General features: G+C 41.5%; 57 protein-coding genes and 1 riboswitch (1 of these 58 running past the window's edge). Of the genes, 31 read left to right on the top strand and 26 right to left on the bottom strand.

What is annotated here, in order from left to right; all coding sequences use genetic code 11:
- Positions 1–157: 157 nt before the first annotated feature.
- Entirely contained in the window at positions 158–1,492 is a 1,335-nt protein-coding gene (locus tag AC1HJP_RS14570) for a peptidoglycan DD-metalloendopeptidase family protein (RefSeq protein WP_480362461.1), read from the bottom strand.
- Between the two features lie 149 nt (positions 1,493–1,641).
- Between AC1HJP_RS14570 and tyrS the strand changes: the two genes are divergently transcribed.
- Complete coding sequence (gene tyrS / locus AC1HJP_RS14575) at positions 1,642–2,841, top strand: tyrosine--tRNA ligase (protein WP_480362538.1); 1,200 nt, start codon at positions 1,642–1,644, stop codon at positions 2,839–2,841.
- A gap of 76 nt (positions 2,842–2,917) precedes the next feature.
- Here the strand turns inward: tyrS and AC1HJP_RS14580 are convergent, their stop codons facing one another.
- The 4 genes from AC1HJP_RS14580 to folE2 form a co-directional block, all read right to left on the bottom strand.
- On the bottom strand, positions 2,918–3,883 hold the full coding sequence (locus AC1HJP_RS14580; protein WP_480362462.1) for a cobalamin biosynthesis protein CobD/CbiB: 966 nt from the start codon (positions 3,881–3,883) through the stop codon (positions 2,918–2,920).
- Positions 3,883–4,590: a 5'-methylthioadenosine/S-adenosylhomocysteine nucleosidase gene (gene mtnN / locus AC1HJP_RS14585; RefSeq protein WP_349285478.1), complete on the bottom strand. Its 708-nt coding sequence runs from the start codon at positions 4,588–4,590 to the stop codon at positions 3,883–3,885. Before mtnN ends, AC1HJP_RS14580 begins: the two co-directional genes overlap by 1 nt.
- A 176-nt stretch (positions 4,591–4,766) precedes the next feature.
- Positions 4,767–5,363, bottom strand: a complete 597-nt coding sequence (locus AC1HJP_RS14590; protein WP_390442092.1) for a DUF2726 domain-containing protein — start codon at positions 5,361–5,363, stop codon at positions 4,767–4,769.
- Between the two features lie 75 nt (positions 5,364–5,438).
- Complete coding sequence (folE2, locus tag AC1HJP_RS14595; RefSeq protein ID WP_480362463.1) at positions 5,439–6,359, bottom strand: GTP cyclohydrolase FolE2; 921 nt, start codon at positions 6,357–6,359, stop codon at positions 5,439–5,441.
- Between the two features lie 209 nt (positions 6,360–6,568).
- On the opposite strand from folE2, the gene arcB reads away from it, so the two are divergent.
- Positions 6,569–8,893 carry an aerobic respiration two-component sensor histidine kinase ArcB gene (arcB, locus tag AC1HJP_RS14600; protein WP_480362464.1) on the top strand — a complete coding sequence of 775 codons (2,325 nt, stop codon included), beginning with the start codon at positions 6,569–6,571 and terminating at the stop codon, positions 8,891–8,893.
- A 165-nt stretch (positions 8,894–9,058) separates the two neighbouring features.
- On the opposite strand, the gene arcA is transcribed toward arcB, so the two are convergent.
- The 5 genes from arcA to trmB form a co-directional block, all read right to left on the bottom strand.
- Positions 9,059–9,775 (bottom strand): two-component system response regulator ArcA, encoded by a 717-nt coding sequence (gene arcA, locus AC1HJP_RS14605; protein WP_138480158.1) that lies wholly within the window; start codon positions 9,773–9,775, stop codon positions 9,059–9,061.
- Between the two features lie 107 nt (positions 9,776–9,882).
- A complete protein-coding gene (locus tag AC1HJP_RS14610) occupies positions 9,883–10,398 on the bottom strand; it encodes a YfiR family protein (protein WP_480362465.1) in 516 nt (171 codons plus the stop codon).
- Positions 10,395–12,017: an ATP-binding protein gene (locus AC1HJP_RS14615; RefSeq protein ID WP_480362466.1), complete on the bottom strand. Its 1,623-nt coding sequence runs from the start codon at positions 12,015–12,017 to the stop codon at positions 10,395–10,397. The genes AC1HJP_RS14610 and AC1HJP_RS14615 overlap by 4 nt, the downstream gene beginning before the upstream one ends.
- A 320-nt stretch (positions 12,018–12,337) precedes the next feature.
- A complete protein-coding gene (locus AC1HJP_RS14620; RefSeq protein ID WP_480362467.1) occupies positions 12,338–13,375 on the bottom strand; it encodes a methyltransferase in 1,038 nt (345 codons plus the stop codon).
- 170 nt (positions 13,376–13,545) lie between these two features.
- Positions 13,546–14,271 (bottom strand): tRNA (guanosine(46)-N7)-methyltransferase TrmB, encoded by a 726-nt coding sequence (gene trmB / locus AC1HJP_RS14625; protein ID WP_480362468.1) that lies wholly within the window; start codon positions 14,269–14,271, stop codon positions 13,546–13,548.
- A 125-nt stretch (positions 14,272–14,396) separates the two neighbouring features.
- Here trmB and mutY point away from each other — a divergent pair, with 125 nt between their 5' ends.
- Complete coding sequence (gene mutY, locus AC1HJP_RS14630) at positions 14,397–15,455, top strand: A/G-specific adenine glycosylase (protein ID WP_480362469.1); 1,059 nt, start codon at positions 14,397–14,399, stop codon at positions 15,453–15,455.
- 40 nt (positions 15,456–15,495) lie between these two features.
- On the top strand, positions 15,496–15,768 hold the full coding sequence (locus AC1HJP_RS14635) for an oxidative damage protection protein (RefSeq protein ID WP_058030911.1): 273 nt from the start codon (positions 15,496–15,498) through the stop codon (positions 15,766–15,768).
- Between the two features lie 91 nt (positions 15,769–15,859).
- Here AC1HJP_RS14635 and serA read toward each other — a convergent pair whose 3' ends face one another.
- From serA to AC1HJP_RS14660, 5 genes are all read right to left on the bottom strand, one after another.
- A complete protein-coding gene (gene serA, locus AC1HJP_RS14640; RefSeq protein ID WP_058030910.1) occupies positions 15,860–17,089 on the bottom strand; it encodes a phosphoglycerate dehydrogenase in 1,230 nt (409 codons plus the stop codon).
- A 9-nt stretch (positions 17,090–17,098) separates the two neighbouring features.
- Entirely contained in the window at positions 17,099–17,755 is a 657-nt protein-coding gene (gene rpiA / locus AC1HJP_RS14645) for a ribose-5-phosphate isomerase RpiA (RefSeq protein ID WP_480362470.1), read from the bottom strand.
- Between the two features lie 92 nt (positions 17,756–17,847).
- Positions 17,848–18,453 (bottom strand): 5-formyltetrahydrofolate cyclo-ligase, encoded by a 606-nt coding sequence (locus tag AC1HJP_RS14650; RefSeq protein ID WP_480362471.1) that lies wholly within the window; start codon positions 18,451–18,453, stop codon positions 17,848–17,850.
- Position 18,454: 1 nt separating this feature from the next.
- A complete protein-coding gene (locus AC1HJP_RS14655; protein WP_480362472.1) occupies positions 18,455–18,994 on the bottom strand; it encodes a hypothetical protein in 540 nt (179 codons plus the stop codon).
- Positions 18,995–19,100: 106 nt separating this feature from the next.
- Complete coding sequence (locus AC1HJP_RS14660) at positions 19,101–20,606, bottom strand: S10 family peptidase (RefSeq protein WP_480362473.1); 1,506 nt, start codon at positions 20,604–20,606, stop codon at positions 19,101–19,103.
- A gap of 278 nt (positions 20,607–20,884) precedes the next feature.
- On the opposite strand from AC1HJP_RS14660, the gene AC1HJP_RS14665 reads away from it, so the two are divergent.
- The 3 genes from AC1HJP_RS14665 (at position 20,885) to mrcB (ending at position 25,049) form a co-directional block, all read left to right on the top strand.
- On the top strand, positions 20,885–21,223 hold the full coding sequence (locus AC1HJP_RS14665; protein ID WP_130254678.1) for a P-II family nitrogen regulator: 339 nt from the start codon (positions 20,885–20,887) through the stop codon (positions 21,221–21,223).
- 11 nt (positions 21,224–21,234) lie between these two features.
- On the top strand, positions 21,235–22,464 hold the full coding sequence (locus tag AC1HJP_RS14670) for an ammonium transporter (RefSeq protein WP_480362474.1): 1,230 nt from the start codon (positions 21,235–21,237) through the stop codon (positions 22,462–22,464).
- Between the two features lie 224 nt (positions 22,465–22,688).
- Entirely contained in the window at positions 22,689–25,049 is a 2,361-nt protein-coding gene (gene mrcB / locus AC1HJP_RS14675) for a penicillin-binding protein 1B (protein ID WP_480362475.1), read from the top strand.
- Between the two features lie 44 nt (positions 25,050–25,093).
- Here mrcB and AC1HJP_RS14680 read toward each other — a convergent pair whose 3' ends face one another.
- The 5 genes from AC1HJP_RS14680 to AC1HJP_RS14700 all read right to left on the bottom strand — a co-directional run bounded on the left by AC1HJP_RS14680 (position 25,094) and on the right by AC1HJP_RS14700 (position 31,632).
- On the bottom strand, positions 25,094–26,935 hold the full coding sequence (locus tag AC1HJP_RS14680; protein ID WP_480362476.1) for a methyl-accepting chemotaxis protein: 1,842 nt from the start codon (positions 26,933–26,935) through the stop codon (positions 25,094–25,096).
- A 135-nt stretch (positions 26,936–27,070) separates the two neighbouring features.
- Positions 27,071–28,351 (bottom strand): glutamate-1-semialdehyde 2,1-aminomutase, encoded by a 1,281-nt coding sequence (hemL, locus tag AC1HJP_RS14685; RefSeq protein ID WP_480362477.1) that lies wholly within the window; start codon positions 28,349–28,351, stop codon positions 27,071–27,073.
- Between the two features lie 15 nt (positions 28,352–28,366).
- Positions 28,367–29,383 carry an aspartate carbamoyltransferase gene (locus AC1HJP_RS14690; RefSeq protein WP_421963370.1) on the bottom strand — a complete coding sequence of 339 codons (1,017 nt, stop codon included), beginning with the start codon at positions 29,381–29,383 and terminating at the stop codon, positions 28,367–28,369.
- Between the two features lie 125 nt (positions 29,384–29,508).
- Positions 29,509–29,943: a CopD family protein gene (locus AC1HJP_RS14695; RefSeq protein WP_480362478.1), complete on the bottom strand. Its 435-nt coding sequence runs from the start codon at positions 29,941–29,943 to the stop codon at positions 29,509–29,511.
- A gap of 12 nt (positions 29,944–29,955) precedes the next feature.
- Positions 29,956–31,632: a chloride channel protein gene (locus AC1HJP_RS14700; RefSeq protein WP_138480191.1), complete on the bottom strand. Its 1,677-nt coding sequence runs from the start codon at positions 31,630–31,632 to the stop codon at positions 29,956–29,958.
- Between the two features lie 183 nt (positions 31,633–31,815).
- Between AC1HJP_RS14700 and erpA the strand changes: the two genes are divergently transcribed.
- Positions 31,816–32,154: an iron-sulfur cluster insertion protein ErpA gene (erpA, locus tag AC1HJP_RS14705; RefSeq protein ID WP_058030898.1), complete on the top strand. Its 339-nt coding sequence runs from the start codon at positions 31,816–31,818 to the stop codon at positions 32,152–32,154.
- 531 nt (positions 32,155–32,685) lie between these two features.
- Positions 32,686–32,931 (top strand): helix-turn-helix domain-containing protein, encoded by a 246-nt coding sequence (locus AC1HJP_RS14710; RefSeq protein ID WP_058030897.1) that lies wholly within the window; start codon positions 32,686–32,688, stop codon positions 32,929–32,931.
- A 26-nt stretch (positions 32,932–32,957) separates the two neighbouring features.
- On the opposite strand, the gene AC1HJP_RS14715 is transcribed toward AC1HJP_RS14710, so the two are convergent.
- From AC1HJP_RS14715 to AC1HJP_RS14730, 4 genes are read right to left on the bottom strand one after another with little or no spacing between them, the layout of a single operon-like run.
- Positions 32,958–34,355, bottom strand: coding sequence for an AmpG family muropeptide MFS transporter (locus tag AC1HJP_RS14715; protein WP_480362479.1), 1,398 nt, complete (start codon positions 34,353–34,355; stop codon positions 32,958–32,960).
- A 14-nt stretch (positions 34,356–34,369) separates the two neighbouring features.
- Positions 34,370–34,999 carry a peptidylprolyl isomerase gene (locus AC1HJP_RS14720; RefSeq protein ID WP_480362480.1) on the bottom strand — a complete coding sequence of 210 codons (630 nt, stop codon included), beginning with the start codon at positions 34,997–34,999 and terminating at the stop codon, positions 34,370–34,372.
- Between the two features lie 2 nt (positions 35,000–35,001).
- A complete protein-coding gene (locus AC1HJP_RS14725) occupies positions 35,002–35,553 on the bottom strand; it encodes a YajG family lipoprotein (protein ID WP_480362481.1) in 552 nt (183 codons plus the stop codon).
- A gap of 2 nt (positions 35,554–35,555) precedes the next feature.
- Positions 35,556–36,704 carry a methyltransferase gene (locus AC1HJP_RS14730; RefSeq protein WP_480362482.1) on the bottom strand — a complete coding sequence of 383 codons (1,149 nt, stop codon included), beginning with the start codon at positions 36,702–36,704 and terminating at the stop codon, positions 35,556–35,558.
- 40 nt (positions 36,705–36,744) lie between these two features.
- Here AC1HJP_RS14730 and AC1HJP_RS14735 point away from each other — a divergent pair, with 40 nt between their 5' ends.
- The 21 genes from AC1HJP_RS14735 (at position 36,745) to ung (ending at position 55,349) form a co-directional block, all read left to right on the top strand.
- Entirely contained in the window at positions 36,745–37,332 is a 588-nt protein-coding gene (locus AC1HJP_RS14735; RefSeq protein WP_480362483.1) for an alpha-ketoglutarate-dependent dioxygenase AlkB family protein, read from the top strand.
- Positions 37,333–37,381: 49 nt separating this feature from the next.
- Positions 37,382–37,696 carry a BolA family protein gene (locus AC1HJP_RS14740; protein WP_130254693.1) on the top strand — a complete coding sequence of 105 codons (315 nt, stop codon included), beginning with the start codon at positions 37,382–37,384 and terminating at the stop codon, positions 37,694–37,696.
- A 128-nt stretch (positions 37,697–37,824) separates the two neighbouring features.
- Positions 37,825–39,015, top strand: coding sequence for an enoyl-ACP reductase FabV (fabV, locus tag AC1HJP_RS14745; RefSeq protein WP_480362484.1), 1,191 nt, complete (start codon positions 37,825–37,827; stop codon positions 39,013–39,015).
- A gap of 391 nt (positions 39,016–39,406) precedes the next feature.
- Positions 39,407–40,750, top strand: a complete 1,344-nt coding sequence (locus AC1HJP_RS14750; RefSeq protein ID WP_058031652.1) for a Na(+)-translocating NADH-quinone reductase subunit A — start codon at positions 39,407–39,409, stop codon at positions 40,748–40,750.
- Positions 40,751–40,754: 4 nt separating this feature from the next.
- On the top strand, positions 40,755–41,954 hold the full coding sequence (locus AC1HJP_RS14755) for an NADH:ubiquinone reductase (Na(+)-transporting) subunit B (RefSeq protein WP_058030889.1): 1,200 nt from the start codon (positions 40,755–40,757) through the stop codon (positions 41,952–41,954).
- Positions 41,947–42,693, top strand: a complete 747-nt coding sequence (locus AC1HJP_RS14760; protein ID WP_421963361.1) for a Na(+)-translocating NADH-quinone reductase subunit C — start codon at positions 41,947–41,949, stop codon at positions 42,691–42,693. The genes AC1HJP_RS14755 and AC1HJP_RS14760 overlap by 8 nt, the downstream gene beginning before the upstream one ends.
- Positions 42,693–43,325: an NADH:ubiquinone reductase (Na(+)-transporting) subunit D gene (locus tag AC1HJP_RS14765; protein ID WP_058030887.1), complete on the top strand. Its 633-nt coding sequence runs from the start codon at positions 42,693–42,695 to the stop codon at positions 43,323–43,325. Before AC1HJP_RS14760 ends, AC1HJP_RS14765 begins: the two co-directional genes overlap by 1 nt.
- A gap of 10 nt (positions 43,326–43,335) precedes the next feature.
- Positions 43,336–43,944, top strand: coding sequence for an NADH:ubiquinone reductase (Na(+)-transporting) subunit E (gene nqrE, locus AC1HJP_RS14770; protein ID WP_058030886.1), 609 nt, complete (start codon positions 43,336–43,338; stop codon positions 43,942–43,944).
- Positions 43,945–43,961: 17 nt separating this feature from the next.
- Positions 43,962–45,188, top strand: a complete 1,227-nt coding sequence (gene nqrF / locus AC1HJP_RS14775; protein ID WP_138480211.1) for an NADH:ubiquinone reductase (Na(+)-transporting) subunit F — start codon at positions 43,962–43,964, stop codon at positions 45,186–45,188.
- Between the two features lie 92 nt (positions 45,189–45,280).
- On the top strand, positions 45,281–46,300 hold the full coding sequence (locus tag AC1HJP_RS14780; RefSeq protein ID WP_480362485.1) for an FAD:protein FMN transferase: 1,020 nt from the start codon (positions 45,281–45,283) through the stop codon (positions 46,298–46,300).
- Positions 46,301–46,423: 123 nt separating this feature from the next.
- The gene (gene nqrM / locus AC1HJP_RS14785; RefSeq protein ID WP_058030883.1) at positions 46,424–46,636 is read left to right on the top strand and encodes a (Na+)-NQR maturation NqrM; all 213 of its coding nucleotides are present in this window, start codon (positions 46,424–46,426) and stop codon (positions 46,634–46,636) included.
- A 67-nt stretch (positions 46,637–46,703) separates the two neighbouring features.
- Complete coding sequence (locus AC1HJP_RS14790) at positions 46,704–47,306, top strand: histidine phosphatase family protein (RefSeq protein WP_480362486.1); 603 nt, start codon at positions 46,704–46,706, stop codon at positions 47,304–47,306.
- A gap of 11 nt (positions 47,307–47,317) precedes the next feature.
- Positions 47,318–47,439, top strand: a riboswitch (cobalamin riboswitch).
- An 86-nt stretch (positions 47,440–47,525) separates the two neighbouring features.
- Entirely contained in the window at positions 47,526–48,341 is an 816-nt protein-coding gene (locus tag AC1HJP_RS14795; RefSeq protein ID WP_480362487.1) for an ABC transporter ATP-binding protein, read from the top strand.
- Complete coding sequence (locus AC1HJP_RS14800) at positions 48,338–49,327, top strand: FecCD family ABC transporter permease (RefSeq protein WP_480362488.1); 990 nt, start codon at positions 48,338–48,340, stop codon at positions 49,325–49,327. Before AC1HJP_RS14795 ends, AC1HJP_RS14800 begins: the two co-directional genes overlap by 4 nt.
- A 3-nt stretch (positions 49,328–49,330) precedes the next feature.
- Positions 49,331–50,392 carry a nicotinate-nucleotide--dimethylbenzimidazole phosphoribosyltransferase gene (cobT, locus tag AC1HJP_RS14805; RefSeq protein WP_480362489.1) on the top strand — a complete coding sequence of 354 codons (1,062 nt, stop codon included), beginning with the start codon at positions 49,331–49,333 and terminating at the stop codon, positions 50,390–50,392.
- A 1-nt stretch (position 50,393) separates the two neighbouring features.
- Positions 50,394–51,167, top strand: coding sequence for an adenosylcobinamide-GDP ribazoletransferase (locus AC1HJP_RS14810; RefSeq protein ID WP_480362490.1), 774 nt, complete (start codon positions 50,394–50,396; stop codon positions 51,165–51,167).
- A 19-nt stretch (positions 51,168–51,186) separates the two neighbouring features.
- Positions 51,187–51,720, top strand: coding sequence for a bifunctional adenosylcobinamide kinase/adenosylcobinamide-phosphate guanylyltransferase (gene cobU / locus AC1HJP_RS14815; protein ID WP_480362491.1), 534 nt, complete (start codon positions 51,187–51,189; stop codon positions 51,718–51,720).
- Between the two features lie 9 nt (positions 51,721–51,729).
- The gene (locus tag AC1HJP_RS14820; protein ID WP_480362539.1) at positions 51,730–53,202 is read left to right on the top strand and encodes a cobyric acid synthase; all 1,473 of its coding nucleotides are present in this window, start codon (positions 51,730–51,732) and stop codon (positions 53,200–53,202) included.
- A gap of 10 nt (positions 53,203–53,212) precedes the next feature.
- A complete protein-coding gene (gene cobO, locus AC1HJP_RS14825; protein ID WP_404393531.1) occupies positions 53,213–53,806 on the top strand; it encodes a cob(I)yrinic acid a,c-diamide adenosyltransferase in 594 nt (197 codons plus the stop codon).
- Positions 53,806–54,690 carry a cobalamin-binding protein gene (locus AC1HJP_RS14830; RefSeq protein ID WP_480362492.1) on the top strand — a complete coding sequence of 295 codons (885 nt, stop codon included), beginning with the start codon at positions 53,806–53,808 and terminating at the stop codon, positions 54,688–54,690. Before cobO ends, AC1HJP_RS14830 begins: the two co-directional genes overlap by 1 nt.
- Positions 54,690–55,349: a uracil-DNA glycosylase gene (ung, locus tag AC1HJP_RS14835; RefSeq protein WP_480362493.1), complete on the top strand. Its 660-nt coding sequence runs from the start codon at positions 54,690–54,692 to the stop codon at positions 55,347–55,349. Before AC1HJP_RS14830 ends, ung begins: the two co-directional genes overlap by 1 nt.
- A 44-nt stretch (positions 55,350–55,393) precedes the next feature.
- Here the strand turns inward: ung and AC1HJP_RS14840 are convergent, their stop codons facing one another.
- Positions 55,394–55,585: a DUF3545 family protein gene (locus AC1HJP_RS14840; RefSeq protein ID WP_130254710.1), complete on the bottom strand. Its 192-nt coding sequence runs from the start codon at positions 55,583–55,585 to the stop codon at positions 55,394–55,396.
- Between the two features lie 500 nt (positions 55,586–56,085).
- The gene (tal, locus tag AC1HJP_RS14845; RefSeq protein ID WP_480362494.1) at positions 56,086–57,036 is read right to left on the bottom strand and encodes a transaldolase; all 951 of its coding nucleotides are present in this window, start codon (positions 57,034–57,036) and stop codon (positions 56,086–56,088) included.
- Positions 57,037–57,282: 246 nt separating this feature from the next.
- Here tal and yaaA point away from each other — a divergent pair, with 246 nt between their 5' ends.
- Positions 57,283–57,671, top strand: the 5' end (the start) of a protein-coding gene (gene yaaA / locus AC1HJP_RS14850; protein WP_480362495.1) for a peroxide stress protein YaaA. It continues 391 nt past the right edge of the window; only the first 389 of its 780 coding nucleotides appear in the window; it begins with the start codon at positions 57,283–57,285; its stop codon lies beyond the right edge, outside the window.

Here is a 57,671-nt window from a genome sequence, read left to right on the forward strand (position 1 = left end):
TAGAAGCTAGAAGCTAGAAGCTAGAAGCTAGAAGCTAGAAGCTAGAAGCTAGAAGCTAGAAGCTAGAAGCTAGAAGCCATAACCTAGGCTAGGTAATTTCATGGCATTAAAAAAGCAGCTACGGCGCTGCTTTTATAATTTGGTAAGTTATTAAGAATTAGTTATTTAGTGCTAATCGTAGCTCTCTTGAGCGCTCTAGTTGGGCAAGCAAGTCTTTGGCAACCGGTTTGAACTTAGCGAGTTCAGTTTTCGGCAATGGTTCAGACTTAGGTAACTTCACTGTTTTCGGGTTGCGGTGGACCCCATTCACTAAAAACTCATAGTGTAAATGTGCACCAGTTACACGGCCTGTCGCCCCAACAGTACCAATTTTTTGGCCTTGTTTTACTTTCTGACCTGTTTTAACCATACGTTTATTCAGGTGCAGATATTTAGTGACATACTGATTGCCATGTTGGATGAACACATAGTTGCCATTGAGCCTATTGTATCCGGATTTAGTGACTTTACCATTACCAGCAGAAACAACTGGTGTACCAACACGTGCAGCGTAATCGATACCACGGTGAGCTGATACTCTACCCGTGACAGGGTGTTTACGGCGCGGATTAAAGTTAGAGCTGATATATTTAAAGTTTACAGGGGCACGTAAGAAGGCTTTACGCATACTGCGGCCTTCAGGTGTGTAGAAATTACCGTCGGTGTGACGAATTGCGCTAAAACGTTCACCCTGGTTAATAAACTCAGCGGCGATGATTTTACCATTGCCGATCAGCTCGCCATCGACATAATGGGTCTCGTAAACCAGAGAAAAGGTGTCGTCTTTGCGAATGTCATTGGCAAAGTCGATATCCCAACCAAAGATGTCTGCAAAGTTCATAATTTGACGTTCAGATAAGCCTGCCGAAATACCAGCCGTCCAGAAACTTGACTTAATTTTACCGCCAGCGCTTTGATTGACTGTTTCGATTTCTTTGCTGTGGATCGCTGTTTGGTATTTTTGTTCTTCATCTAAAGACACCAACAAGGTGTCAGTTTTCGAAAGTATATATTTAAGATGGGTTAACTCACCTTCGGCATTTTTTGCAAAACTCAACACTTCACCAGGGTGGATTTTAGTCAGTTTGCGTGTTTCAGCATTGGTGTTAACTAATTTATGTAAAGTCTGCGCTGAAAAGCCTGCACGTTTGAAAAGTACCGCAAGGCTATCGCCATGCTTTACTTCAAAGTCATTGAATTCAAGGGTATCAATTGTGGTTTTTTCTGGCGCTTGAACTTCTGCGGGGGCGCTTAAAGTTGTAAGTTGCTCTTCATTTTCAGAAACTTTTACGGGTAATTCGTAACGTTTGCCAACTTCGAGTGCTTTTTTGTCACTGTCTCTTGATGCAGTTGCCTTTTCTGACGGCCATAAAGCAATTATCAGCATGACAGAAATGCAGGTAAGAATAAGCAGTTTGTGTTTTTTAGGAAGCTTATGAACAACGTGAACCATAACGCGCCTTTTCTGCTGTCAAGATAAATCGGTAATAATATTGCAGGATATACGCAATAAAGCGTGAATACCAGTGTTTTGTGCATTTAAACTGATCTGAATATAGGCTAGAATCGTGCGATAAACTGTATATTTTGGAGCGACGAATGGTGGACTTTGAAACTGCATTAGCCGAGATTAAGCGCGGTGCAGAAGAGATTCTTATTGAAGATGAATTAAAGGAAAGATTGAAATCTGGTAAAAAGCTAAAAATTAAAGCGGGTTTCGATCCAACAGCACCAGATTTGCATTTAGGTCACACTGTTCTAATTAATAAAATGAAAACCTTCCAGGACTTAGGTCATGAGGTTATTTTCTTAATTGGTGATTTCACCGGTATGATTGGTGATCCAACGGGTAAAAACGTCACTCGTAAACCACTAACACGTGAAGACGTGTTAGCAAATGCTGAAACTTATAAAGAGCAAGTTTTCAAAATCCTAGATCCAGCAAAGACCACAGTGGCATTTAACTCTACTTGGATGGAACAGCTAGGTAGTGCAGGCATGATCAAACTAGCTGCACGCCAAACGGTTGCGCGTATGCTAGAGCGTGATGACTTTAAAAAGCGTTATGCTGGCGGTCAAGCGATTGCAATTCATGAATTCTTATATCCTTTAGTGCAAGGTTGGGATTCTGTAGCACTAGAAGCTGACGTAGAACTGGGTGGTACTGATCAGCGCTTTAATCTACTCATGGGTCGTGAGCTGCAAAAAGATGAAGGTCAAAAGCCACAAACAGTATTAATGATGCCATTATTAGAAGGTACAGATGGCGTTCAAAAAATGTCTAAGTCACTTGGTAACTACATTGGTATTACTGATGCACCAAACGACATGTTTGGTAAAGTCATGTCAATTTCAGATGAATTAATGTGGCGTTATTACGAGTTATTAAGCGCACTTTCAATTGAAGAAATTGAAGGCCTTAAGCAAGAGGTTGCAAATGGTCGTAACCCGCGTGACATTAAGATTGATTTTGCCAAAGAAATGATTGCACGCTTCCACAGTGAAGCTGATGCTGAAGCTGCACACCAAGATTTCATTAAGCGTTTCCAGAAAAAAGCTTTACCTGATGAGATCCCAGAAGTGACTATCACAATTGATGAAGATTCTACGATGATCTCTCAGCTGCTTAAAGAAGCAGGTCTTGTAGCTAGTACTTCAGAAGCCATGCGTATGATTAAGCAAGGCGCTGTTAAGTTAAACGGTGAAGAGAAAGTGACTGATAGTAAGCTTGTGATTGAGAAAGGCTCAACACAGATTTATCAAGTTGGTAAGCGTAAGTTTGCAAAAGTGACAGTAAGCTAAACACTCGTTATTTCAAATATTAAAAAGCTGGTTTTAACCCAGCTTTTTTTATGTCAGTTTTTCATGTTTATTTGTTTTAAGTATTTAAATAAAGAGCAACAAACCAATCTAAAAGCCATATCAGTGCGATTAAAGAGAAAGTAAACCACTTAATTCTTTCTAAAAATGTTAAACACTGCTTTATATCTTCAGGCTCAGGGTGACGTTCAGCGCCAATACGCATTTTCGCAAAGCGCTCACCTTGATATTTACACGGACCACCTAACTGGATAGATAGGTTTGCTGCAAATAGAGATAAGATCCAGCCAGTATTCGTTTGATAGCAGTGCCTTGCATAGTGTTTGAAGTAATGAAAAGTTTTCTTACCTTGTAAAAACAAGGCCAGTAAAAAGATAAAACCTCTGAGCGGTAAAAATTCAATATAAAAAATGGCTGTCTGCAGTGGTTTTATAAAAGCGTTATTAGGCGGCACGCGCTTGCGCCAAGCATGATCACATACCAGTAGTAATTTAAAAGAGAATGCAGCGAGCGGGCCGAGTAATAAATAAAAGAAAATCACAAGATAGTAGTGGCGAACCGTTCTTAAGGCAGTGCTATCTATGCAAGCTTTGGCAATGCCTATGCTTGATAACTCATTGACTTCACGGACTACGTTTTGTGCTAACAGTTGTCTCGCTGTTGCTTTTTGTTTTTGTTGCAGTAGCGCTGCTATGCGCTTAGCTCTTTGTAACACGCGGGTATCTAAACAAAAGTAGAGCGCTAATCCCCCGAGCCAAGCTGGGTAAAATGCAAACTGACTGATCAGTGCTGCAATAAGTACAATGGTAAAAATGGGGAGACAAAAGCCTAAGGTGCCGGCTACTTTTTGTAATGAGGCACTTCTCTCTGGTTTAAAGACACGAGTGCCTATGCGTTCAAAAATAAGCGAAAAGAAAGTAATTGGGTTGTAGCTATTAAGCAGCGGTAACGAGTGAGCCGCTGCTATCGCGCAGATAAAAATAATGAGGCTTTGAAAAGCCTCAAACTGCTGACCTTCTATCATTACAAGCTAGTGTTGTTTAGCTGCTCAAGTAGTTCAGTCACTAGTTTAGAAGAGTTTACAGAAGCAACTTCTAGGTATTCTTCAAAAGATTGTGGAGACTCTTTACCTGCAATATCAGATAGTGAGCGGATCACAACAAATGGCGTATTAAGAACATGACATGCCTGAGCAATTGCTGCACCTTCCATTTCTACAGCTAGCATTGATGGGAAATCTTGGCGCGTTTTGTCAATACGAACAGGATCACACATAAAAGAGTCACCAGTACAAATTAGACCGACCTTTGTTTGTGTGTCTTCAAGGATAGCAACACTCGCTTTTGCAGCGTCAATTAACGCAGCATGAGCCGCAAAGCCTGCAGGCATTTGTGGTACTTGACCAATCTCGTAGCCAAAAGCCGTCACATCAACATCGTGGTGGCGAACTTCGTCAGAAATAACCACATCACCGACATTTAATTCAGGATCAAAGCCGCCAGCAGAGCCGGTATTAATGACGCAGTCTGGGTTGAAATTATCAATTAAAAGCGTTGTCGCAACGGTTGCCGCCACTTTACCAATGCCAGATTGAACTAAAGTCACAGTATGCCCAGCAAGTTCGCCAGTATAAAAAGTGAAGCCGCCTTTAGTTAGTTCTTCTTTGTTTTGTAAAGCCTCACGCAAAATTGCAACTTCAGGCTCCATTGCACCGATAATACCTACTTTCATGATTTCTATTCCTCAAAAAATTTTCGCTAGTATAGCCTATCGCACTTTTATAAAAAACTTGTTCATATCAGTGTTGATATAAAGCTCTATCATCATAGTATTGATTGCAAAGCGTCCATTTAGAAAGAAAAAAGCCCTTTGAATATTCAAAGGGCTTTTGTGACATATGGAAGCTGTTAAATTTCAGCAAGCTGGGTTTGCGTTGAATGCGCCTTTGCTTGCGAAGGAGAAAGTACTGCTGGCTTTTCAGTACGTGTTCTGGGTTTGCGAACTGGTTGCGGTTGTTGACCAATTTTATACAAAATGGCGCTACGTACTTCATTGGCTTTATAGCCTGTTTTAACTTTCATACGAATATGCGGAATATTCGCTGACTCTAAAGCACCGGTTACAAACCAATCTTTTTGCGCTTTATGGCCGCTCTTGTTCGAATTATTGACAAGGTCGACAGCCGCAACAATGTTTAGTGTGGTTTTATCAATCAGCACGTAATCGAGTTGTTTATTTTTAGCTTTTGCCAAAGCAGCTCTGCGTGCTTTTTTTGACAAACCAGGCTTGCACTCGATTAAATCAATCAACTTAACACGGCTGACAATCTTAAATTTATCGCCAACAGCACGCTCTAGAAGACTTAGGAAAGTAGCTTCAACAGTGCTGAAGACAGATTCTTTTCGATTGAAAGGGTATGGATTGCCACCTGCATCGGTATATTTTGCAATGACGATCGACGCGCCAGCTACCAATGCAAAAACTAATAATAAAGCGAACTCCATATAACACTCCACAACAACAATTTGACTTTGGTGTTTATAAGCAAAGTTCTTGCCAATTGTGGAGTGAGAGCTGATTTAAGCTGAATAACCGCCAGCTAAGCCTTTGAATGCATAGGCGACAGCGTCATGAGCATGTAGAGATTCGTAGTGATTAATCTTGATATAGTAGTCGGCAAACCCTGCGTTTTCGAACAGTGCTTTAAGCTTTCTTGCCGCATCTTCACAAAACATTAGGTTTTGGCCGTTCAAACGAGCGAACTCTTGCTCATCTTCACGTTTTACAGCCGCTTGAACGGGGGTTTTAAGTTCATCTTCAACTAGGTTAACTAACCCTACAATGTCGAATTCTTGACAGTTATCATCAAGTTTAACCTTAATGTTAGAAATACTACGTTGCGAGTGCGGTGTTGCCAATACGCCCTCGGTAGTGCCAAGCCAAGCATGCACTTCTTCGTGAGAAATGTCCTTATCTTTAAACTTTGCTGCAAAAGCGTCTTGAATAAGTTGACGCGCTAACGCAGCAGAGCAAGGACAAGTTGAAGAGTAAGTTACATCCAATGCCAGCTCTATAGAAAACGTTTGGTTAATCAATGAGGCAGTAATGCTAACAGGGTAGCTTTTCCAACCTTGTTTTTTGCTTAGTAAAGAAGATCGACGTAGTGGTAATTCAAAGTTAATAACCACTTTTGCCGCATCGCTGATGTCTTGATGAGTCGTTACAAATTGGTCGAGCAGTTGTTTTAGTGTATTTGGTGAAAGGGCTTGCTCACAAGATAGCGTATCTAGGGCTAAGAATAAACGAGACATATGAATGCCTTTAGCATCTTCTTTATGCAGGTTTACAAATGCGTCTGCTTTTGCTGTTACAGGCTGTTCTGGCAAGCCTTTTGTTGCAAGCATTAAAGGTAGCTCGATGTTACCCATTCCTACCCAATCTAATTTACCGGTTTGAAGTGCATCGGCTGAATGAGCAATATCTGGCATTGTAGTCTGCATGTTAACCCTCTTTTTCACGACATTTTCGAGTCGCGCATATTACACTATTTAGCGCTTTAATGCGTATATGTTCGCATTATCAATTAGCGCGTTTATTGAGAACTGTTAATAACATTATACGTCTATTGTGGCTTTTTGGACTTTTAATGCTTTGGGATTAATCACTTGCTTGCGTATAATGAAACAGTTAACGGAGCAAATTGATTAATATGATAGATTCTTCATTTGGATCATGGCTAAAAGTCCTTGCCAATGTGATTAATAAGTACGGTGAAAAACAAGCTGGAGTGCTGTGTTATTGCCTGATATTACTCGCCTCACTAATTTTGTCGTGCATGTTCTACTATGTGGCGTTAGGCGAAATTGTCATTGTTGATGTATTGGCAATTATGTTTTTTGCCGCCGTTACTTCTCCTGCCTTATTGGTTATTTGCATTCAAGCACTCAAAGAACTTGAAGCCTCTAGAGCCTATTTAGATACCGCAACCCAACAAGAAAAGCTTTTAAATCAGAGTTTAAAAGACAATATTACCCGGCTAAATAGTGAAATTGACGAACGTAAAATCGCTTTACATGCCAAGCATCGAGCCATTGAAGAATTACGCCGTGAAATCGCTGAACGTAAAAAAACACAGCAAGAACTTGCGCAGCAAAGTATGTTATTGCGCTCGATTGTCGATTCTTCTCCTGATTTATTCTACTACCGTGACGAGCAAGGCATTTTTGCCGGCTGCAACAAGATGTTTGAAAAAGTCATGGGTAAGCATAGCGACGAGCTTATCGGCAAAAGTGTTTTTGACATTTACCCTGAAAGTTACATTCCTGAAGTGCTTAAAACAGACGAGCAAGTTGCGAAAACGCATCAAGCGCTCACGCTTGATGTTGAGTACCCTGTCAATGACGAAAACCGTTGGTTTGAGATGCGCAAGTTGCCATTTATTAATGAGCAGGGCGAGTATATTGGTTTGCTTGCGTTTGGCCGTGATATTACTTCGCGTAAAGAGGCTGAGCAGGAGCTTGAAACAGCCTATAAAGATAAAGGTAAGTTTATTGCTACCTTAAGCCATGAGCTTCGCACACCGCTTAATGGCATTGTTGGCTTAACCCGCATGATGCTAGACACAGAGCTGAGCAAACAACAAAAAAGCTGGTGTAATACCATTTTCTCAAGTGCAGAAACGCTTGGTAATATTTTCAATGACATAATAGATCTTGATAAAATAGATAGAGAACAGTTGGATATAGCTGCCGACAGTATCAATGTCTCAGATTTTATTAATGATGTGGTGAATTTTGCTGGGCTTATTGCAGAGCAAAAGGGGTTAGAGTTCAATATTAACAGGCAAGGGATCTTAGATGTCTACGCTTTATTAGACCCAACGCGCTTAAGACAAGTGCTTTGGAATTTAATTAACAATGCCGTGAAATTCACCCATAGAGGTAGTGTGACACTAGAGTGTAAGCGTGAAAATCGCGATGGCGAAGTGTGGCTCGTTATGAGCATTACAGACACAGGCTCAGGTATTGCACAAGATCAACTCGCTCGAATTTTCGAAATGTATTACAAGGCACCAAGTGCAAACGGTTCGAATGCCATAGGTTCAGGCATTGGGCTAGCAGTGACTAAAGCGCTTGTTGAGGCTATGCAGGGCAGTATTCAAGTGAGTAGTATTGTTGGTCAAGGAAGTCGCTTTGAGGTTGAAATTCCACTAACCCTGACCGCTGCGCCAAAAGAGCAAAGCTATGCCGGTCGTAGTCTTTATATTCTGTTAGTTGAAGATGTGCCTTTGAATGCAGAAATCGCGACCAACCTACTAGAGCAGCGAGGACATGAAGTCATTTGGGCCGAAACCGGTGAAGACGCTCTTTCGTTTGTTGCTACTGAAGATGATCTAGATTTAGTCTTACTCGATATGCAGTTGCCAGATATCAACGGTGATGAAGTCGCTCGGGAGATTAGAGCAGATAGCCATTTTGATAAATTACCTATCGTCGCCTTAACAGCTAATGTTCGTAGTGCAGAAGAAGAACTAGAAGGGATCAGCATTCAAGGCGCACTAGCGAAGCCAATCAACACCATTAAACTTGATAAAATGCTTGCAGAGTTATTTGGTATTAACGCCAGAGCGACTAAACCTAAAATCATAGAAACCAAAGCCAATTGTGCTGATAAACAAGCTGAGTTCACCTTGTTGGAAATGGAAACTATCTGTGATTTTATCGACTCAATGGGTGTCGAAGCGTTTAAACGAAGTTCAGATCTATTTGCTAAGTTAAGCCCTAAGTATTGTGAAGAATTACAGCAATCTATTGATAACAGTGACTTCGATGAATACAGTTCTGTGGCTCATAAACTTAAAGGCGCATCTGGTTCAGTTGGTTTAAAGCAAGTTCAAGAGCATGCTAAAAGGATGGAAAAAGAAGTGGCTGAAGTTGGACCTGAAGTTGCTCAAACCTGGTTAGATGAATTATATGATTTGCTTGAAGCTGGACAGAAAGAGCTTAAAACGGTTGTTGATGGTTGGAGCGGGTAACAGCTAAAGAGTAAGTTAGCATAGTATGAGTGAGGGCTTCATATTGAGGTTATTCAAAATACTTTTGAGCCCTCAGTTTAGAAATGATACTTTGAAATAATGAGTTTTAGTCATTAAAAAAGGGCCAACAGGCCCTTTTTTGTAAGCATAAGCTAGTAAAATTGATTAGCTATCAATCTTACCGATGAAGCGGTAACCTTCACCGTGAATTGTGCTAATTAGCTCAGAAGTGTTTGTATCACTCTCAAAGTGCTTACGTATACGACGAATCGTTACGTCAACTGTTCTGTCATTTGCGCGAAGTTCACGACCAGTCATATGCTTAATCAATTGCTCACGGCTGAAAATACGGCCCGGTGAATCAAGCATTAAACGTAAAGCACGGTACTCGCCTTTAGGTAATCGCTTAGCTTCACCTGCAGGAGACGTTAAACAACGGCTATTCTCATCAAGCTCCCAACCGTTGAACGTAATTACACCACTGCTTTCAACAGATGCATCTTCAGGGCTGTTGCCTGTACGAGAGATTAAGTTACGAGCACGAATAGTCAGCTCTCTTGGGTTGAAAGGTTTTGTGATGTAATCATCAGCACCAATTTCTAAACCAAGAATACGGTCAACATCATTGTCGCGGCCAGTTAAGAAAATTAAGCCAACGTTTTTCTTCTGACGAAGTTCGCGAGCTAAGATTAAGCCATTCTTGCCTGGTAAGTTAATGTCCATAATAACCAGGTTGACATCATCATGAGTCGTTAGCTTGTCGTGCATATCATCGCCATCAATGGCTTCAATTACTTTGTAACCTTCTGCCTCAAATAAACTAACGAGGTTCAAGCGAGTTACGTCTTCATCCTCAACAATCAGAATGACTGGCGTTTGCATTATCATTTAACCTTTTAGGAATATGTTATTTACATTTTACTCGGTACTAGAAGAAAAAACCGAATATTTAAGATTATAGGAGTATATCTAAATGTTAACAAGTAAAATCAGTTAGGGTGAAACTTTGCTACGGCGAGTAACCGAGAAAGTACTTTAAAGTTATGTTTTGCAATCTGTTGCTTATTAACATAAAGCCTGATTTTATTGCCCTCCTGAACAAGCGCCGCCATTCCTTCATTATCTAAAAAACTGAGGTTATCACTAACCATTAACATATCTAGGGGCGTATTCTTGTCATAAGAAGACAGTATATCATTGCCAAGAGCTCCATCAAAGTATGTGATTTCACATTGACTGGAAAGTTCCAAAATAGCGGTGTTTTTTTCTACTTTTTTTATGCTAATTGGTAAACCTTTAACTTTCAGACTTTTATTTTTAGTGAGTATTGCGCCGGGTCCTGATTTCAGATCATAAAAACAAAAACGGATGCCGCTATCGCCCATTGATGGAAATTCAATAAAATTTGCCATTTGATATAAGAAAGCAGAGCGAATTTGTTCCGGTGTTTTGGCCATAACACCGAAAGAGCAAATTAACAGAAAGCAGGTTAACCAAAACTTCATGATGTTAATTCGCCTAATGGTAAAGAAATAACAAATCGAGTGCCATCGCTATAGTCTTCGTCTAGAGTAATAGAGCCATCTAAAGCCTGGGTGACTAGGTTGTAAACTAAGTGCATACCTAGACCACTGCCACCTTCACCTCGTTTGGTTGTTACAAATGGATCGAAGATTCTTTTTTTGATAGAAGTTGGTACGCCACTACCATTATCCACATAAGTAATTTCTAGGTTGCTTCCCTTGCTTTTAGCGCCAATTTTTATTTGATTATTCTGCTCATCTTCAAAACCATGAATAAGAGAATTCGATATAAGTTGTTCGAATATTTGCTGAAGAGGGCCTGTCTTACTCGAAATAGTTAAATTTTCAGGTAGGCTTAATTCAATCTCTGGTGACTTTATAGAAATCTCAGCATTCATTGCCATTAAGATATTACTTAGCAAAGACTTCACGTTAACGTCGGCGCTAATTTCAGTATCTTGACTCACTGCCACACGCTTAAAGTTAGAGATAAGATCAGCGGCACGGTTTAAATTTCGATAGATAAGGTCAAGGTTTTCAACCCCATCGTTAATAAATCTTTCTAGTTGTTTCGATGTAAGCGTCTTTTGCTCAAAGGCAGCTTGTATATCAGCAAGCTTATCTCTTAAAAGTGTTGAACCAGTGACGCCAAGGCCAATTGGCGTATTAACTTCATGGGCAACCCCTGCAACCATTTGACCCAAAGATGCCATTTTTTCACTTTCTACAATCTGGTTTTGGTATTGATGCATGCGCTCTAGGGTATTAAGCAATTCTTGGTTTGCTTCACGAAGCGCGATAGTCCTTTGGTTTACTTTTTCTTCTAAGCTTTGGTTTAATTGATTAATCTCTTGCTTATCAGCCTCGTGACGTTCAATTTGGTTTTGTGTACGTGAAAGCATGATATTGAGGTTGTTTGAAAGAGTATTTAACTCTTCAATGTGACTGCTCGATGCTCGCGTGCTGTAATTATGGTTTTTTGATACATCCTGCAGTAATAAAGATAAATCTTCGATTGGCGCGGCTATGCGCTTTTGAATACTACGAGCAACGAGAAGTACCAATAATAAGACGAATAAAGTCAGTAAAATATCAACTAAGATTTTATTGTTGATGTACTTATTCAGTCTCTCAAGAGAGCCTCTTATATATACATAACCCTCAATTTTTCCTTCATACTCAACAGGTTTTATTAGCTCTATATGATCGTCAGTGATACGAGGTATTTTGAGATCATCAATGCTACCCACCTTCAATGGTACGGGAGGTGTTTTGCTGGCGTTATAGCTGGTAAAGAAAACGGGCTTTTTAGTGACGTCATCTATGTCATAAATATGTATGTTTTTGACAAGCTCAACTTTACTAAATGACTTTAAACGTTTTTCTTCAGTTTTTCTGTCTTCGAAAATCAGCGTGATCTGCGCATTAAAAGCAATGATATCGGCTATCATGTCAAGCTTATTAATGAGCAGCTGCTTTTGTTCTTTTACATCTAGGTAGGTTGAGATAGAAATCGATAGCGATAAGCACAGCGCTGTTACGAGCATAACTGCACTGATCAATACCTTTCTAATGCTTGTTTTTGTTATTTGTTTAGCCATTCGCTAGCCTTTGCAACCTACATGCTTACCAATATGGTTTGAGTAGTAGACATAAACTTCAAATTTTTGAAATGTTTACAAAAATAAAACGTTATTTATAACTTTAATAAACTTAGTGTAGCAAAGGGAAAAAATAAAAATAACTAAAAATTGCGATGGAGCTTATGCTATTTTTCTCTAAGTTTGAATTAATTCATTCTTTGTTCTTAGAAATGAAAGTTAGGTTATTTGGTTTAAAAAAATAGTCTGGCAACTTAGGGGTGTTTTGAGTAAGGGCCACTGAGCGTTAATAAAGCTGAATGACCCATTAAGTAAAGCGGTTAGGGTTTTAGTGCGTGGTACACCGCAAATTTATTATTTTTCGCAATGGTTTCATATTCGCCAAACTGTGTTTCTAAGATTGGCTGATATTTTAAGAAGCTATTAGCAACTATGGTGAGCTTGCCTTTGGGTTTTAAGAATTGCTTAGAAAGCGCTAAAAAGTCTTCAGCAATTTGGTAATCTGTTGAAATGCCAGTATGGAATGGCGGGTTACTGATGATTAGATCAAATTGACCAGACACAGCTTGCATACCATCACTCAAAATCACATTGCCTTCGAGGTTGTTTAGCTTTAGCGTCTGTTCGGTAGCATATACAGCTAACGCGCTGACATCTAAACAGTTCAGTCTCAATTCTGGTGTTTTTAGCCCTAGGTAAGTGGCGATAATGCCTGCACCACAGCCAAAATCTAGCACCTTGCCTTTGTACGGCACGGCAATTTGCTCGAGTAACAGACGAGTACCATCATCCAATTTACCATGATTGAAAACGCCAGGCACGCTTGCTACTTCAAAGCTTTGGTCGTTCACACTTACAGTGAATGCAGTTTGGTAGCTGCTGATATCAAAACGCTCTAATAAAGTTAAATCAGCAAATTCAAACAATACGCAGTGTTTCGCGCTTTCTAATTTATAAAATTCACCTGCAAAAGGTTTGAACTGCTTTTCAGCAGATTTAACGCCCCCTTTGTTGTCGCCAACAATTAAAACACGTGTTTTAGGTGAAGCGATGGCTCGGATATTATCAAGCATCATTAATGCTTCAGGCTTTGATTTCGGGTAGTAATAGATAACTAAATCGAGCTCTTCGAGAACAGGCAAACTATGACCAACATGACTAGTTATGCCTTTGTGTTTTTGTGAGTCTTGATGATCAGCCACGTTGTAGCTAAAAGCGTGAATATCGCTATTTGGGTTTAATTGCTTTAACTCGCGAAGAAAGCCGTCGCGCATGGTGTTAATCACTAAAATGCGTTTGCCTGTCAGTTCTTCTTCGTTACGAAGAAGCAATAAACTTGGGTTTGCTAATCGACTCATAAATACTCTATTTAAAATCTCTACTTTAATTTTGCGAAAAGGCAAAATTATACTAATCCTGTTCATTAAGAATTACTGAGGATAGGTATTAACCTAATACCATTAAGATAAAAGAGCCATCAGGCTCTTTTATCTAACTAAACATTAATCCTAAAAATTAGAATTTACTTTTAGTTGCTACGTTTGAACATTAAATCCCAAACGCCGTGACCTAGACGATGGCCGCGTTGCTCAAACTTAGTCAGTGGACGATTGTCTGGGCGAGGCACATAATCTTGTGTCTCAGAGATATTTTCGTAATCAGGTGCTGCAGTCATTACTTCTAGCATATGCTCTGCGTAGTTTTCCCAGTCAGTTGCCATGTGGAACACGCCGCCAATTTTTAGCTTTTGGCGAAGGCTTTCAACAAACTCTGGCTGCACAATACGGCGCTTGTGGTGGCGCTTCTTGTGCCAAGGATCAGGGAAGAATAACTGCATGGTTGTTAGGCTACCATCAGCGATGCAATCAGCAAGTACTTCAACAGCGTCATGTTCAAATACGCGCAGGTTCGTTAAACCCGCTTCGTCGGCTTCCATTAAGCAGGCTCCAACACCTGGGCGGTGCACTTCAATACCAATGAAGTTTAAATGCGGCGCGTTCTTAGCCATTTCAACTAACGATTTACCCATGCCAAAACCGATTTCAAGTACGACATCGTTGTCGTTGCCGAATACTTGAGAGAAATCTAGTAAGCCTTGGCTATGCTCTAAGCCCATACTTGACCAACATTTTTCAATGGCAGCAGCTTGCCCTTTTGTTAAACGGCCTTCGCGCTTTACAAAACTACGGACTTTGCGGATGTATTTACCTTCATTTAGAGCTTCTTCTAAATTGGCTTTACTCGATTCGTTCATAATCAATTCTGTGCTGTAAAAATGGGCGCATATTATCCCTGTTCCACGGCCGAAGTACAATACTTGACTGGATATAAAAGGCCTCTACACTGTGCGCCGAGTAAAGTAATCATAGTCGTGGTGATATGCAGGTTTCAAAACAGCAAGCCAAATGGTTTGCCGAGCAAGTAGTAGAGTGGTACCACCTTCATGGTAGAAAGACCTTACCTTGGCAATTGGGCAAAACGCCTTACAAGGTATGGGTGTCGGAAGTGATGTTGCAGCAAACACAAGTTGTTACTGTGATCCCTTATTTTGAGCGTTTTATGGCGCGTTTTCCGACGATTGTCGATTTAGCTGATGCACCAGAAGATGAAGTGCTGCATCATTGGACTGGGCTCGGTTATTACGCCCGAGCACGTAATTTACATAAAACAGCAAAAATTGTGCGTGACCAATATGCGGGTAAGTTTCCTGAAACTTTTGAACAAGTTCTCGATTTACCTGGTATAGGCCGCTCGACTGCAGGCGCGATTTTGTCGCTTTCACTAGGTCAGCCGCATCCGATTTTAGATGGTAATGTAAAGCGTGTCCTAGCTCGATTCTTTATGGTTGAAGGCTGGTATGGGGTTAAAAAAGTAGAAAACTTACTTTGGTCCTTAAGCGATACCATCACGCCAAAAGACAATGTCACTGAGTTTAACCAAGCCATGATGGATTTAGGCGCTAGCCTTTGTTCACGTAGTAATTTTAACTGCGAAGCGTGTCCGTTAGTAAGCCAGTGCCAAGCTTATGCAAACAACCAAGTTAAAGCCTTCCCTAACTCTAAACCGAAGAAAGAAAAACCAAAAAAGCAGGCGTATCATTTGATAATTAACGCAGATAACAAGGTGCTAATGGAAAAGCGTCCAAGCTCGGGCATTTGGGGCGGTTTGTTTGGCTTCTTTGAGTTTGAGTCATTACAAGAAGTTGAGGCCTTTATTGCTCAGCAGGGTTTAAAAGGAAAAGTACAATCTCTAGAATCATTTGTGCATATTTTTACTCACTTTGAACTGACGATACATCCGCAAATTTTAAAGTTAGATTCTATTCCAGATTGTGTTCACGACAATCCGCTTATTTGGTTTGATTTAGCAGAACATCCAGAAGTTGGGCTTGCAGCACCAACGAAAAAGTTAGTTAAACTCCTAGGCACAATGGGGTAGACTAACGTCATTAATCGAGCATTTAATTAGGTGATGAACTATGGCACGCACAGTGTTTTGTCAGAAATTACAAAAAGAGGCTGAAGGCCTTGCTTTTCAACTTTATCCTGGTGAAGTGGGTGAAAAGATTTTCAATAATATCTCTAAAGAAGCTTGGCAACAGTGGCAGCATAAGCAAACTATGCTGATCAATGAAAAGCACCTAAACATGATGGACCCAGATCACCGTCAGTTGCTTGAAGAGCAAATGGTTGGTTTCTTATTTGAGGGTAAAGAAGTAGAAATCGAAGGCTATCGTCCACCTGAGAAATAATCTTTTTAATCTTTATCTAAATTTAAAAAGCCCCGCAAACTTGAGTGTGCGGGGCTTTTTATTTGTTTCTTATTTTCGGGGCTATTTGCTATTAGTGAAGAATACGTGCTCTGATAGTACCTTCAACTGCGCTAAGCTCTTTCAGTGCCACTTCAGAATGGTCGGTATCTACATCAATAACAACATAACCAATTTTGTCGTCGGTTTGTAGGTACTGAGCTGCAATGTTGATGCCGTGCTGAGCAAATGCTTGGTTAATTTGTGTAAGTACACCTGGTCGGTTGACGTGAACGTGTAACAAACGGCTTCGATTCGCAAGCTCAGGTAGCGATACTTCAGGGAAGTTTACCGCGCTTAGTGTAGAGCCGTTATCTGAGTATTTAGCCAGTTTACCTGCGACTTCAATACCAATGTTTTCTTGCGCTTCTTGTGTCGAACCACCAACGTGTGGCGTTAAGATCACGTTATCAAATTCGCGCAGTGGAGAAACAAACTCTTCATCGTTAGATTTTGGTTCTACGGGGAATACGTCGATTGCAGCACCAGCTAGCTTTTTATCTCTTAGAGATTCTGATAGTGCATCAATATCGACCACTGTACCGCGAGAAGCATTAATTAAAATCGCACCTTGCTTCATCACTTCAAGCTCAGCCATACCAATAAGGTTTTTAGTCGATGGTGTTTCTGGTACGTGCAAACTTACCACATCGGCGCGCTGTAAAAGTTGCGTTAGGTTTTGAATTTGTTGAGCATTACCTAAAGTGAGTTTGTCTTCAATGTCGTAAAATTCAACTTTCATACCGATGTTTTCGGCCATAATGCCAAGTTGAGTGCCGATGTGACCGTAACCGATAATACCTAAGGTTTTACCTCGGGCTTCATAAGAGCCAATAGCTGATTTGAACCACTCACCACGGTGAGCCATAGCATTACGCTGTGGAATGCCACGAAGTAATAAAAGAATTTCACCTAGTACGAGCTCTGCAACTGAACGTGTATTTGAGAATGGCGCGTTAAATACCGCAATACCACGCTCTTTAGTCGCTTGCAGGTCAACTTGGTTTGTACCAATACAAAAGCAGCCTACCGCAACCAGTTTTTCTGCTGCATCAATAACGCGTTGGTTTAAGTGAGTACGCGAGCGAATACCCACAAAGTGAACGTCTGAAATACGTTCAATGAGTTCATCTTCAGGTAAGGAAGTCTTAACATAATCAATGTTGCTATACCCATTGCGCTTTAGGGTTTCAACTGCGCTTTGGTGTACGCCCTCTAACAACAGTATTTTGATCTTTTCTTTTGCTAAAGAAACCTTACTCATGACTCATTCCTATTTTACAATTTTAGGACCTTCTGGTGTCCCTGTGATAACGATGTCTGCGCCGCGCTCAGCAAATAAGCCGTTGGTAACTACGCCGACGATTTGGTTAATTTGTTGTTCAAGCTGCTTTGCATCGTTGATCTCTAAACCGTGAACATCCAAGATCACATTACCGTTGTCAGTGATCACGCCCTGACGGTAAACTGGATCGCCACCTAGTTTAAGCAGTTCTCTTGCCACATAACTGCGTGCCATAGGGAGCACTTCAACTGGTAGTGGGAATGCACCCAAAGTCTCTACATGTTTGGTGTTATCAACAATACAAATAAATTTATCAGCTACTGCTGCTACGATTTTTTCACGGGTTAATGCTGCGCCGCCGCCTTTGATCATGTCATTATGTGCATTGATCTCATCAGCACCATCAACATACACGTCTAGCTTAGCCACATCATTTAACTCGTAAACTTCAATGCCTAGTGCTTTTAACTTTTCAGTAGAAGCTTCTGAGCTAGATACTGCGCCTTTAATGTCATCTTTAATGCTGCCTAACGCATCAATAAAATGATTTACCGTAGAGCCTGTACCAACACCTACAATCGTGCCTTCTTCTACAAACTCTAGTGCAGCCCACGCCGCTGCTTTTTTCATTTCGTCTTGAGTCATTTCAGTTCCAAGGTTGTTGTCAAAAGTTGTCAACGCAAGTATACCGAAATCGTAGGCAAAGTGACGTGTTTTAAGCGTTTAACGTTGAAGTTTTACCACTGGTAAAACTTCGTCGGTGTTAAAATCTGCTGTAAAGGCACATCCCATGCTTCTATTGGTAAGCTTTCTACTTTCTGACAATCATGAGCAAGGCCAATTAACTTAGGCTTTTCACGTTGTTCAGCATAGTGCTTTGCCAATGTTCTATCGTAGTAGCCGCCGCCCATTCCAAGTCGATTTCCTTGCTCATCAAATGCAACTAAGGGCATTAGCAAAATATCTAATTCAGGAAGCGGGCAAATTTGGCTGCAATTCAGCTTAGGTTCCAAGATAGCATAGCGATTAGCCACCATGGGTGAGTTTTCTTCATATTGCTGGAATAGCAATGAGGTGCCGTTGAAAGGGTGAATTATAGGTAGGTAAACTTGATGTTTTTTAACCCTAAGTTCTTGAATTAGCTTGTTTGTGTTAAGTTCACCATCATTGCTTAGATAAAGCCCTATTCTGGCCTTTTTAGGGAGGTTTATGTGTTGAGAAAAATTAATAGTTAAATTTTCTTCAGCTTGTTTTTGAAATGATGGAGTTAGATTTCTTCTAGCTTCGCGTACTTTTTTTCTGATTTCAGTACGCGATATTTTCGAATTATGAATTTTACTCATATTAAAAGGCGACTAGTTCAGGAAAAGCAAGTGCGATGGCTAATATGATCAACAGAATGATGAGTACAACACCAAGACCATATTGCACTTTTTTACTGCGCTTAGGGGGGGGATCAAGTTCAAGTTCATCAAATAGGTCGTCTTCTTGCCAATCATCTTCGACTTTATTTTCTTTCACGATCTCTTGTGAAGGTAAACGTTGCTCTAATTCTTCTAAGCGTTCTTCGATCCGAATAAGGCTAGAAGTAATGTAATCAAGGGCTTCTAGAATGCGTTCATCTTTAGAGTTTTGAATTGAACTGACGCTATTTGCATTGCTCTCAGCTGATTGCAGCTTGGCATGTAAGCCGAAACTGGCCAATAATTTTACTTGTTTAAGGCATTTGGCTTTTTCGCTGGGGGCAAATAAAGATTTGCCTTGCGTGAACGCTGTGATTTTTTGTGGCGTTGTTTTAAGTTTTAAGCTGAGCTGCTCGATGGCGGCTGATTCACTCACGCTGCTATCGAAGCCGGCAAATACAACACGGTATTTGTCAGTCATGGAAACATCCTTAAATTCGCTAATGCTTTGAGTATACCCAAATTTTAAAGACATGCGAATGAAGGTGGGGCCTTATAAGCAAGATATAAGGCCATGGTATAAGTTTTTAGTACTTAGCTGATTTGCCATTCGGTAGGGCGTTTTGAATAAATTCACGTAAGTCTTGATTCGATTGCTCTAAATCAGCACGACGTAAATACATCATATGGCCTGAGCGATAACCTTTAAAGCTTAAACGGTCACGCATTTTTGCACTTGGGTCGAGTTGCCACATTGTATATTTTGCATCGAAATAATTGGTTGCACCGTCATAGTATCCCGCTTGCACTAACACATTAAGGTAAGGGTTTTGCGCCATGGCTAAACGTAGTTGCTCACCGGTGTTGTTATTACTGCGATCCCATGGATGAACCGAGCCAAACATATTGTATTTAATATCGGTTTTGTAGTTTAACTCTTCACGTAGATAGTAATTAATGGCTGGTGTGAAAGAGTGCAGCCATGAGGTTAGCTCTGGCCAGTAATCAGGGCGACTGCCAGCATCGCGTTTATCAATACCTAAATAACGAGAGTCTAAGCGGCCAAGCGTTTGACCTCTGTCTCTTAGTAGCTCTTTCCAAAAAGCGCTGGTCGGAATATCTAAATTGTTCTGAGCGACAAAGGTTTCTGATAAACCACTGAACTTAGCAACTTGCTTAATTGTTTGTTGCTTTTCAGCATCGCTGATAAATGCACCTTTTGCCAATGCTGGTAGGTATTGATTAATGGTGTAAGATTCAACTTCGTCTAATACATCTAACAAGTCTTTATTTTGTAGCTCTGGCGCTAACGCTTTGTGGTACCAAGCCGCCGCCGCATAGTAAGGTAAGCGATTCGCAGCCTTTACAGGGCCTTGTCGTTTAATGCCAATATCGGTAGGCGAAACCAATACTACGCCATTTAAGTACATCCATTGGCTGTTTTGTAGCTCGTGAGCAAGACCTGATACACGTGTAGTACCATAACTTTCACCAATTAAAAACTTAGGTGATAAAAAGCGGTTGTTGCGATTCACAAAAGTGTTTAGCCATTCGGCGAGATATTTGATATCAGCATTTACACCAAAGAAGCGCTTTTTCTGCTCTGCCTTACTAGGCATTTTCCCATCTTTGTTTGGTAAAACACGCGAATAGCCAGTATTCACTGGGTTTACGAAAACAATGTCAGCTACGTCTAAAACTGAGTAAGGGTTGGTTTGTACACCGTAAGGTTGAACCGGATAACCTTCAGTATCGATATTTAGAGTTTTAGGGCCTGTGTAAGCAATATGCATCCACACTGACGCAGAGCCAGGGCCACCATTGAATGAGATTAGCAGTGGGCGCTTACTTAAATCTTTAACGTCGGTTTTCTTGTAGTAGGTGTAATGTAGGGTAGCAACTGGATGACCTTCTTCATCCCAGACAGGCTGAGTTCCTGTGGTCGCAGTGTAGTTAATTCTTTCACCAAGAATCTTAGTTTTATGTTTTGAGACAACTTGGTTGTCTATGTCGATTTGGCGGCTATGTTCACTTGCATTGACCGCATGGCTTATCAGCAATGCTGCACTGATGATGATGGTTTTTAGTTTCATTTTTTGATGTCCTCCGAAACTAAATAATGTTCTGCTCTTACTGAATATGCAAAGTTTATGAGTCCAAGTATGGACAAATTGAGATGGGTGTAAAAATGATTGAAATTTATGCACCAGCTCAGTTCAATTTGCATAACTACGCACTTAATTGGTGCATTTTATCTAATTTTAAATGTTCTTAAATTGTTAACTTTATGTATTTTTTAAAGTTTTAATTTTGGTATAGAGCTTGATTATTCATTGCCAACATAACGCATCACAATGTCGAAGGGGGCAATATGAAAATGATCAGCGCTATCATCAAGCCATTCAAACTTGATGAAGTCAGAGAAGCATTATCGGAGCTAGGTGTAGAAGGTATGACGGTTGTTGACGTAAAGGGTTTTGGTCGTCAACGCGGTCACACTGAGCTTTACAGAGGTGCTGAATATCAAGTTGATTTTATTCCAAAAATCAAAGTTGAAATCGCAACACAAAGCGAAAACGCAGAGCGTATTGTTAACACCTTAAGTGAAGTCGCTCGCACCGGAAAAATCGGTGACGGTAAGATTTTTGTGTATGACCTAGACCAAATTGTACGTATCCGTACTGGTGAATTCGACGAAGAAGCGATTTAGGAGCAATAACAATGGAAAACAGCATCATAGAACTCAAGTTCTCTTTAAATACTTTTTACTTTCTGATCTCTGGCGTATTGGTTATGTGGATGGCAGCGGGTTTTGCCATGCTTGAAGCGGGCTTAGTTCGCTCAAAAAACACCACTGAAATTCTAACAAAAAATATCGCGCTCTATGCCATCGCTTGTACTATGTTCTTGCTGGTGGGTTATAACATTATGTACGTCGATAATACAGCTGGTGGCATAGTGCCGAATTTTGGCGCGCTCATTGGTAGTGCCGCAGATGATGCAACTCATGCATTAGAAGCTGATTTCTTCTTCCAAGTTGTATTTGTGGCAACGGCAATGTCAATTGTATCAGGTGCAGTTGCGGAGCGAATGAAACTATGGGCTTTCTTAGCATTCACCGTTGTTTTAACAGGCCTAATTTACCCAATCGAAGGTTTCTGGACTTGGGGCGGCGGTTTCTTATCTGAAATGGGTTTTGTAGACTTTGCAGGTTCTGCGATTGTTCATGGTGCAGGTGCGGCAGCGGCATTAGCGGGCGTATTACTGCTAGGTGCTCGTAAAGGTAAATATGGTAAGAACGGTGAAGTTTATCCAATTCCTGGTTCAAATATGCCACTTGCAACACTAGGTACGTTTATTCTGTGGATGGGCTGGTTTGGTTTTAACGGTGGTTCCCAACTATTCATTGCAGATAAAGCGAATGCGGTTGCTGTGAGTCAAATTCTTGTGAATACCAATGCTGCGGCAGCGGCAGGTGCGATTGCTGCACTACTAGTTTGTAAAGTGCTTTGGGGTAAAGCAGATCTCACTATGATTTTAAATGGTGCATTAGCGGGTCTAGTTGTAATCACGGCAGAGCCAGCTTCACCATCACCGATTCTGGCAGTACTGTTGGGTGCATTAGGTGGTTCACTGGTGGTATTCAGTATCGTGTTCCTTGATAAGGCTAAGATTGATGACCCTGTAGGTGCGATTTCTGTACACGGTACCTGTGGCGCATTAGGTATCATGTTAGTACCACTTTCAAATGGCGATGCGAACTTTGTGACACAGTTAATTGGTCTAGTCAGTATCTTTGCTTTCGTATTTATCGCTTCTTACATTGTATGGGCTATCTTAAAGTCAACAATGGGTATTCGAGTTGGCGAAGAAGAAGAGTTGTCAGGTATGGACCAACATGACTGTGGTGTTGATGCTTATCCGGAGTTTGTTACGGTTCGCGGTCAATAGTTGTCAAAGTTTCAATTTGCACACAGTGAGTGAAGAACAAATATCAGAAGTATCGAGTTAAGATTTACTGAGTGGTGTTCATGTGATGAGAGTTACTCACTGTGTGCATTTTGAAAACTGAATAAAATCAAGCCTAACTTAGCAATGAGTTAGGCTTTCAGGTCTTGTTAATCTAAGGTAATCTATGGTGATTAAATTGGCATTAACCATTCGTGAATAAAGGCATGGCCGAAAAAAAGACTCCTACCCCAAAATCGTCTACAAAAAAAGCAACACCGAAAAAAAGCGCTGCGCCTAAATCGAAAAGCACAAAAAAAACAACGAATAAAACTACAAAACAGTCAAAAGGTAGATTTGCTCAATTCAAACAAAGAACCTTGCTAGGACTTTGGCGTTTATTTTGGAAAGGCAGTATCGCAGTTATCGCGGTGTTAGCGTTTTATGTGATTTACCTTGATGCCAAAGTGACTAAGCAATTTGAAGGGAATAAATGGCAGTTGCCGGTGCAGGTCTATGCCCGAACGATGGATTTCCGCCCTGATCAATATTTGTCAGAAAAAGAAGTGCTTTGGGAATTAAAGCGCTTAAATTATTCAGAAGTAAATCAGCTTAGTCGCACAGGTCAGTATGTGGTTGAAGGGCGAACTATCCGTATTTATCGACGCGCTTTTGAGTTTTATGATGGGGTTGAGCAAGGCAAAGTATTTACCTTAAATTTTGCCGGTAAAAAATTAGCCAGCATAGTCAATGAGTCTGGTAGGCGAGTGCCTAAAGCTCGATTAGAGCCCGTACAAATAGCTCGTATTGGTAATGACTCAAAGCAAGACAGAGAGTTTGTTCCTCTCGATAAATTTCCCACTATTTTAAAAGATGCGTTACTGGTTGTGGAAGATAGAAACTTCTATGAACACCATGGTGTATCTGTTATGTCTATTCTTAGAGCGCTTTATACCAATATTAAAGCTGGAAGAACGGTGCAAGGTGGCAGCACATTGACTCAACAGTTAGCTAAAAATTTCTATCTAACTCGAGAACGAACTCTTACGCGTAAGATCAATGAAGCCTTGATAGCGATGATCTTAGACTTCAGATATAGCAAAGATGCCATCTTAGAAGCTTACTTAAACGAGGTGTATTTAGGGCAAGCATATAATCAAGGTGTGCATGGTATGGGGCTGGCTGCAGAGTTTTACTTTGCAAAGCCTGTCGATGAGCTTGAGTTTGACCAAATTGCGCTATTAGTGGCTATGGTCAAAGGGCCTTCTTATTACAACCCGAGACGTTACCCTGAACGTGCCCAAGAACGACGTGATCTGGTACTCAGGCTGCTAGCTGAAAATGGTTACTTAAGTACCAATGAATATCGTCAGTCACTTGAAAGGCCTATTAAAGTTGAGCCCTTAAGCCGTGACCGACAACAAAATTACCCAGGTTACCTAGAGTTGGTAAATCGAGAGTTAAAGGAGTTGTTACCTGATCAGCAAGTCATTAATGCTGGTGTGAGGATATTTACTTACTTTGACTTGCAAAAACAAGCCGCGATGGAAGAGTCTGTACGCAAAGGTTTACCTTATCTAGAGCGAAAATATCAAACTGAAAAGCTTGAAACCGCGATGCTCTCAGTCAACCTTGAGAAAGCGGGTGTGTCTGCTTTGGTAGCTGGTCGAGATATGCGCTTTAGTGGCTTAAACCGCGCACTCGATACCAAGCGACAAGTGGGCTCTTTGGTGAAGCCAGCGATTTATCTCACTGCTTTTGAGCAAAATACACATAACTTGGGGACATTGTTAGAAGATGGACCGCTAGAGGTCAAAGATAGTTCAGGGGATGTATGGACCCCTGAAAACTTCGATCATAAATTTAGAGGCAAAATGCCGCTTTATGAAGCATTCAGTAAAAGTATTAATATTCCGGCGGTCAACCTAGGATTAGATATTGGCGTGCATAAAGTCGCTGAAACACTGAGTGAATTAGGCATTAAGCAGCAGGTTGAGCAATACCCTTCGTTACTTCTTGGTGCTCTAGAGCTTTCTTCATTTGATGTGGCACAGATGTATAGCACCATTGCCAGGCAAGGTCGCTATCAGCCACTTACCAGTATTGCTGCTATGACCAATTCGGTTGGGCGAGTATTGTATGAACATCGAACGCGCTCAGAGCAACGTTTTGCTGAAGAATCGATTTATATGACAAATTACGGCTTAAAAAGAGTCACCAAAGATGGCACTGCAAAACGCATTAATCTTCACTTCCCGTCTATTCAGCTTGCAGGTAAAACAGGCACCAGTAATGATTTAAGAGATAGCTGGTTTGCGGGGTTTGATCACAATACAGTGACGGTGACTTGGCTCGGACGAGATGATAACAAGCCAACAGGTTTGACTGGGTCTAGTGGTGCGCTTGAGCTATACATTCGCTATCTGAAACCACTTAATCCGCAGGCAATTGCTGATCAAAGACCGGACGGTGTGCGCTGGGCGTTTGTAAACCCAAAAACAGGCCGACAAGCTGCACCAAGTTGCGGTAAAGTTATACAGTTACCTATTAGACGGGAACTGTTCAACCCAACGCCAACTTGTTCTTAAACTGGCGTTGGCATTAACGATGATAAAAGGGCTAAACAGCATCACTAAAACTGGAATTTCTTAACCGCACCTTCAAGCTGAGAGCTCATTGCTGCAAGTGCATGGGCATCATCTTGAGTAGCAATTGCTGATTCAAGAGTGTGTTGAGCAACATTGTTAATGCTTGTCGCATCACTCAAAGCTTGTTGAGTGGCTTGAGATTGTTGCTGGACTAACACACTAATATGTTGGCCCTGATTATCTATGTCGACCATGCTGGTTTGCGCTTCTTGTAACACCTGATTGGTTTTTTCTGCTGCAAGTACGCCTTGCTCCATTTGCTCAACACTTCGACGCATTTTGTCTTGTGTGGTATTTGAAGCTTGTTGAAGTGCATTAATAATGGTGTGAATTTCTTCGGTTTGCTGCTGAGTACGCTTGGCCAAAGTTCTCACTTCATCGGCAACAACTGCAAAGCCTCGGCCTTGCTCACCAGCTCGCGCCGCCTCAATAGCTGCATTGAGTGCTAATAGATTTGTTTGTTCAGCAATTTCACTGATTGCGACACTGACTTTGCTAATGTCTTGGCTATCTTGTGCCAGCTTATCAAGTGCTTGTCGACTCTCTTCAAACTCTTGTTGCAACATGGTCATATGCTGAGCAAGTTCTGTGGTGTTCTGGCTGCCTTGTTTTACGTGGCTTGCCGCTGTGCTTGCTAATTGTGTTGCCTCTTGGGCTGAATGCTCAACAGAGGTGGCGGCATGATTCATTGCTTCTAACGCTTCTACAATAGTACCGATATTTTGCTGCTGCTGACTGACATCTTCACGGGTACTTTGGCTGATTTCATTGAGTTTGCTGGTGGCATTTTGTAAGTTGCCACTGGTGCTTTTTACATCCCCAAGCAGATTAACCATAGCATCAAGTACTTGATTGTATTGGTAAGCAATAATGCTCATTTCGTCATTACCAATCGCCGTTGCTTTGGCGCTTAAATCACCTTGTGCAGCTTTACTTGCGTTGTATTCAAACGCACGAATATTGTCTACCACAGCAAAGTAAAAGCCGAACATAAGGTAACTTGCAAGCAACAGTGACACAATCGCAGCAAGCACAACACTGTTTCTGATCAGCTGTTGAGATGATAAGCGCTCGTTTAGTAATGCTTTTAAAAGCGGTGTTGCCGTATTGATGAGCATACTTACTTGTTCAAGCGTATCGCTTTTTAAATTATTGAATTGGCTTTGTGATAATTGTAATTCATCAGGGTCAAGCAGATTATTTTGAATGCTATTTTTAAAAGCTTGTACGGAACGTGAAACCTTATCTAGTTGCTGTGATAGCGATGATTTTACAGTTTGGTTATCTGCGATAGCTACCGCCAGTTTACCTTCTAAACGTTCAGCGTAACTGGGTAATGATTTATTGTAATTCGAGAGTGCAATAAAGGTGTCTGGGGTAAATGACCCCGCTTGGATCACCAATAATGCTTGCTCAGAAGTGAGATTTATTTGTTCAATCAAGCTCGGAACAGACTCAACCAAAGAGCGATTTATATAAGAGCGTGCAATATCGCCATCAATGGCAAGTTTTGATTGAATAGAGACTTGTTCGAGCGCGTGTTGTTGGGCGCTATCTGTGATATCAAAGCCGTTGCTTCTGGCTAATTGACGATTTGCCTGTTTATTTTCAGACATAACATTTTGTAAAAGCGCAGGGTAGAGCGCTAAACCACTTTGTTGCTGCTGTGTGAGTGCAATATTTTGGCTGAGAATAGAGCTTAAGAAGAATAAGCTGACACTAAGAGGAACAAGTAAAATACCAAAAATTAGACTGATTTTACTTTTGTATTTCAAGTTGGCCATTAAAGAAATAGCGGGTGAGAAAAGCGTTTTTGATCCTTGCATATGCGTCACTTATTAATTGTGTGTATTAGATAGACCGAGCAAGTTTCAATTTTAGTTCAAAAATAATTTTTTTCTTTAAAAAACAAAAAGCCCACAAACGTGGGCTTCTAACTAAAAGCTATAAACGCTTATTGTTTATAGCTTTTTAAATACTTTTGCAGCGGCAGCAATTGTCTCTACAATATCTGCATCTGTGTGCATTGAGCTTACAAAGCCAGCTTCAAAAGCAGAAGGTGCAAGGTAAACACCTTCTTCAAGCATTAAATGGAAGAACTGTTTAAATCGCTCTAGGTCACATTCAGTTGCTTGCTGGTAGCTATTTACAGACTCAGCAGTTGTGAAGAAGAAACCAAACATGCCACCCACATAATTTGTAGTCAGTGGAATACCCGCTTCATCAGCAGCTTGTTGAAAACCTTCGCACAGTGCTTTGCTTTTTGCTTCAAGCTCTTGGTGTAAGTTACCTTGGCTTAATAGCTCAAGTGCTTTTAGACCAGCGGCCATCGCGATTGGGTTACCTGATAGCGTACCAGCTTGATACACTGGACCTACTGGCGCGATGAAATCCATGATTTCTTTTTTACCACCAAAAGCACCCACTGGCATACCGCCGCCGATCACTTTACCTAGACAGGTTAGATCAGGCTGAATGTTGTAGTAAGCCTGTGCGCCGCCTAGTGCCACGCGGAAGCCTGTCATTACTTCGTCAAAAATAAGTACTGATTTGTGCTCATCACACACTGAACGAAGTCCTTCAAGGAAACCTTCAACTGGCGGAATACAGTTCATGTTGCCCGCAACCGGTTCTACGATAATACAAGCAATTTCGTCTTTGTATTCATTGAAGATAGCTTTAACTTGCTCAATATCGTTGAACGCTACCGTTAATGTGTGCTTAGCGAAATCAGCAGGAATACCCGGAGAGTTAGGCACACCCATAGTTAAGGCACCAGAGCCTGCTTTAACTAATAGTGAATCAGCGTGACCGTGGTAACAGCCTTCAAACTTTAGAATTTTGTCACGGCCTGTGAAACCACGAGCAAGACGAATAGCACTCATTGTCGCTTCAGTACCAGAGCTTACCATGCGTACTTTTTCGATTGATGGCACTAGCTCTTTTACTTTCTCAGCCATCAAGATTTCAGTTTCAGTTGGGGCACCGTAACTAAGGCCGCGCTCAACAGCTTCTAAAACGGCTTGCTTAATCTCAGGGTGGTTGTGACCTAATATCATAGGACCCCAAGAGCCCACATAATCGATGTATTTTTTATCGTCAGCGTCGTAAGTATAAGGACCTTCAGCATTGGTGATGAATAGTGGCGTGCCACCTACACCATTGAATGCACGCACTGGTGAGTTAACGCCACCAGGAATTGATTCTTGAGCACGAGAAAATAAATCTTGGCTAATTGTCATGTATATAGTCCTATTTTAACTGTTACGTTTACGGCTGAACCAAGGTACTTCTACTTCGTAGTTTTGTACTTGGTTTTCAACGCCTAAAGTTAACGCGAATAACGCCATACGGATCAATACGCCATTTTGTACTTGGCGGAAGATTGCTAAGTTGTCGTTATTGTTTAAATCATTGTCTAGTTCATTTGCATCACTACGGCTATCGCGAGGTAGTGGATGCATTAGAACTGAAGTTGGCTTGCAGTGTGCGTTATAAATTGCTTGGCTAATTCTAAAGCCACCACGGTATTTGTTGGCTTCTTCTTGAGATGGGAAGCGTTCTTCTTGTATACGTGTTTGATAAACGATATCAGCGGCTAGGTTGCCTTCCATCTTAGAAACAAGTTCGATTTGATGACCCGCGTTCGATACATTATCAAGAATGTAGTCTGGCATTTGTAAGCCATCAGGTGCAACCATAGTGAATTTAACATCTTTATAGTGGCACAGTAGCTTTGATAAAGAGTGCACGGTACGACCATATTTTAAGTCGCCTACTAGCGCAATGTGCATGCCATCGATGCCACGCTCAAAGCGGTGTAGTTCTTTATCTATGGTTAAAAGGTCAAGTAATGCCTGAGTAGGGTGCTCATTTGGACCATCACCACCGTTGATAACTGGCACATCAGAACCTGTAGCAAATTCAGCTACAGACCCCGCATCTGGGTGACGCATAGCAACTGCATCTGCATAAGCTGAAATAACGCGCGCGGTATCGTATAAGGATTCACCTTTAGCTAGAGCTGAGCTTTGCATGCCCGTCGTTTCACGAACCAAACCACCTAGTAAATTGAACGCAGTACCAAAGCTGACACGCGTACGTGTACTTGGTTCAAAAAATAGGTTAGCTAGAACAGCACCTTCAAGCACATTGGTACGTTTTTGCTTTTTAGCATATGGTTCCATTTTCTTTGCTACAGCAAAGATCTGTTCAATGGCATCTCTGTTTAATTGATTTACAGAGAGAATATTTTCACCTTGGAAACTTAACATGAGGCGATCCCTAATCAGAAAATGACGAGCGATTAAAAGCGAGGCTTTCAACCAATATATTTAGCAGGCCAAGACTGGCTGACTTGGCGCCGCATAATAGCACAATAAAGCCGAGTTTTAGACAATTAAAAGCTAGGTTTGAGTATTGCCAGCATGATTATCGCTAAAAGCAATAACACCGGAAATTCATTAAAGATCCGATAAAAGCGATCACTGCGCGTATTTCTATCATGTTTGAAATCGGCTAGTAGTTTAAAGCAGTAGCCGTGGTAAATATAAAGGATGATCACTAAGACAAGCTTGTAATGTAGCCAGAGGTTATATTTAAACCACTCTCGACCGTACTCAAAAATCATTAACAGACCAAAAACCAAAGTGAGTAAAGCAAAAGGCGTTACAAAGAACAGTAATCTGCGCTCCATCACTTTTAACATGGCACTACAAGGTGGTTCTTGGTTGATAGCGTGATATACAAATAAGCGGGGCAGGTAAAAAATACCGGCAAACCATGCCACCATAAAGAAAATATGCAGTGCTTTATATACAAGTAATGCTGTCATTTAGCCTCCAGTTTAACTGGTTCTTATTGTTAGAATTTGACGGATCTGATCCCAGCGGACCACACCCATAACATGGTGTTCATCTTTTTGATTAAACACATATACGGCGCCACTTCGTTTATCGTTTAATAAATCAAAAGCGTCTGACATGGTTGCTTGGCTGCTTAAGCCTTGCATCGGAATGTAAGAAATATTCATAGAGTCGTCAGACATCAAACTTAAATCGTATTCTGCCAGTCGATAGCCATTTTGTTCATCAAATACGATAAGTGGTGTGTGGCTATTGACCGCAGACAGCGACTCTTTAATTTGCTCTTTATCATCAGAGTAGAGTAGTTTGAATTGCTCATTCATCTCTTCAACAATTCCCACTTTTTGCAGTACTTCACTGGCAGGCGATACTTGGTAAGCCAAGCCTTGGAAATCAAGTTGCTGTAAGAAGATAGAACGATTGCCGAATACTTGTAATGCCGTCACGTAGGCGGTTGAAATCACTAACATCGCAGGGACGATTATTTGTGGACTGGCAGTTAACTCCATCACGGCTGTCAGGGCTGCTAATGGGGCATGTAAAGTTGCAGCCAGCAAGCCCGCCATACCTAGAACGCTGTAGGTACCAGCAATGTGTTGGTCAGGGCTAATAAATTGCCCGAAATAAGACATTAAGGTGCCCATTACAACACCTAAACCAATGACAGGGCCGATTAACCCGCCAGGGATACCTAAACCAATCGCAAATAAAGTTGCCAGTAACTTAGCAATTAAAATAGTCGTGAGTAATTGAATATTTTCAGGTGATGTCACAGCCAGCGTAATGGCACTCATACCTGAACCCATAGCCTGTGGTACTAGATTACCGATTAAGCCGGCAATTAACCCAGCTAGCATCAAACGTGGGAACATGCTTAAAGGTTTAAATGTACGAATTATCATCATTAGGTTTTGGTTAAATGCAAAGGCGACAGCTCCCAAAATAACACCACAAATTACCAAATACGGATAATGCCAAAAGCTCAAAGGGGTGACACTGATAAGGGCAAGCTCAGTATCGTGGCCAAATACAAATTGTGTGGCTAACGCGCCCGTGACAGCGGCAAGCATGATAGGTACGAATATATGTACTTTATATTCACGCAGTACGACTTCCATTACAAAGATAACGGCAGCTAGAGGTGTATTGAATGAGGCGGCAATGCCAGCAGCAACACCGCACCCTGATAGTGTTCTTGCAGCATTCCAAGGCAAGTGTAGTCGCTCAGATAACACACTTGCACCGGTTGCACCCATATGTACAGAAGGGCCTTCTCGACCAACTGAAAAACCGCTAATAAGGGCCAGAGCACCGCCAAAAAATTGGTTTGCAGTGTTCCAAATCGGCATTTGCCCATAGTGGTGTTTAATGCGATGAATAACAAAAGGTATACCAAGGCGGTAATGCTTGAAGCCAGTCATAGCAGCAAACAAAGCAATCAAAAAAGCCGCTAAAACGGGTAGGCTAACTCTTAAGTGCTCTGGTAGTTGTGTAAAGTCATCTGGGGAGTCGAGAAATAAACTTTGCACGCCATAAATCGTAAGCCTAAATAAGATAATTAAAATTGCAGCGATTAAACCCGCAGCGACACCTAGTAAGCATAACTGAACAGAGGTTTTTGGCTTGGCTAATTGGCGCCTAAGGGCGTCCAGAGACATGGCTTTATTCCGACAAAAAACAGACCCCTAAGTCTATCAAATAAATTGGTTTTCGTCTTGTTTTAGCGCAAAGAAGATGGCTTTTCTAGCAAGTTGCCACTGAGTATTCTACAAACGGATTACTTGATTAAAATACTCGGGTATTAGATAATCGCGCCATTATCAGAATTAAGGGTCGAGAGCATGTCTGATCAGTTACCAATTCAATTTAGCGACGCTGCAGCAAAGCGTGTGAAAGAGCTTGTTGCAGAAGAAGAAAACCCAGATTTAAAACTACGTGTATATGTGACAGGTGGTGGTTGCTCTGGTTTCCAATATGGTTTCACATTCGATGAGAAAGTGAATCCGGGCGATTTGGAAATTGAGAAAAATGGCGTATCTATGGTTGTTGACCCTATGAGTATTCAATATCTTGTAGATGGTATTGTTGATTACACCGAAGGGTTAGAAGGCGCACGCTTTTTTGTTAATAACCCAAATGCGACGACAACTTGTGGTTGTGGTGCAAGCTTCAGTGTTTAAACACAATAAAGAATTTAAAAAGCCACGCAGTTGCGTGGCTTTTTTTATGTGTTTTGCGTAACCCAAATCATGAGTGCGAAGAAACTCAGCACAAATACGCTAAATGAAAGAATATAAATAAATCCTTTCTTCCCTTGCTTAATAGGCACCCCTTGGCTTTTCAAAAACCAATACCAAAGTATGCATAGCACAATGGGCAGTAAAAAAAGTACTCTAATCATAGTTTTCCTTTTAGCGAAAATTTAATTTAGCTTTAGTCAATAATCTTCTAAGAAAATTTATTTATTCATCTTTTTAGAATAAAAAGTTAATTAGTTTGTATTAAGTGTAAAGTTAATGCTCTAATATTTATCATTAAATTTATTATTTTTATTAGTGTAGACGCAAAATATAGTCTATACCTATTTTGGGACATGGGTACAAACTCTGGATTTACCATGTCGCACTGTGATATACAGTACATGTTAAGTTGAGACGGGCATATTTCAACTTAAAGAAACAATAAAATCATCGAGTAGGAGATGTAACATTATGATGGGTAAAACGGTTTCTTCTGAAGAAAACGGTAAGTTAACTAAGTGGCTTAAAAGCAAGCGTCATGAGAAAGGCCACACAATGCGTAGCCTTGCGCAAGTTTTAGGAACTCCACATTCATTTATTGGCAAAATTGAAAACCAAGAACGTCGTTTAGACGTGATTGAGTTTCTTCGTTACTGTGAAGCACTAGAAGTGGATCCGTATGAAGGCTTAAGCTTACTTAATAAAGAAGAAGCATAAGTTTTAACACCTAAAGGTGCGTAGTGTTACGCACCTTTAGTTGTAGTTGAGTTTTGATGAAACTGCTTTTCTATGGCATATAACTTATGTCTAATCATGTAAAGAAACAGTAAAGAAGGGGTCACCATCATTGCTGTAACTGCAAAAAACAACGCCCAATTTCCATCTAACCAGTCATCAATTACCACACCACTATAAGCTGATAATAAAGTACGGCTTAAGCTACTTAAAGAAGCCAATAACGCATAATGTGTCGCACTAAAGGCGCGATCGCACAGCATTGAGATAAATGCCACCATAGCAACTAAAGACCAAGCTTGGGTGAAGCCGTCTACAACGATAGCCAGTGCATATAAATGCTCTTTTGGGCCTGCTATGGCAATCCAAGAAAACATCAAATTAGAGGCTGCCATGGCGATACCGCTGACAAACAAGCCTTTTACTATGCCGTATTTGTGGTTGAAAATACTGCCTAAAAAAGCAAACACTATAGTAATGAGCCCGGTACCAAGCTTTGAATACTGACCGATTTGTGTATTGCTAAAACCGATTTCTTTATAGAAAACGATTGACATGCGAGCTAAAAAGGCTTCGCCAACTTTAAATAAGAAAATAAAGGCGAGTAAGGCAAATGCTGTTTTTACGCCATTTTTAGTGAAGAAACTTTTGAAAGGTTCAACTAATGTTACTGCTAACCAAGCTAACAGGCGTTGCCATATGGAGTTGCCGTTTGCGAATAACTTACTTTGATACTCTTTTTCTAATTGAGCATGAGTGAGCTCACGATGTGATTTAGGCTCTTTTGCAAACAGGGTAACTAGCATCAGCAGTAAAACAATGGCTGCGAGTACAAAATAAATTTGTGACCAATCAAAACTGGGTAAGTCAGCAAGAAAGAAGGGCAGTGCACCTAAAAGTGCATAACCTGACCACCAACCTGAGGTTGCCATGGCTGCAGCAGCTGTGGCTTTTTCACTTTCAGTTGTATCTAACGAGTCAATACGAAAAGCATCTATGGCAATATCGTGTGTTGCGCTAGCAAGGGCTATTAAAAAGCATAATAAGGCAGCGAGGAATAGCTGATCTTTGAGGGTAACAAAGCCAAGACTCAGTGTGGCGAAGAAAGTAACTATCTGGCCAAGTAAAATCCAGCTACGTCGCTGACCTAATAGGTTGCCTAACAGAGGGAGTTTTAAACGGTCGAGTAACGGAGACCAGAGAAAGTTGATGGTATAGGCGCTGAATACCACGCCAAATAAACCAATCATACTGCGGCTTAACCCTTCATCTTTGAGCCAAGCAGACATCACAGAGCCAATGAGTACCCATGGAAAGCCGCTGCTTAGGCCAAATAAAAAGATGGTGAGAAGGCGATTGTCTTTGTAGTAGCCTAAGTACTCACTTAGGCTAGAGTTGATTTGCATGACTATCCCGTCAATTAAAGAGCTTCGGCTTTTAGGATCTCAACTTGATAGATCATCACAGGCTTTTTAGGCACAAAATCGTAGCCGATTTTTTCATTAAATCCAGTTTCTACTTGTGTGATTTTATCCAGTGTTTCATAGCCTTCCATAACATTACCAAATACAGCGAACCCCCAGCCTCTGCCTGGGTTTAAATGGTCGTTGTCTTTCATGTTGAAGAAAAACTGACGAGTAGCGGTGTGAGGCTCGTTATCTTGATACGCCATGGCAATGGTATACATGTCATTCTTTAAACCATTGCCACTCTCGTTGAAAATAGGCTTACGTTGAAACATGCCATCATAGTCTTTGTCATAGCCACCGCCTTGGATCACAAAAAATTCGTCGATCTCTGAGTATTGATCTTTTTCAATACGGTGAAAGACAGAGTTTTTGTAATCACCATTGACCACATAGGTCAGAAAGTTATTCACTGTAAGCGGTGAGCGTGATCTGTCTAGTTCGACAATAATATCCCCTTCACTGGTGATTATTTTTACTCGTGGGAACAGGTTGTTCTTTTGAACAAATCGGCCTTCTTTATTACTAGCAAAGGCATGACTACTCATACAGATAATGAATAAGGTAATAAGCAACTTTTTCATGATTATCCTTTGAAGAATTTAATTAAAGCAGGATCTGAGACAATGCGGGTAATCACTTGCTCACTCAGCTCATTAAGTTGGCCTTCAACTTTAGCTTGCTCATGCTTTAGTGGACCTGTCATTTGAGCCTGACCTGAATAAGTTTTTTCGAATGTACGTGTACCTTGCGTTGCTAACACTTTAATTTTAGCAACGGCATTACTTTCATGTTGTGTATAAGATTCTGTTACTTTTGAATGAAAAGAATCAATGTGTAGTGTTAACGTGTTACTACCCATTGAAGTGAGCTGTGCGCCATTGGTTTTAAGGGCTTGCTCAAACGCCATTTTTACCCGTTTGCTTAACTCGGCATCTGGTAGGTACTCAGCAGGCTCTTGATCGACCACCTTGATCGTGAATTTACTGATCCTATGGTCTTCGACCGCTAAGGTTACAGGTACATTAAAGTCGGCTACTTTGCCTGCTTTGTATATCGGATTTAAGATCACAGATTTTGGTTGGCTGGCACAACCTGCCAGCAACATGCCACACAATACAAGTGCAATTTTTTTCATTTTTAGCCTCTCTTTGTGGTGCTTAGCACAGTAAATTTTTTATTGTTACCAATGACTTTACAGTTTCCGAACAAGCGGAGCAATTTTTCTTGATAGTCTAAATGACGGTTGCCAATAATACGTAATTCGCCACCTGATCTGAGCGTTTGCTTTGCCTGCACAAACATCTGCCACGCAATATGATCTGTAATTGCTTGTGCTTGGTGAAATGGCGGGTTACACAAAACCAAGTCTGCACTGTTAGGCGTAAAATCAGTTAAACAATCATCTTGAACAAACTCACAATCTTGCACACGCTCAGGTAAGTTATTTTCGATATTTGCTTTGGCGCTGGCAACAGCCATGGCCGATTCATCAACAAAAGTAACTTTAGCATTTGGCATTTTCGACAATGTTTGTAAGCCGATAACACCATTTCCACAGCCTAAATCAATCACCCTTAACGGTTTCTTACCCTGAGGTAAATAATTGCTAAAAAAACGCGCGCCAATATCAAGAGAATCACGAGAAAATACATTGGCGTGGTTTAAGATAGTGAAATCAGTTTTCTCTAAAGGCCAACTCACCGGAAACTTACATGTCTGTTTTTTGTGTTTAGTTTGACTAAAAATAAGACGTGATTTCTTAACTGCTAAACTGGTCGAAGGCTCAGCAATAAAATGGCTGAAGCTTTTTAATGTAGAAGTGTGTATCTCTTTTGCTTTACCAGCAGCGATCACTGGCACATCATTCTCAAACTGACTGAGCAAGCTAAGTTGATATTGCAAAAAGCCAGCATTTTTTGGGATTTTGATAAGGATAAGATCAACGTCGCTAGGTAAATCTGAGAGACTATCAAGTAATACAGTTTGACGACTTTCTAACTCGTTTTCTTCAAGATTATAAAGGCATGCTTGCTGACTGACATAAGAATCATTAAAACTGGTCACTTTGCGAGAGTTTTGCGTATCTAAAGCATGTAATGCACAGCTTAAGGCGCCAAAGCTATCGTTTAATACCAAAATATGTTGTGCGTTGGTGTATTCATTTTGAATATGTTCGATCAAATACTCATCGGCTGAATCCCACGCTTGCAGGCTTCTATTTTTTTGATCTAGGGGAAATCGATGTAAAGTTAGCGAGTGGCCGCCCAATACAGCTTCAGTCGTCATAGTTTTTTATAAGTAGTCATTTTATGAGGTGAATAATAGCATGACATCAAAACTCACTAAACCTGAGTTACCCGAGGGGTTTGCATATTTTCCAAATTTGATCTCATTTCAAAAAGGGCTCGACTTGTATGAACATCTCACAGGAGAGTTAAACTGGCAACAACCCAGTATTCAGGTTTTCGGTAAGTTTCATCCTATTCCTCGTTTGCAGAGCTTTGTGGCAGATGAAGGGGTACATTATGCCTATTCAAATCATACATTAGCTAATCAAGGCTGGACGAAACCATTGGCCGCGATGCGCAGTAAACTTCAGAGCCACTATAATCAGACGTTTAATGCCCTGCTATTAAATTGGTATCGAGATGGTCATGACACTATGGGGTGGCATAGTGATGATGAGGTTGAGTTAGGCGCTGAGCCTTTAATCATTTCAATTTCTTTAGGCGCTGCACGTAAATTTAAGATCAAACATAAAGCGACAGGTCAGCAATGGGAGTTAATGCTTGAGCACGGTAGTTGTTTAGTGATGTCGGGTAACAGTCAGCAACTTTTTCAACACTCATTGCCGAAACAAAGCAAAGTAAAAGGTGGTCGTATCAACCTGACATTTAGAAGTATTGTTAAATAATCCTATCTCGGTATAGTAGCCACATTTGAAAAATGCAGAGTTTATATTCATGTCAATGCAATCTCAGATCGAAGAAAAAATCGCTGCGGCAATCGCTTGCAAGCATTTAAATGTCATAAATGAAAGCCATATGCACAGCCGTGGCGAAGAATCTCATTTTAAAGTAATTGTGGTCAGTGAAGAGTTTGCGGGTAAGCGCTTATTACCGCGTCATCGCCAGATTAACGACATTCTAAAAGTTGAATTAGCTGAGCATATTCATGCTTTATCTATTCATGCCTATACGCCTGAAGAGTATTCAGAGCAGCATGGACAAATTCCTGAGTCACCAAAATGTTTAGGTGGTTCGAAATTCGATAAATAGTCAAAATTAGGGTCAAGCGAGACTTTATATCATCGAGTTAAGCCTAATTTTATAGCTGATCAGACCTGTATTTTTAAGATCAGCCTTTAAACTACGCTCCGTAAATTTAAATAAAGATAGGAATCATCATGGTCATTAAGCCGAAAATTCGTGGTTTTATTTGTACCAATGCACACCCAGCTGGTTGTGCCGCTCACGTTCAAGAGCAAATCGATTATGTAAAAGCACAAGGGCAATTAGAAAACGGTCCGAAAAACGTACTTGTAATTGGTGCATCAACGGGTTACGGCCTAGCTTCTCGTATTACAGCAGCGTTTGGCTCTGGTGCTAAAACTCTGGGTATTTTCTTCGAAAAAGAAGGTACTGAGAAAAAGCCAGCTTCAGCAGGTTGGTATAACACGGCAGCTTTCCAAAACGCTGCTGAAGCCGCGGGCCTTTGGTCTAAGAATATCAATGGCGATGCGTTTTCTGATGAGCTTAAAGCTAAAACAGTTGAAACGATTAAAGCTGAAATGGGCAAAGTGGATTTAGTAATCTATAGCCTAGCGTCTCCGCGTCGTACTGATCCTAAAACGGGTGAAACGCATTCATCGGTACTTAAACCTATCGGTCAAGACGTAACAACTAAGAACTTAAATACTTCTAAGCGTATTATTGATTCTGTAAGTGTAGAAGCTGCGAATGAAGACGAAATCGCTAACACAGTTAAAGTGATGGGCGGTGAAGATTGGGAACTTTGGATCAATGCATTAAAAGATGCAGACGTATTAGCTGAAGGTTTCAAAACAAGTGCTTATACCTATATAGGTAAAGAACTAACTTGGCCAATCTACGGTCACGCTACAATCGGTAAAGCAAAAGAAGATTTAGATCGCGCAACTTTAGCAATACGTGAAGCGACAGCAGATCTAAAAGGTGAAGCGTATGTTTCTTCACTTAATGCTGTTGTAACACAAGCAAGTTCTGCTATTCCAATCATGCCGCTATATATCTCAGCTTTATTCAAAGTGACTAAGGCAGATGGTACTTACGAAGGCACAATTGAGCAGATCCACGGTCTATTCAACGAAAACCTTTACGGCGCAGCCCCACGCTTTGATGATGGCGGTCACCTATTCCAAAACTACAAAGAGCTAGAAGACGATGTACAGGCGCGTATTCAGCACATTTGGGATACAGTTGATACAGACACCATTGATGAGTTAACAGACTATGTCGGCTACCACAATGAATTCTTGAAGCTATTTGGCTTCGGCGTAGATGGTGTTGACTACGAGCAAGACGTAGACACAATGGTTGAAATTAACAACTTAGTTTAATCATTATTATCTCTTCTATAACTAGGTCGGCTTTGCCGGCCTTTTTTATTTATTCATATTTATTTTTCTGCTAACTCCTGAAGTTTTCATTTGTTTATCAAAAATGATTCATTGCGTATTTCAGCAACTGGACTTTGGTCTAAATTGAACTAAATTCATTCTATTTTCTCCTCGAAAAGACCTTGTAAATCTGGATTAATTTCATAATTCCACTCGCATAGTGGGGGTTATTAATGTTAAAATCACAGAAATATGTGAGGACTCGTCCACAAGGTTTTAGTTATGGATTGTTTTGTCGCTTGGCTTTGCCGAATACAGAATGGTCACTTTCTAGATCTTGGGGCAAAAAAAGATTTTTCAATTTCTTTCCGTTAATGTAATGCAAGTGCGTATGATCAACATAAAAAAAGGTCTGGACTTACCAATAGAGGGCGCACCTCAGCAAGTAATTCATGATGGCGTAGCTGTCAAACGAGTTGCCGTGCTAGGTGAAGAATATATCGGTATGCGTCCAACCATGCATGTTCGCGTGGATGACCAAGTCAAAAAAGGCCAAGTTCTTTTTGAAGACAAAAAGAACCCCGGCGTCAAGTTCACTGCACCAGCTTCTGGTGTAGTTAAAGAAATTAACCGTGGTGCTAAGCGTGTTCTTCAATCTATCGTGATTGAAGTGCAAGGCAACGAGCAGGTTACTTTTGAAAAGGTGGCGGCTGCTGATTTAAGCAACCTAGACCGTGAAAAAGTAAAAGAAGTGCTTGTTGAATCTGGCCAGTGGCCAGCGCTACGTGCTCGTCCATTCAGCCGAGTGGCAGCACTAGATGCAACTGCAAGTTCAATCTTTGTGACTGCAATCGACACAAACCCATTAGCTGCAGATCCTGCTGTGATCATTGCTGAAAACGTTGAAGCGTTTGAAGCGGGTCTAGCTGTAGTATCTCGCTTAACTGATGGCAAAGTATTCGTATGTAAGCAAGCAGGTAGCACTGTACCAAGTTCTTCACTTTCTCAAGTTGAAGTTCATGAGTTCGGTGGTAAACACCCTGCAGGTTTAGTAGGTACTCACATCCATCACCTAGATCCAGTATCTGAAAACAAGCAGGTATGGCATTTAGGCTACCAAGATGTGATTGCATTCGGTAAGTTATTCCTTACTGGTGAAATCTACTCTGACCGTGTAGTTGCTTTAGCGGGTCCTCGCGTTAAGAATCCTCGCTTAGTTAAAACACAAGTTGGCGCTTCACTAACTGATTTAGTTGCAGGCGAGCTTGAAGACGGTGATAACCGAGTCATTTCTGGCTCTGTGTTAGCTGGTAAAACAGCAACCGGCCCTCACGCTTTCCTAGGTCGCTACCATACTCAAGTATCAGTATTACTTGAAGGTCGCGAGAAAGAACTATTTGGTTGGATTGCTCCAGGTAGCAACAAATTCTCTGTAACACGTACATTTATCTCACACTTAGCACCGAGCCGTTTGTTCAATATGACAACGTCTACAGGTGGTTCTAAGCGTGCAATGGTACCAATCGGTAACTATGAGCGTGTTATGCCACTCGACATTCTACCTACACCACTACTTCGTGACTTAATTGCACGTGATTTAGATAGTGCGATTGCGTTAGGTGCATTAGAGCTAGATGAAGAAGATTTAGCACTGTGTACTTTCGTATGTCCAGGTAAGTATGAGTACGGCGCAATCTTACGTGATTGCCTGACTACTATCGAGAAGGAAGGTTAATCCCATGGCCTTAAAGAAATTTCTAGAAGATATCGAGCCGCATTTTGAACCTGGCGGTAAGCATGAAAAGTGGTATGCCCTGTATGAAGCAGTCGCAACCGTTTTCTACACTCCAGGTTATGTAAACAAAGGCGGCACGCACGTTCGTGACAACATCGACCTAAAACGTATTATGATTTTAGTGTGGATGGCGACATTCCCTGCAATGTTCTTTGGTATGTTCAACATCGGTCACCAAGCTGCACTAGCAATTGGTAATGGTTTTGAAATTGCTAACACTTGGCAGGCTGCTATTTTCCAAGCATTAGGTGGTGAACTAACAGCACAATCAGGTATTGGTGCTAAGTTCTTCTACGGTGCATGTTTCTTCCTGCCAATCTATGCGACGGTATTTATCGTTGGTGGTTTCTGGGAAGTATTATTCGCTTCAATCCGTAAGCACGAAGTTAACGAAGGTTTCTTCGTAACGTCTGTATTATTTGCACTGATCCTTCCTTCTACAATTCCATTATGGCAAGCCGCATTAGGTATTACTTTTGGTGTTGTAGTTGCAAAAGAAGTATTCGGTGGTACAGGTCGTAACTTCCTTAACCCAGCATTAGCAGGCCGTGCGTTCTTATTCTTCGCATACCCAGCTGATATCTCAGGTGATACGGTTTGGACTGCAGTTGATTCATTCACAGGTGCAACAAACCTAGGCTTAGCGGCGCAAGGTGCACTTGATTACAACAACATGGCACTTTGGTGGGATGCTTTCTATGGCTTCGTACAAGGTTCTATGGGTGAAGTTTCAACGCTAGCACTAATGATTGGTGGTTTGTTCCTAATTTATGTTCGTATTGCGTCATGGCGTATCGTGCTAGGTGTATTCCTAGGTATGGTAGTGATGTCTCTACTTCTTAATATGATTGGTTCTGAAACTAACCCTGCATTTGCTATGCCTTGGCACTGGCACTTAGTACTAGGTGGTTTTGCATTCGGTATGTTCTTTATGGCGACTGACCCAGTTTCTGCGTCTTTCACAAATAAAGGTAAATTCGCATACGGTGCACTTATCGGTGTAATGGTTGTTCTGGTTCGTGTAGTTAACCCTGCATACCCAGAAGGTATGATGTTAGCAATTCTATTCGCTAACCTATTTGCACCATTATTCGACCACTTCGTTGTACAGTCTAACGTTAAGAGGAGATTGGCACGTGTCTAGTAACAATGAAACTATTGGCAAAACGCTAGGCGTTGTTGTTGGCCTATGTTTAGTATGTGCAGTTGTTGTTTCTATGGCATCTGTTCAATTACGTCCACTACAACAAGCAAACAAAACTCAAGACGTGCAACGCAACATTCTTGCTGCAGCAGGTATTGAAAGTTCAGCAGATGTTTTCAAAACATTCAATGAAAACATCGAAGCACGCGTTGTTGATATGAAAACGGGTGAGTTTGTTGATACAGATCCAAACTCTTTCGACTTCGAATCAACTAAGTTCGATGCAAAGCGCAGTGTGAAGCTTGAAAAAGCGCAAGATAAAGCCGGTGTTCAGCGTATGACGACTGAATCTCCAGTTTACTTCGCTAAAGATGCTAACGGTAAAGTAGACACTATCATTCTACCAATCCAAGGTTACGGCCTTTGGGGTATTATGTATGGTTTCTTAGCACTAGATGCTGATACTAAGACTGTTAAAGCAATTAACTTCTACAAGCACAATGAAACACCGGGTCTTGGTGGTGAAATCCAAAACCCACGTTGGACGTCTATGTTCGAAGGTAAAAAGCTACCACTTGATATCGTAAAAGGTACTGCTGGTAACAACGAACACAAAGTAGATGGTCTTTCTGGTGCGACATTAACATCTGTAGGTGTTGATAACACAGTTGACTTCTGGACAGGCGACAAAGCGTTCGGTCCATTCCTTGCGAACGTACGTAAAGGAGCATTGAACTAATGGCAAATGCAAAAGAAATGAAAGAAGTCTTGTTTGGCCCTGTTTTTGCGAACAACCCAATTGCGCTTCAAGTACTTGGTATTTGTTCTGCACTAGCAGTGACATCAAGCCTTAAGAATGCACTTATCATGTCAATCGCTCTGACATTAGTATGTGCTTTCTCAAGCTTATTTATCTCTATGATCCGTAACCACATCCCATCAAGCGTTCGTATCATCGTTCAGATGACTATCATCGCTTCATTGGTAATCGTGGTAGACCAAACGCTTCAAGCGTTTGTATATGCAACAGCGAAAGAGCTTTCGGTATTCGTTGGTCTAATCATTACTAACTGTATCGTAATGGGTCGCGCAGAAGCATACGCAATGAAGACACCACCACTGATGTCATTCCTTGATGGTATCGGTAACGGTTTAGGTTACTCAGTTGTACTTCTAACTGTTGCATTCATTCGTGAACTAGGTGGTTCAGGTACACTATTTGGTATCGAGATTTTACCACTTATTTCTGAAGGCGGTTGGTACCAGCCTATGGGTCTATTAATCCTACCGCCAAGCTCGTTCTTCATCATTGGTTTCTTCATCTGGGTACTTCGTACTTATAAGAAAGACCAAGTAGAAGCGAAGGCATAAGGAGAGAGAGATGGAACAATATATTAATTTATTCGTTAAAGCGGTTTTCATTGAAAACTTAGCGTTATCTTTCTTCCTAGGTATGTGTACTTTCCTTGCTGTATCTAAGAAAGTAACCACATCAATGGGTCTAGGTGTTGCAGTAATCTTCGTTCTTGGTGTTGCTGTTCCAGTAAACCAATTAGTTTACTCTGCAATCTTAGCGCCAGGTGCACTAGAGTGGTTAGGCTTCCCTGAAGCTGACTTAAGCTTCCTTAAGTTCCTAACTTTCATCGGTGTAATCGCAGCACTTGTACAGATCCTTGAGATGACTCTAGACAAGTTCTTCCCTGCGCTTTACAACGCACTAGGCATCTTCTTACCACTAATCACTGTAAACTGTGCGATTTTCGGTGCAGTAGCATTCATGGTTGAGCGTAACCTGAACTTCGGTGAGTCTGTGGTATTTGGTTTAGGCTCAGGTGTAGGTTGGGCACTAGCAATCGTATTACTTGCTGGTATCCGTGAGAAGATGAAGTATTCAGACGTACCAGATGGTCTTCGTGGTTTAGGTATTACCTTCATCACTGTAGGTCTAATGGGTCTTGGCTTCATGTCATTCTCTGGTATTTCACTTTAATTTAGCGAGGAAAAATCATGCTTGAGGTATATTTAGGCGTAGGGATGTTCATCGCTATCGTTGTAATGCTTGTATTGATCATCATTGCAGCGAAGTCGAAGCTTGTACCAAGCGGTGACATCACAATCAGCATTAACGGTGACCCTGAAAAGGCAGTTACTTCAGCACCAGGTGGTAAACTACTAGGTGCACTAGCAGACGCTGGTATCTTCATTTCATCTGCTTGTGGCGGTGGTGGTTCTTGTGGCCAATGTACCGTTCACGTTAAAGCGGGTGGTGGTGATATCCTGCCAACTGAGCTTGACCATATTTCAAAAGGTGAAGCACGTGAAGGTTGTCGTCTAGCGTGTCAGGTTGCTGTTAAAACTGACATGGAAATCGAAGTAGAAGAAGAAATCTTCGGTGTTAAGAAGTGGGAATGTACAGTTATCTCTAACGATAACAAAGCGACATTCATTAAAGAGCTTAAGCTTGGTATCCCTGATGGTGAGGTTGTACCTTTCCGTGCAGGTGGTTATATCCAAATTGAAGCGCCAGCTCACCACGTTAAATACTCGGACTTCGATATTCCTGAAGAATACCGTGGAGATTGGGAGCGTTTTGGCTTCTTCAATCTTGAGTCTAAAGTTGACGACGAAACGATCCGTGCATACTCAATGGCTAACTACCCAGAAGAGTACGGCATCATCATGCTTAACGTACGTATCGCGACTCCGCCGCCAAACAACCTAAGCCTACCATGTGGTAAGATGTCATCGTTCATCTGGTCACTTAAAGAAGGTGATAAAGTAACTATTTCTGGTCCATTCGGTGAATTCTTTGCGAAAGAAACTGATGCAGAAATGGTATTCGTAGGTGGTGGTGCTGGTATGGCGCCAATGCGTTCACACATCTTCGACCAGCTTAAGCGTCTCAACTCAGACCGTAAGATGTCTTTCTGGTACGGTGCACGTTCTAAGCGTGAGATGTTCTACGTAGAAGATTTCGATGGCCTAGCGGCTGATAACGAAAACTTTGAATGGCACGTAGCACTTTCTGATCCTCAACCAGAGGATAACTGGGAAGGTTACACAGGCTTTATCCATAATGTTCTTTTAGAAAACTACCTGAAAGACCATGAAGCGCCAGAAGATTGTGAGTTCTACATGTGTGGTCCTCCAATGATGAACGCGGCTGTAATCAATATGCTTAAAGATTTAGGTGTTGAAGACGAAAACATCTTACTAGATGACTTCGGTGGCTAAATCAGCGTTATCTCAGTGAACACTTCACTGAAATAAGATAGACTTAAACCCCAAGCAATAAGCTTGGGGTTTTTTTTGGGATAGAGAAAAGTATGAAGAAACTAGTAGGCATTTTTATATTACTGTTAACAGTTATTTTAAGTGGCTGTTTTGACAATAAGGAAGATATTCAACCTATTGTGATCCACGGGAAAACAATGGGGACGACTTATACGATAAAAACTTTTCCAAGAGAACCGTCATTGACGGCTGAGGCGCTAAAAGCAGACGTAGACACTCTTTTAGTAGCTGTGAATCAGTCTATGTCACCTTGGGTTAAAAATTCTGAAATCAATCAATTTAATGCCTTAGCTGCAAATACATTTATGCCAATCAGTGACGATTTTAAAGCTGTTGTAATTGAATCTGTTCGTTTAGGCAGATCAACAGAAACTCTTGATGTTACTATGGGCCCTCTCATTGATCTTTGGGGCTTTGGTATTGATAAAAGACCTACAAAGACACCAACTCCAGAACAAATTGATAAAGTTAAACAAACCATAGGCGTTGATAAACTAATTTTAACTGATGAAGGGTTAGCTAAAACCATCGAAGGGTTAGAGTTGTCATTTTCTGCAACAGCAAAAGGCTATGGTATCGATAAAGTTGCAGAATTACTCGAAAGTAAAGGGATGACCAATTATATGGTTGAAATTGGTGGAGAGCTCAGAATTGCTGGACGAAAAGCACTAGATCAACCATGGCGCATTGCAATTGAACAACCTGATGCACCGATTGGTAAACGTGAAGTTCATCGGTTACTTGCTGAGCTAGGTAATATGGGCATGGCAACTTCAGGCGATTACCGTATTTTCTATGAAATGGATGGCGAGACTTATACGCACTTGATTGATCCTGCGACAGGTAAACCAGTTAAGCACGATTTAGTATCAGTGACGGTTTTACATCCTTCTGCAATGACTGCTGATGGCTTGGCCACAGCACTGACTGTCATGGGCACAGAACGAGCAAAAGCTTACGCAGAAGAGCACAATTTAGCTGTATATTTAATTAGTAAAAGTAATGAAGGGTTAGTGACCTATTCAAGCCCAGCTTTTGCGCCTTATTTGTAAATAAGGCAATTTTGATTAATTAGTCGAAATAGTACACTAAGCGCGTTATAATGGAGGTTGTTTAAATGCCGTCATTTGGTTCAGATACACTGAGCCGTTAAACTGTTTTTAAGGGGCTTGTGCATGTCACTATTTTTCCTAACTTTTGGGTTACTTATTTTAATTGTTGCAGCTATGGCTGTCGGTGTAATCGTGCAAAAGAAATCTATGGCAAGCAGCTGTGGCGGTTTAGGCGCGGTTGGTATTGAAAAGTCATGTGATTGCGATGATCCATGTGACCGACGCAAAAAGCGTATGGCGAAAGAACAAGCTTGGAAAGAGAATCAGATTCTTTAAGTTAAACTAAGCAAATCATCTTTAATTAAATGCGAGCGAAGGCTCGCATTTTTGATCTGAGGCTAAAATGACGAAAACATGGTACTTCCTCAGGCACGGGAAACCAGTTACTACTGGCATTCTAACTGGTTCTAAAACTGACGTTGCCGTGTCTGAGTTAGGGTTAGCAGCGATGGAGTCTGCTTTACCAAAAACAGTTCAATTTGATGCCTGTATTACCTCCCCCATGCAGCGTTGTCTGAGCTTTGCGAAAAAGCAATCTAGACAAGCAAGCTTACCACTGGAGATAGCAAAGCAGCTTCAAGAAATGGATTTTGGAGATTGGGATGGTCGAACTTATGAGTGGCTTTGGGAGAACACACAGAATCCAAGTATAGGTGAATTTTGGCAGTCGCCTTGGCAACATACGCCGCCAAATGGAGAGTCCCTTTACGCGTTTAGGTCTCGTGTCAGACAATGGTGGGAGACAGAACTATCAACCCGACATACAACACATAACCTAGTGGTGACTCATGCCGGTGTGATCAAACAAATGTTAGCTGAAGTCCTTAACTTACCTTTAAATTCACTGTCTTCTATCAATAGTTTAGACGTTGGCTATGCTACATTGGTAAAGATAGAGGTTTACTTTGATGAAGCACATAAGCCGTGGCCTAAAGTTGTGTTTTAGCCATCTAGACTTCATAATACGGTTTTTCTGATTAATCTTGGGAATAAGCTGAAACTGCTTAACTGTCCCCGCAACTGTGAAGTGCATTTAAATGCACGAAGTCAGATACCAAGGTCAGAAAAATCCTCTTGAGCGGGCGTACTCAAGAGCACACAATTTTAGCCGTAATTCGGTTAGGACTGTGCGTTTGTGTCTGCCCAACAGTTAATAAGGGTACGAATGCAATCAGTTTGTCAGCACTCTGAATTTGCTCTGCAAGTTTCAAACTTAGATTTGGTGCTAGATAACCATCAAATATTACAAAACATCTCTTTCGATGTAACTGAAGGGCAGTTTATTGGTTTATTGGGTCCTAATGGGGCTGGTAAATCATCCTTGCTACGTTGTCTTTATCGTTTTCTCGCTCCTTCAAGTGGCCACATAAGGCTTTTTGGCAAAGCGATTGCTAATTATTCCCATAACGAGTATGCCCAGCAAGTTGCTGTGGTCCTGCAAGAAATGCCAGAGCATTTTAATCTATCGCTTTACGATGTGGTTGCTATGGGGGTAACCCCACACAAAAGTTTGTTCTCACCATTAAATAAAACCGATCATGCGTTAATTATAAAGTCTATTGAACAGGTTGGTTTGACACACAAAACTAATGAGGCATTTGCTCACCTTTCTGGTGGTGAAAAGCAAAGGGCGTTGATTGCCAAAGCCATGGCGCAAAAACCTAAACTTCTGATCATGGATGAGCCAACCAGTCACTTGGATGTGAAATACCAAATACAAATTATGGAGCTTGCAAAAGCAATGGGGATCACTGTGATTGCTTCTTTCCATGATTTAAATCTTGCGGCAGCTATGAGCGATAGTCTGCTGGTGCTACAACAGGGTGAGCTATACAAAAGTGGAACGCCAAGTGATGTGTTAGATGCGCAGTTACTCAGTGATGTGTTTGGTGTTTGTGCCGATGTCTCACAAGTACCTTGCCCGTATCGAGATAAAACCCATATTCCTCATATCCGCTACCACTTTGGGTATCAACTATGAAGCCGCTCATTTCGCTGTTAATTTTGCTGATAAGCTGTTTTTTTAGTGCTTTAGTTGCCATTAAGCATGGCGCGATTGATATTAATGCGAGTGCTGTTTGGCAAACGCTATTTGCATATGATGCCAACGTCTTTGAGCAAAAAATTGTTATGGAACTACGGATTCCCAGAGTGATTTTGGCATTTGTTGCTGGCAGTGGCTTGGCGTTGGCGGGCATTATTTTGCAAACAGTGACCCGTAACCCTTTGGCAGATCCTTACCTTTTTGGTATTTCATCAGGCGCATCATTTGGCGTCGTGTTACTTATAACATTTACAGGTATCACAGCTGGTTGGGCGATGTCAGGGGCGGCGTTTTTAGGTAGTGCGCTGGCAATGACCCTATTGTTGCTGATTGCCTATGGACAAAGGTCTAGACAGGTAGAAGCGATGTTACTCGCCGGTGTTGCCTTATCTTTCTTATTTAGCGCATTTACCAGCTTGCTGTTGTATTGGAGTGATCCACAAGCCGTGAGTGCCATTATGTTTTGGAACTTAGGCAGCTTTAGTCGCGCTGATTGGCAATGGTTGTGGTTGCCTTGTTCAATTGTATTGCTATGTATGGCTTGTATGCTGTTGTTTAGGCGCGGTTTAAACGCACTATTACTGGGTGACGAAAGCGCTGCAACTTTAGGTATTCAGGTGGCTAAATTACGTTTAGGTATGTTGCTATTAAGCTCATTGCTGACCGCTGTATTGGTTGCTATGTGCGGTGGCATTGGCTTTGTCGGGTTAATGATCCCGCATTTGGTACGTTTTTTTATTTCACAGGCAACTTCAATTGGTCTGCTGTGTACTGCTTTAAGTGGTGGTTTGATGATGATCTGGGTAGATTTATTTGCCCGTACTATTCTTGATAATCAAGAGCTTCCCATTGGTGTTATCACTGCCGCAATAGGTAGTGTGTTCTTTTTAACTTTACTGACTCTCAAACAAAAAAGGCCTTAGCGTATGTTCTCAGTTAAAGCACTTGATACGCGTTCACGTGAACTTATCGAAAAAAAAATAAACCTGAAAACGAAGCCTTTGGGTGCGTTAGGTGAGCTAGAAACATTGGCTAAACAGCTGATGACTATTTTCTCTCAGGGTATTGAACCTGAGCAGCTTTCAGTATTTAGACCACAAATCAGCAAACCGACTCTAACCGTCTTTGCAGGCGATCACGGTATTGCTGCAAAAGGTGTCTCTATCGCGCCTAGTGAAGTGACAGGCCAAATGGTAGCGAATTTCGCGTCTGGGGGCGCTGCAATTAATGTTTTCAGCAAACAATTAGGGTGGCAACTCGAGATAGTAGATTGCGGTATTTTAAATGTACCTGATCAGGCCTTAGGTGTTACGTCACAGCGTTTGGGGTCAGTCACGCGTTCATTTGATGAATGTGAAGCGCTAACCCAAGCTCAAGAAGCGCAAGGTTTTGAGTTTGCCAAGAAGCTTATTAATAAACAATATCAGCAAGGTTGTAATACTTTTGCATTTGGTGAGATGGGCATTGGCAATACCAGTGCAGCATCGGCTATTTTTAGCGCGTTGAGTGGACTCTCTGCTGAGTACACGGTGGGGCTTGGCACGGGCGTCTCAAATGAAGTGGTAGATAAAAAAGTAGAGCTGATTAATACCGCGCTAAACTTACACCGAGATAAACTTAACGACCCGCATGCAATCTTACGTTGTTTGGGTGGGTTTGAGATCTGTCAAATGGTTGGCGCTATGTTGGCTGTCGCTGAGTTACAGCAGGTTATTATTGTCGATGGCTTTATCGCAACAGCGGCAGCATTACTGGCAATTCGTATTGAGCCAAACAGTCAAAGCTATATGGTGTTTGCTCATTGCTCTTCTGAGCAAGCACACCTGCAAATGTTAGATTCAATTAATGCTAAGCCTCTTTTAGATCTTGGTCTTAGATTGGGTGAAGGGACTGGGGCTGCATTGAGCTTACCTCTACTACAAAGTGCTCTGGCGTTTTACAACGACATGAATAGCTTTGATGACGCGAATGTCACGAAAGTTGTTTGATATGAATAAACAACACTTTTTATTGGCAGTGAGCTTTTTAACTCGCGTGCCTGTGCATTTTAAACAAGAGATTGAAGACAATGCACTCAGTGAAGCCAGTGGTTATTTTGCCTTAGTTGGTTTGTTGTTGGGTGTGGCTTTGGCTTCTGTATACGGTGTTGCGTCTTGGGTTTTTCCTTCAAGCGTTGCTGTGATCCTCACTCTCGCACTGGGTATTTTAATTACCGGTGCATTTCATGAAGATGGTTTTGCCGATGTCTGGGATGGTTTTGGTGGCGGTTGGACTGTCTCGCAAAAGCTATCGATTATGAAAGACAGCCGCCTAGGCACGTATGGTGCCAGCGCACTTATTTTATTACTGTTATTAAAGTTTCAATTGTTGAGCCTGCTTAGCGATAGCTTTACACAAGTATTGTGCGCACTGGTATTAGGTCATACGCTAAGCCGTGCAATGGCGACGAGTATCATTGGTAAGCTTACTTATGTACAAGAAGATGCCCAATCAAAAGTAAAGCCAGTCGCCATGTCGCTCTCTTCTCATGCAAAAGATTTCCTCGCTTTAACCTCAGTGTGCACTTTATTTCTGCTTTGGCTTTTTACACCATTGTCATTCATTGACGTGGTTATTTTAGTCGTCGCCTTATTTGTCACTCGTCAATTGTGTATAAGTTGGTTTAAGCAGCAGCTAGGTGGATATACGGGGGATTGCTTGGGCGCCGCACAACAATGTTGTGAAATCATGATTTATTTAACTTTAGTAGCGCTCAGGGGGTAGCGGATGCGAGAGATTACTTATGACTCAAAATAATATTCATCTCATTCTAGGTGGCGCGCGCTCTGGCAAAAGCAGTTTCGCAGAACATACGGCATTGGATTTATATACTTCAGGCAAAGTGAGTAAACTTGTATACATCGCCACGGCAGAAATTAAAGATGCTGAGATGGTTGAGCGCGTATCTCATCACCGCGCCACACGAGATAAACGCTGGCAAGTGATTGAAGAGTCATGGCACCTAGCCGACATATTACAAAAGTTTGGTAGCGACACTTGCGTATTAATCGACTGTTTAACCTTATGGTTAACGCATGGGTTATGTGAAAAATCAGAGTCTGAATTACAAGTACAAAAGCAGCGTTTGCTCGAGGCATTACAACATACACGAGCATCGGTTTTGCTAGTCAGCAATGAAGTAGGTCATGGCATCGTGCCACTCGGCGAGTTAAGCCGCGTGTTTGTCGACCAGTCTGGCTGGTTAAATCAAGATATCGCCAAAGTTGCCCAGCGTGTTGACTTTATCATGGCTGGCTGCCCGTTAAGGATTAAATAAGTGAGTAAGATGAAAACGTTAATGGTTCAGGGCACCACATCTGATGCGGGTAAAAGCACTTTGGTTGCGGGTTTATGCCGCGTGCTTGCTAGACAAGGGATTAAGGTTGCGCCGTTTAAACCTCAAAATATGGCACTCAATAGTGCGGTGACGCCTTGTGGCGGTGAAATAGGCCGTGCTCAAGCACTGCAAGCCATCGCTGCGAAACAGGCTTTGAGTACTGATTTTAATCCTATTTTACTTAAACCCAATAGCGATACCGGTGCGCAAGTCATCATTCATGGCCGTGCCATTAGCAATATGGAAGCGGCAAAATACCATGATTATAAAAAAGTTGCGATGCAGGCTGTGCTCGAATCGCATCAAAGATTAGCGTCTGATTTTGATGCCATCATGGTAGAAGGCGCAGGAAGTCCTGCGGAAATCAATCTACGCGAAAATGATATCGCTAACATGGGGTTTGCTTGTGAAGTAGATTGCCCTGTGATCATCATTGCTGATATTGATAAAGGCGGCGTGTTCGCACATCTTGTCGGCACCTTAATGTTACTCAGTGAGTATGAACAGTCCTTGGTGCAAGGCTTTGTGATCAACCGTTTTCGTGGCGATATTGCTTTGTTGCAATCGGGTCTTGATTGGCTCGAAGAAAAAACGGGTAAACCTGTGTTAGGTGTGTTGCCTTATATGCATGGCTTAAACATCGACGCTGAAGATGCCGTCGCAATGGATAATGTGGTGACTGACAAAGAACTCACGGTCAGTGTGTTGTTACTGCCGCATATTAGTAATCACACTGACTTTGATAGCCTGCGGTTAAACCCTCAAATTGATTTGCGTTATGTAAAACATACCGAGCAAATCGGGCAAACTGATCTGATTATTATCCCGGGCAGTAAAAACGTCATCAACGACTTAGCTTTCTTGCAGACGCAAACATGGCAAACCGAAATACAACGTCACTTACGTTATGGCGGTAAGGTGCTAGGCGTGTGTGGTGGTCTACAAATGTTAGGTAAACGCATTTGTGATCCTGATGCCATAGAAAGCTCACAATCTGAAATTGTAGGATTAGGGGTAGCTGATTTTGAAACAAAGCTTACGCAAACTAAAACCCTGACTCAAGTACAGGGTAAGTGTGTTATCAACCAGCAAAGCGTGGACATTAAAGGCTATGAAATTCACTGCGGGCAAAGTAGCGGCCCCGCCCTTGAAAAGCCATTTATGTATTTTACTGATCATCCACAAGGTTTCCTGCAAGACGGTTTTATATCTGATGATAACCAAGTTGTTGGTACTTACTTACACGGTTTGTTTGATGAGCCCAAAGCGGCTGAAGCCATTTTAAACTGGGCGAGTAATGGCAAGCTAACAGAAACGAATTTTAGTCTAGATGAGCATCGTGAAAAACAGCTAGAGTGGCTGGCAGATGAATGTGAAGCGCATTTAGATATGAACAAAATTAAAGCATTAATCAATTTATAGGGTGTGAATTATGAGCGAACAAGATAGACATCAACAGAGACAACAAAAAGTTAAAGAGAAGGTGGATGAAAAGGTTGCTGCTGCCAATATCGAAAAGGGTATTTTTCAAGTCATCACAGGTAATGGCAAAGGTAAATCGACGTCAGGTTTTGGTGTTGTGACGCGTTGTGTCGGTCACGGTCAAAATGCTGCGGTAGCTCAGTTTATTAAAGGTATGTGGGACTGCGGTGAGCGTAACTTACTTGAAAAAGTAGGCGTGCCTTTTGCGGTAATGAAAACCGGCTTTACCTGGGAAACACAAAACCGTGAAACAGACACTGCTGCAGCGGTTGAGACATGGCAGCAAGCCAAAAAGTGGTTAGCAGACGAGAGTATAGATTTAGTGTTACTTGACGAGCTGACCTACATGGTCAGTTATGATTATTTAGACTTAGATGAAGTGATCAGCGCCATCGAAAATCGTCCGAAAATGCAGTCTGTGATCGTGACAGGTCGTGGTGCTCATCGTCGTTTAACTGAGCTTGCTGACACCGTAAGTGAAGTACGAAACGTGAAGCATGCTTTTGAATCAGGCGTCAAAGCACTAAAAGGATTCGATTACTGATGTGCTTAAAAAGGACTTTAATCATCATTTTTTTGCTGCTTACAAGTCAATATGTAGCAGCAAATCAATCACAAAATGCGTCACAACCAGATACTCAACATAAAGCACAACGTATTGTGGCTTTAGCGCCGCACATTGTTGAAAACTTATTTGCTATAGGTGCAGGCGGTAAAATTGTCGGTACCGTTGAATATGCAGATTATCCAGAGCAAGCGCTTGAGATCTCAAGAATTGGCGGCTATCACGGCGTTCAACTTGAGAAGTTATTAGCTTTAAAACCAGATCTGGTGATCGCTTGGCAAACTGGCAATAAAAAAGCGGATCTTGAAAAACTAGAGCAGCTAGGCATTAAAGTGGTTTATAGTGCAACCAATGATCTAGCTAAAGTATCAGAGCAACTGATAAAGTTTGGTGAGCTAACAGGTCATCAAGCACAGGCCAAGAAAGTGGCTAAAGAGTTTGATGCGCGTTTAGCCAAGTTACAAAGCCAATACCAAGACGCAAAGTCGCTGGATGTTTTCTATCAACTTTGGCCTGAGCCCATGATGAGTGTGAACAAAAACACCATGATCCATCAGGTATTATCAATTTGCCAAGTCAATAATGTGTTTGCTCACAGTCGAGCTGATTACCCGCAAATTAGTATCGAAAATGTGCTTAAGTTTAAACCGCAAGTAATCGTATTACCTGAAGAGAAAACAAAGAAAGACGTGCAGCATACTAATTGGCAAAATTGGCCTCAGATCCCAGCTGTCGAACATCAGCAGTTCATTAGAGTCAATGCCGATCTGTTACACCGATTTAGTGTACGAGCGCTCGATGGCGTTGCGGACTTATGTGGTAAACTGTCGCAATCTCGCCGTTATTATCAAGAGCAATCATAATGAAGACTTGGTCAGACTTTATTGCTGAACAAAGCCAGCAAACCTACCTTAAAGATACACTAAAGCACGTCGCTCAAAAGCGCACTGAAGGCGTGACGGTATTTCCTCCCGAGCAACAAGTATTTTCAGCGTTTGATGCCACGCCATTTGAGCAGGTCAAAGTGGTCATTTTAGGCCAAGACCCTTACCACGGGCCAGATCAAGCTCATGGTTTATGCTTTTCGGTTTTACCGGGTATTAAACCGCCTCCATCATTGGCGAATATGTATAAAGAGCTAGTGCAAGACATAAAAGGGTTTAGTATCCCTGAGCATGGTTATTTGATGCCATGGGCTGAGCAGGGTGTGTTATTACTTAATACCGTATTGACGGTTGAACAAGGACAAGCACATTCGCACAAACACCTAGGTTGGGAAAAGTTTACCGATAGGGTAATTGAAGAAATTAACCAACAAAGAGAAGGCGTGGTGTTTTTGCTGTGGGGCGCCCATGCACAGAAGAAGGGTAAGAACATAGATAAAGTGCGCCATCATGTTTTACATGCACCACATCCATCCCCCTTGTCAGCTCACAGAGGTTTTTTTGGTTGTCAGCACTTTTCAAAGACAAACGACCTACTAACCAGTTTGGGTAAAACACCTATAAACTGGCAAGTTTAAACACACTTCAAAAAACGAAAAATGGCTCCCAAAGGAGCCATTTTTTAGATTAAATCTAGTTCTTCTAGATCTAAGTTGTCTGCAAAGTAATCGAGTTCTTGCAGCTCTTTGCGAAGACGTTGTTTTTCTTTATAGGCTTCAATTTCGCGCCACTTTCGTTTTTGTTTTTTTGAAGAGGTGCGTTTTGTTGTTTCAGGACTTTCTAATACTGCAATGATATCGTCTAGGCTATCCATGATGTTCTCCCATTGATTATTGACCTCAAATGACGGTTTTACGTCAGCTCTGTATATTTGATATACGTTTCGAGCAACTTCGGTATATCATAACTCGCTTAAAAATAAAACAACTATGTGTTGCTTTTGTTACAGTAAGGTAACAGTTTGATGAAGATGAAACGCGGGGAAACATAGGGCGTGCTTATCTTTGAGGTATGAATTTTGTTCAAATCAAAGGCTTTCAATACGCGAAATGAGCTACGAAGCATAATGGGTTATGTAAGTGGCGAATGACAAAGTAGTGGAAGCCTTTGGTTGAACTCTTCGAGCAGCGTGAGTTGAACATTTATTCGTCGTTATCGGCTGACTTACATAGAATAACTATGCTACGCAGCCTCTGCCTGGCCTAAATATCCAACTCACAGCTGCAAAAGCATACAACAAAGGTCAGCACGCCCTCGCTTCAGGCATAAAAAAACGCCGCATAATGCGGCGTTTATATTAAATATGTTTATTAATTATAGTGCTTTAAAACGCGCTTCTAGTGTTTCTTGCGCTTCAGCAAAAGCACGAATACCTTCAGCAAGCTTTTCAGTGGCCATCGCATCTTGGTTATGCTGCCAGCGGAATTGCGCTTCGGTTAATGGCGCAGGCTTAGCTTGTACTTCATAGTCGTTTTCAAGTAAGTACGCTTGTGCGTCAGTCAGTTCACCAAGCTCTTCAAGCAGTGTAGGGCTAATTGTTAGCTTGTCACAACCCGTTAATGCAATGATTTCACCGGTATTTCTAAAACTTGCACCCATTACCACAGTGTTATAACCATGCTGCTTATAGAACGAGTAGATGCTACGAACAGATTGCACACCAGGGTCTTGTAGTGGATCAGTTGGCTTTTCTAGCCCGTTAGCAACGTGCCAGTCAAGAATACGACCCACAAATGGTGAGATTAGGAAAACATTGGCATCAGCACATGCACGGGCTTGTGCACTGCTAAATAATAGCGTCAGGTTACACTTAATACCTTCTTTCTCTAACTGTTCAGCTGCTTTGATGCCTTCCCAAGTCGATGCAATCTTGATTAAGATTTTGTCTTGGCTGATACCTTGCTCTTTGTACAGTGCAAGTAAGGTTTTTGCTTTAGCAATCGTCGCTTCGGTATCAAAAGATAAGCGCGCATCTACTTCAGTTGAGATGTAGCCCGGGACAATATTGGCAATCTCTTTACCAATTAATACGGCAAAGTAATCACACGCTAATTCAACTTGTTTGTCTGCGTCAGACTCGTTCGCTTTTGCGAAATCCCAAGCTTGCGTTAAATAGGCTTGATAGGCTGGCATTTCAGCTGCTTTTAAAAGCAGTGAAGGGTTAGTGGTTGCATCTTCTGGTTGATGCTTACGAATGGCTTCAATGTCGCCAGTGTCGGCAACGATTGATGAATGCTGTTTTAGCCTATCTAATGCTGATGTCATTATGTTTCCTCATTCCTCTTACAGCTTATGGGCAAACTCTACTTCTCCTATGTTGCAATAGCGTGAATGGCATGAATAGGTCATTTGTCCTTATCTGACACTCACAAGTTGAGAATTAAAAAATATTCAAAGGAAGAAGAAGAGCACATATCCCGCATTACTTGCTACTTAACAATCTTCACTTGCAGTAACAAAGGGATAGTGTTGAAATTGACACTAATTAATTTTTAAGTCAATAGGTAAGCCATGATCACAGTGATCTCTCCCGCGAAAAACTTAGATTACGATACGCCAGCGCATATCGACACTTTCACGCAGCCTGAGTTACTTGAACACTCAGAAGAGTTAATGACAGTGTGTCGTGAATTATCACCGCAGCAAATTGGCAGCTTGATGAAAATTAGTGACAAGCTTTCAGGCTTAAATGCTGCACGCTTTAGCGAGTGGGCGCAGCCTTTCACACCTATTAATGCGAAACAGGCGGTGCTGGCATTTAACGGCGATGTGTACACTGGCTTAGACGCGGCATCATTAGATGAAGGCACACTAAGCTATGCACAATCTCACTTACGTATTCTTTCTGGCTTATATGGCGTACTAAAGCCGCTAGATCTGATGCAGGCTTACCGTTTAGA

This window comes from Pseudoalteromonas sp. NFXS53, from assembly GCF_056629255.1.

Bases quoted from the DNA above. Each gene is read 5' to 3' on its own strand.
- AC1HJP_RS14570 (WP_480362461.1), bottom strand. From the start codon at position 1,492: ATGGTTCACGTTGTTCATAAGCTTCCTAAAAAACACAAACTGCTTATT.
- AC1HJP_RS14580 (WP_480362462.1), bottom strand. From the start codon at position 3,883: ATGATAGAAGGTCAGCAGTTTGAGGCTTTTCAAAGCCTCATTATTTTT.
- mtnN (WP_349285478.1), bottom strand. From the start codon at position 4,590: ATGAAAGTAGGTATTATCGGTGCAATGGAGCCTGAAGTTGCAATTTTG.
- AC1HJP_RS14590 (WP_390442092.1), bottom strand. From the start codon at position 5,363: ATGGAGTTCGCTTTATTATTAGTTTTTGCATTGGTAGCTGGCGCGTCG.
- folE2 (WP_480362463.1), bottom strand. From the start codon at position 6,359: ATGCAGACTACAATGCCAGATATTGCTCATTCAGCCGATGCACTTCAA.
- arcB (WP_480362464.1), top strand. From the start codon at position 6,569: ATGATAGATTCTTCATTTGGATCATGGCTAAAAGTCCTTGCCAATGTG.
- arcA (WP_138480158.1), bottom strand. From the start codon at position 9,775: ATGCAAACGCCAGTCATTCTGATTGTTGAGGATGAAGACGTAACTCGC.
- AC1HJP_RS14610 (WP_480362465.1), bottom strand. From the start codon at position 10,398: ATGAAGTTTTGGTTAACCTGCTTTCTGTTAATTTGCTCTTTCGGTGTT.
- AC1HJP_RS14615 (WP_480362466.1), bottom strand. From the start codon at position 12,017: ATGGCTAAACAAATAACAAAAACAAGCATTAGAAAGGTATTGATCAGT.
- AC1HJP_RS14620 (WP_480362467.1), bottom strand. From the start codon at position 13,375: ATGAGTCGATTAGCAAACCCAAGTTTATTGCTTCTTCGTAACGAAGAA.
- trmB (WP_480362468.1), bottom strand. From the start codon at position 14,271: ATGAACGAATCGAGTAAAGCCAATTTAGAAGAAGCTCTAAATGAAGGT.
- mutY (WP_480362469.1), top strand. From the start codon at position 14,397: ATGCAGGTTTCAAAACAGCAAGCCAAATGGTTTGCCGAGCAAGTAGTA.
- AC1HJP_RS14635 (WP_058030911.1), top strand. From the start codon at position 15,496: ATGGCACGCACAGTGTTTTGTCAGAAATTACAAAAAGAGGCTGAAGGC.
- serA (WP_058030910.1), bottom strand. From the start codon at position 17,089: ATGAGTAAGGTTTCTTTAGCAAAAGAAAAGATCAAAATACTGTTGTTA.
- rpiA (WP_480362470.1), bottom strand. From the start codon at position 17,755: ATGACTCAAGACGAAATGAAAAAAGCAGCGGCGTGGGCTGCACTAGAG.
- AC1HJP_RS14650 (WP_480362471.1), bottom strand. From the start codon at position 18,453: ATGAGTAAAATTCATAATTCGAAAATATCGCGTACTGAAATCAGAAAA.
- AC1HJP_RS14655 (WP_480362472.1), bottom strand. From the start codon at position 18,994: ATGACTGACAAATACCGTGTTGTATTTGCCGGCTTCGATAGCAGCGTG.
- AC1HJP_RS14660 (WP_480362473.1), bottom strand. From the start codon at position 20,606: ATGAAACTAAAAACCATCATCATCAGTGCAGCATTGCTGATAAGCCAT.
- AC1HJP_RS14665 (WP_130254678.1), top strand. From the start codon at position 20,885: ATGAAAATGATCAGCGCTATCATCAAGCCATTCAAACTTGATGAAGTC.
- AC1HJP_RS14670 (WP_480362474.1), top strand. From the start codon at position 21,235: ATGGAAAACAGCATCATAGAACTCAAGTTCTCTTTAAATACTTTTTAC.
- mrcB (WP_480362475.1), top strand. From the start codon at position 22,689: ATGGCCGAAAAAAAGACTCCTACCCCAAAATCGTCTACAAAAAAAGCA.
- AC1HJP_RS14680 (WP_480362476.1), bottom strand. From the start codon at position 26,935: ATGCAAGGATCAAAAACGCTTTTCTCACCCGCTATTTCTTTAATGGCC.
- hemL (WP_480362477.1), bottom strand. From the start codon at position 28,351: ATGACAATTAGCCAAGATTTATTTTCTCGTGCTCAAGAATCAATTCCT.
- AC1HJP_RS14690 (WP_421963370.1), bottom strand. From the start codon at position 29,383: ATGTTAAGTTTCCAAGGTGAAAATATTCTCTCTGTAAATCAATTAAAC.
- AC1HJP_RS14695 (WP_480362478.1), bottom strand. From the start codon at position 29,943: ATGACAGCATTACTTGTATATAAAGCACTGCATATTTTCTTTATGGTG.
- AC1HJP_RS14700 (WP_138480191.1), bottom strand. From the start codon at position 31,632: ATGTCTCTGGACGCCCTTAGGCGCCAATTAGCCAAGCCAAAAACCTCT.
- erpA (WP_058030898.1), top strand. From the start codon at position 31,816: ATGTCTGATCAGTTACCAATTCAATTTAGCGACGCTGCAGCAAAGCGT.
- AC1HJP_RS14710 (WP_058030897.1), top strand. From the start codon at position 32,686: ATGATGGGTAAAACGGTTTCTTCTGAAGAAAACGGTAAGTTAACTAAG.
- AC1HJP_RS14715 (WP_480362479.1), bottom strand. From the start codon at position 34,355: ATGCAAATCAACTCTAGCCTAAGTGAGTACTTAGGCTACTACAAAGAC.
- AC1HJP_RS14720 (WP_480362480.1), bottom strand. From the start codon at position 34,999: ATGAAAAAGTTGCTTATTACCTTATTCATTATCTGTATGAGTAGTCAT.
- AC1HJP_RS14725 (WP_480362481.1), bottom strand. From the start codon at position 35,553: ATGAAAAAAATTGCACTTGTATTGTGTGGCATGTTGCTGGCAGGTTGT.
- AC1HJP_RS14730 (WP_480362482.1), bottom strand. From the start codon at position 36,704: ATGACGACTGAAGCTGTATTGGGCGGCCACTCGCTAACTTTACATCGA.
- AC1HJP_RS14735 (WP_480362483.1), top strand. From the start codon at position 36,745: ATGACATCAAAACTCACTAAACCTGAGTTACCCGAGGGGTTTGCATAT.
- AC1HJP_RS14740 (WP_130254693.1), top strand. From the start codon at position 37,382: ATGTCAATGCAATCTCAGATCGAAGAAAAAATCGCTGCGGCAATCGCT.
- fabV (WP_480362484.1), top strand. From the start codon at position 37,825: ATGGTCATTAAGCCGAAAATTCGTGGTTTTATTTGTACCAATGCACAC.
- AC1HJP_RS14750 (WP_058031652.1), top strand. From the start codon at position 39,407: ATGATCAACATAAAAAAAGGTCTGGACTTACCAATAGAGGGCGCACCT.
- AC1HJP_RS14755 (WP_058030889.1), top strand. From the start codon at position 40,755: ATGGCCTTAAAGAAATTTCTAGAAGATATCGAGCCGCATTTTGAACCT.
- AC1HJP_RS14765 (WP_058030887.1), top strand. From the start codon at position 42,693: ATGGCAAATGCAAAAGAAATGAAAGAAGTCTTGTTTGGCCCTGTTTTT.
- nqrE (WP_058030886.1), top strand. From the start codon at position 43,336: ATGGAACAATATATTAATTTATTCGTTAAAGCGGTTTTCATTGAAAAC.
- nqrF (WP_138480211.1), top strand. From the start codon at position 43,962: ATGCTTGAGGTATATTTAGGCGTAGGGATGTTCATCGCTATCGTTGTA.
- AC1HJP_RS14780 (WP_480362485.1), top strand. From the start codon at position 45,281: ATGAAGAAACTAGTAGGCATTTTTATATTACTGTTAACAGTTATTTTA.
- nqrM (WP_058030883.1), top strand. From the start codon at position 46,424: ATGTCACTATTTTTCCTAACTTTTGGGTTACTTATTTTAATTGTTGCA.
- AC1HJP_RS14790 (WP_480362486.1), top strand. From the start codon at position 46,704: ATGACGAAAACATGGTACTTCCTCAGGCACGGGAAACCAGTTACTACT.
- AC1HJP_RS14795 (WP_480362487.1), top strand. From the start codon at position 47,526: ATGCAATCAGTTTGTCAGCACTCTGAATTTGCTCTGCAAGTTTCAAAC.
- AC1HJP_RS14800 (WP_480362488.1), top strand. From the start codon at position 48,338: ATGAAGCCGCTCATTTCGCTGTTAATTTTGCTGATAAGCTGTTTTTTT.
- cobT (WP_480362489.1), top strand. From the start codon at position 49,331: ATGTTCTCAGTTAAAGCACTTGATACGCGTTCACGTGAACTTATCGAA.
- AC1HJP_RS14810 (WP_480362490.1), top strand. From the start codon at position 50,394: ATGAATAAACAACACTTTTTATTGGCAGTGAGCTTTTTAACTCGCGTG.
- cobU (WP_480362491.1), top strand. From the start codon at position 51,187: ATGACTCAAAATAATATTCATCTCATTCTAGGTGGCGCGCGCTCTGGC.
- AC1HJP_RS14820 (WP_480362539.1), top strand. From the start codon at position 51,730: ATGAAAACGTTAATGGTTCAGGGCACCACATCTGATGCGGGTAAAAGC.
- cobO (WP_404393531.1), top strand. From the start codon at position 53,213: ATGAGCGAACAAGATAGACATCAACAGAGACAACAAAAAGTTAAAGAG.
- AC1HJP_RS14830 (WP_480362492.1), top strand. From the start codon at position 53,806: ATGTGCTTAAAAAGGACTTTAATCATCATTTTTTTGCTGCTTACAAGT.
- ung (WP_480362493.1), top strand. From the start codon at position 54,690: ATGAAGACTTGGTCAGACTTTATTGCTGAACAAAGCCAGCAAACCTAC.
- AC1HJP_RS14840 (WP_130254710.1), bottom strand. From the start codon at position 55,585: ATGGATAGCCTAGACGATATCATTGCAGTATTAGAAAGTCCTGAAACA.
- tal (WP_480362494.1), bottom strand. From the start codon at position 57,036: ATGACATCAGCATTAGATAGGCTAAAACAGCATTCATCAATCGTTGCC.